The sequence below is a fragment of the Bacillota bacterium genome (assembly GCA_023511455.1).
In the GTDB taxonomy this organism is placed as follows: Bacteria; Armatimonadota; HRBIN16; order HRBIN16; family HRBIN16; genus HRBIN16.
Window position 1 is genome coordinate 1 of record JAIMBJ010000029.1, and the last position, 46,094, is coordinate 46,094.

General features: G+C 59.5%; 43 protein-coding genes. 17 read left to right on the forward strand and 26 right to left on the reverse strand.

Going from position 1 to position 46,094, the window contains the following annotated elements; genetic code table 11:
- The 5 genes from K6U75_13420 to K6U75_13440 form a co-directional block, all read left to right on the forward strand.
- A partial coding sequence (locus K6U75_13420; GenBank protein MCL6476038.1) for a hypothetical protein occupies positions 1-210 on the forward strand: 210 nt, incomplete at its 5' end.
- Between the two features lie 31 nt (positions 211-241).
- Positions 242-448 carry a type II toxin-antitoxin system HicB family antitoxin gene (locus tag K6U75_13425; protein ID MCL6476039.1) on the forward strand — a complete coding sequence of 69 codons (207 nt, stop codon included), beginning with the start codon at positions 242-244 and terminating at the stop codon, positions 446-448.
- Positions 445-771: a type II toxin-antitoxin system HicA family toxin gene (locus K6U75_13430; GenBank protein MCL6476040.1), complete on the forward strand. Its 327-nt coding sequence runs from the start codon at positions 445-447 to the stop codon at positions 769-771. Before K6U75_13425 ends, K6U75_13430 begins: the two co-directional genes overlap by 4 nt.
- A 152-nt stretch (positions 772-923) precedes the next feature.
- A complete protein-coding gene (locus tag K6U75_13435; protein MCL6476041.1) occupies positions 924-5,522 on the forward strand; it encodes a S8 family serine peptidase in 4,599 nt (1,532 codons plus the stop codon).
- 14 nt (positions 5,523-5,536) lie between these two features.
- Positions 5,537-5,929 (forward strand): hypothetical protein, encoded by a 393-nt coding sequence (locus K6U75_13440; protein ID MCL6476042.1) that lies wholly within the window; start codon positions 5,537-5,539, stop codon positions 5,927-5,929.
- Between the two features lie 113 nt (positions 5,930-6,042).
- Here the strand turns inward: K6U75_13440 and K6U75_13445 are convergent, their stop codons facing one another.
- Genes K6U75_13445 through K6U75_13455 form a run of 3 tightly spaced genes read right to left on the reverse strand, consistent with a single transcriptional unit; the run spans position 6,043 to position 8,384 of the window.
- Positions 6,043-7,197 (reverse strand): iron-containing alcohol dehydrogenase, encoded by a 1,155-nt coding sequence (locus K6U75_13445; protein MCL6476043.1) that lies wholly within the window; start codon positions 7,195-7,197, stop codon positions 6,043-6,045.
- Between the two features lie 12 nt (positions 7,198-7,209).
- Complete coding sequence (locus tag K6U75_13450) at positions 7,210-8,241, reverse strand: alcohol dehydrogenase catalytic domain-containing protein (protein MCL6476044.1); 1,032 nt, start codon at positions 8,239-8,241, stop codon at positions 7,210-7,212.
- Positions 8,235-8,384 carry a hypothetical protein gene (locus K6U75_13455; protein MCL6476045.1) on the reverse strand — a complete coding sequence of 50 codons (150 nt, stop codon included), beginning with the start codon at positions 8,382-8,384 and terminating at the stop codon, positions 8,235-8,237. Before K6U75_13455 ends, K6U75_13450 begins: the two co-directional genes overlap by 7 nt.
- Positions 8,385-8,677: 293 nt before the next feature.
- Here K6U75_13455 and K6U75_13460 point away from each other — a divergent pair, with 293 nt between their 5' ends.
- The 6 genes from K6U75_13460 (at position 8,678) to K6U75_13485 (ending at position 14,153) form a co-directional block, all read left to right on the forward strand.
- Complete coding sequence (locus K6U75_13460; GenBank protein MCL6476046.1) at positions 8,678-9,061, forward strand: hypothetical protein; 384 nt, start codon at positions 8,678-8,680, stop codon at positions 9,059-9,061.
- Between the two features lie 129 nt (positions 9,062-9,190).
- Positions 9,191-10,564, forward strand: coding sequence for a tRNA (N(6)-L-threonylcarbamoyladenosine(37)-C(2))-methylthiotransferase MtaB (mtaB, locus tag K6U75_13465; protein ID MCL6476047.1), 1,374 nt, complete (start codon positions 9,191-9,193; stop codon positions 10,562-10,564).
- Positions 10,497-10,841, forward strand: coding sequence for a histidine triad nucleotide-binding protein (locus K6U75_13470; GenBank protein ID MCL6476048.1), 345 nt, complete (start codon positions 10,497-10,499; stop codon positions 10,839-10,841). The genes mtaB and K6U75_13470 overlap by 68 nt, the downstream gene beginning before the upstream one ends.
- A 181-nt stretch (positions 10,842-11,022) precedes the next feature.
- Positions 11,023-11,505, forward strand: coding sequence for a dTDP-4-dehydrorhamnose 3,5-epimerase family protein (locus K6U75_13475; protein MCL6476049.1), 483 nt, complete (start codon positions 11,023-11,025; stop codon positions 11,503-11,505).
- A gap of 94 nt (positions 11,506-11,599) precedes the next feature.
- Entirely contained in the window at positions 11,600-13,195 is a 1,596-nt protein-coding gene (locus K6U75_13480) for an O-antigen ligase family protein (protein ID MCL6476050.1), read from the forward strand.
- Positions 13,196-13,352: 157 nt separating this feature from the next.
- Positions 13,353-14,153 carry a DUF1559 domain-containing protein gene (locus K6U75_13485; GenBank protein MCL6476051.1) on the forward strand — a complete coding sequence of 267 codons (801 nt, stop codon included), beginning with the start codon at positions 13,353-13,355 and terminating at the stop codon, positions 14,151-14,153.
- Between the two features lie 64 nt (positions 14,154-14,217).
- Here K6U75_13485 and K6U75_13490 read toward each other — a convergent pair whose 3' ends face one another.
- Positions 14,218-15,753, reverse strand: coding sequence for a diguanylate cyclase (locus K6U75_13490; protein ID MCL6476052.1), 1,536 nt, complete (start codon positions 15,751-15,753; stop codon positions 14,218-14,220).
- Between the two features lie 190 nt (positions 15,754-15,943).
- Here K6U75_13490 and K6U75_13495 point away from each other — a divergent pair, with 190 nt between their 5' ends.
- Genes K6U75_13495 through K6U75_13505 form a run of 3 tightly spaced genes read left to right on the forward strand, consistent with a single transcriptional unit; the run spans position 15,944 to position 17,647 of the window.
- Positions 15,944-16,384: a type II toxin-antitoxin system death-on-curing family toxin gene (locus K6U75_13495; GenBank protein MCL6476053.1), complete on the forward strand. Its 441-nt coding sequence runs from the start codon at positions 15,944-15,946 to the stop codon at positions 16,382-16,384.
- A 28-nt stretch (positions 16,385-16,412) separates the two neighbouring features.
- Complete coding sequence (locus K6U75_13500; protein ID MCL6476054.1) at positions 16,413-17,036, forward strand: hypothetical protein; 624 nt, start codon at positions 16,413-16,415, stop codon at positions 17,034-17,036.
- 11 nt (positions 17,037-17,047) lie between these two features.
- Positions 17,048-17,647 carry a hypothetical protein gene (locus K6U75_13505; GenBank protein MCL6476055.1) on the forward strand — a complete coding sequence of 200 codons (600 nt, stop codon included), beginning with the start codon at positions 17,048-17,050 and terminating at the stop codon, positions 17,645-17,647.
- Positions 17,648-17,655: 8 nt separating this feature from the next.
- Here K6U75_13505 and K6U75_13510 read toward each other — a convergent pair whose 3' ends face one another.
- The 6 genes from K6U75_13510 to K6U75_13535 all read right to left on the reverse strand — a co-directional run bounded on the left by K6U75_13510 (position 17,656) and on the right by K6U75_13535 (position 27,008).
- Positions 17,656-19,482: a hypothetical protein gene (locus tag K6U75_13510; protein ID MCL6476056.1), complete on the reverse strand. Its 1,827-nt coding sequence runs from the start codon at positions 19,480-19,482 to the stop codon at positions 17,656-17,658.
- Positions 19,479-20,849, reverse strand: a complete 1,371-nt coding sequence (rpoN, locus tag K6U75_13515; protein ID MCL6476057.1) for an RNA polymerase factor sigma-54 — start codon at positions 20,847-20,849, stop codon at positions 19,479-19,481. The genes K6U75_13510 and rpoN overlap by 4 nt, the downstream gene beginning before the upstream one ends.
- Before the next feature lie 290 nt (positions 20,850-21,139).
- Entirely contained in the window at positions 21,140-22,324 is a 1,185-nt protein-coding gene (locus K6U75_13520) for a cation:proton antiporter (protein MCL6476058.1), read from the reverse strand.
- 9 nt (positions 22,325-22,333) lie between these two features.
- Positions 22,334-23,458, reverse strand: coding sequence for a glycosyltransferase family 4 protein (locus K6U75_13525; protein MCL6476059.1), 1,125 nt, complete (start codon positions 23,456-23,458; stop codon positions 22,334-22,336).
- 55 nt (positions 23,459-23,513) lie between these two features.
- Complete coding sequence (locus K6U75_13530; GenBank protein MCL6476060.1) at positions 23,514-24,827, reverse strand: UDP-glucose/GDP-mannose dehydrogenase family protein; 1,314 nt, start codon at positions 24,825-24,827, stop codon at positions 23,514-23,516.
- Complete coding sequence (locus tag K6U75_13535) at positions 24,828-27,008, reverse strand: heparinase II/III family protein (protein ID MCL6476061.1); 2,181 nt, start codon at positions 27,006-27,008, stop codon at positions 24,828-24,830.
- 138 nt (positions 27,009-27,146) lie between these two features.
- Here K6U75_13535 and K6U75_13540 point away from each other — a divergent pair, with 138 nt between their 5' ends.
- Both K6U75_13540 and K6U75_13545 read left to right on the forward strand, forming a co-directional pair.
- The gene (locus K6U75_13540; protein MCL6476062.1) at positions 27,147-27,863 is read left to right on the forward strand and encodes a DUF1559 domain-containing protein; all 717 of its coding nucleotides are present in this window, start codon (positions 27,147-27,149) and stop codon (positions 27,861-27,863) included.
- 182 nt (positions 27,864-28,045) lie between these two features.
- Positions 28,046-30,313, forward strand: coding sequence for a thioredoxin domain-containing protein (locus K6U75_13545; protein ID MCL6476063.1), 2,268 nt, complete (start codon positions 28,046-28,048; stop codon positions 30,311-30,313).
- A 144-nt stretch (positions 30,314-30,457) separates the two neighbouring features.
- Here K6U75_13545 and K6U75_13550 read toward each other — a convergent pair whose 3' ends face one another.
- The 4 genes from K6U75_13550 to K6U75_13565 form a co-directional block, all read right to left on the reverse strand.
- A complete protein-coding gene (locus tag K6U75_13550; GenBank protein ID MCL6476064.1) occupies positions 30,458-31,840 on the reverse strand; it encodes a hypothetical protein in 1,383 nt (460 codons plus the stop codon).
- Between the two features lie 12 nt (positions 31,841-31,852).
- Entirely contained in the window at positions 31,853-33,835 is a 1,983-nt protein-coding gene (locus tag K6U75_13555; GenBank protein MCL6476065.1) for a hypothetical protein, read from the reverse strand.
- Positions 33,836-34,168: 333 nt separating this feature from the next.
- Entirely contained in the window at positions 34,169-35,080 is a 912-nt protein-coding gene (gene hemH, locus K6U75_13560) for a ferrochelatase (protein MCL6476066.1), read from the reverse strand.
- A 25-nt stretch (positions 35,081-35,105) separates the two neighbouring features.
- Positions 35,106-35,453 carry a hypothetical protein gene (locus tag K6U75_13565; protein MCL6476067.1) on the reverse strand — a complete coding sequence of 116 codons (348 nt, stop codon included), beginning with the start codon at positions 35,451-35,453 and terminating at the stop codon, positions 35,106-35,108.
- Positions 35,454-35,931: 478 nt separating this feature from the next.
- Between K6U75_13565 and K6U75_13570 the strand changes: the two genes are divergently transcribed.
- The gene (locus tag K6U75_13570) at positions 35,932-36,132 is read left to right on the forward strand and encodes a hypothetical protein (protein ID MCL6476068.1); all 201 of its coding nucleotides are present in this window, start codon (positions 35,932-35,934) and stop codon (positions 36,130-36,132) included.
- A 57-nt stretch (positions 36,133-36,189) separates the two neighbouring features.
- Here the strand turns inward: K6U75_13570 and K6U75_13575 are convergent, their stop codons facing one another.
- The 12 genes from K6U75_13575 to K6U75_13630 all read right to left on the reverse strand — a co-directional run.
- A complete protein-coding gene (locus tag K6U75_13575) occupies positions 36,190-36,861 on the reverse strand; it encodes a hypothetical protein (protein ID MCL6476069.1) in 672 nt (223 codons plus the stop codon).
- A complete protein-coding gene (gene dapF, locus K6U75_13580) occupies positions 36,858-37,700 on the reverse strand; it encodes a diaminopimelate epimerase (protein MCL6476070.1) in 843 nt (280 codons plus the stop codon). The genes K6U75_13575 and dapF overlap by 4 nt, the downstream gene beginning before the upstream one ends.
- Position 37,701: 1 nt before the next feature.
- Complete coding sequence (locus tag K6U75_13585; protein ID MCL6476071.1) at positions 37,702-38,346, reverse strand: riboflavin synthase; 645 nt, start codon at positions 38,344-38,346, stop codon at positions 37,702-37,704.
- On the reverse strand, positions 38,328-39,458 hold the full coding sequence (gene ribD, locus K6U75_13590) for a bifunctional diaminohydroxyphosphoribosylaminopyrimidine deaminase/5-amino-6-(5-phosphoribosylamino)uracil reductase RibD (GenBank protein MCL6476072.1): 1,131 nt from the start codon (positions 39,456-39,458) through the stop codon (positions 38,328-38,330). Before ribD ends, K6U75_13585 begins: the two co-directional genes overlap by 19 nt.
- Positions 39,442-39,840 (reverse strand): hypothetical protein, encoded by a 399-nt coding sequence (locus K6U75_13595; protein ID MCL6476073.1) that lies wholly within the window; start codon positions 39,838-39,840, stop codon positions 39,442-39,444. The genes ribD and K6U75_13595 overlap by 17 nt, the downstream gene beginning before the upstream one ends.
- Positions 39,841-39,846: 6 nt before the next feature.
- Entirely contained in the window at positions 39,847-40,536 is a 690-nt protein-coding gene (rpe, locus tag K6U75_13600; protein MCL6476074.1) for a ribulose-phosphate 3-epimerase, read from the reverse strand.
- Positions 40,533-42,215 carry a protein kinase gene (locus K6U75_13605; GenBank protein ID MCL6476075.1) on the reverse strand — a complete coding sequence of 561 codons (1,683 nt, stop codon included), beginning with the start codon at positions 42,213-42,215 and terminating at the stop codon, positions 40,533-40,535. The genes rpe and K6U75_13605 overlap by 4 nt, the downstream gene beginning before the upstream one ends.
- Complete coding sequence (locus K6U75_13610; protein ID MCL6476076.1) at positions 42,208-42,429, reverse strand: hypothetical protein; 222 nt, start codon at positions 42,427-42,429, stop codon at positions 42,208-42,210. Before K6U75_13610 ends, K6U75_13605 begins: the two co-directional genes overlap by 8 nt.
- Positions 42,426-43,553: a 3-dehydroquinate synthase gene (gene aroB / locus K6U75_13615; GenBank protein ID MCL6476077.1), complete on the reverse strand. Its 1,128-nt coding sequence runs from the start codon at positions 43,551-43,553 to the stop codon at positions 42,426-42,428. The genes K6U75_13610 and aroB overlap by 4 nt, the downstream gene beginning before the upstream one ends.
- On the reverse strand, positions 43,529-44,071 hold the full coding sequence (locus K6U75_13620) for a dephospho-CoA kinase (protein ID MCL6476078.1): 543 nt from the start codon (positions 44,069-44,071) through the stop codon (positions 43,529-43,531). Before K6U75_13620 ends, aroB begins: the two co-directional genes overlap by 25 nt.
- 65 nt (positions 44,072-44,136) lie before the next feature.
- A complete protein-coding gene (locus tag K6U75_13625; GenBank protein MCL6476079.1) occupies positions 44,137-45,819 on the reverse strand; it encodes a hypothetical protein in 1,683 nt (560 codons plus the stop codon).
- A gap of 76 nt (positions 45,820-45,895) precedes the next feature.
- Positions 45,896-46,094, reverse strand: a 199-nt coding sequence (locus K6U75_13630) for a hypothetical protein (GenBank protein MCL6476080.1), incomplete at its 5' end; no start/stop codon positions are given.

A 46,094-nucleotide genomic window follows, 5' to 3' on the forward strand; every position in this document is an offset into this window, starting at 1 on the left:
CGGGCTTTGGCATGCCACGTGTGGGGTCAGCGCATGTCTGGCAACAACCCGACACCATACGGCTACAAGGGGCAGTGCGGTTACTACACGGACGTGGAAACGGGTATCCTGTTACTGACGCACCGTTACTTAGATCCTGCGACGGGAAGGTTTTTGACCAGAGACCCGATTGGGTTCGAAGGGGCACCAAAGGGCAACAATAAATGGTAAAACGGATGTAGTAGAGGAACCGGAGGCGAACATGAACCTCTGCATCGAAACGGAACAGGAAGCAGACGGACGCTGGATTGCCGAAGTGCCCGCCATCCCCGGCGCGCTGGTGTACGCCCGGACGCGCGAAGAGGCGATTGCACGGGTGAAAGCACTGGCGTTGCGCATCATCGCCGACCGGGTAGAAAACATGGAACCCGTTCCCGAAACGGATGAACTGTTTTCGGTAGCGGTGTGAGCCAGTGGGCTTCGGTGAAGGCAAGGCAGGTGCTTTCTGCGCTGCTGCGGATTGGCTGGGTTATCAAGCGGCAAAAGGGTGGCTCGCACCGCGTGTTGTCTCGCGAAGGCTGGCCGGATTACGTGTTCGCGTTTCACGACGAGGAGGAGATGGGACCCCGTATGCTGGCGCGGATTGCGAAACACACGGGTCTCAGACCGGAAGACCTGCGAGAACCGGCGGCGCAAACCCATCTTGCCTCGCGGACACAGGTCTGCTCTTACTTGCACACCGTTACCCTGACCCCACGACGGGGCGGTTATCCTCATCTGGATACCTTCTGAAGGCTCCCACTGAGCCTCGCGCCATCCCGCCTGTGGCAACGCGATTTCTCCGAAAAGGGACCTCTTACCCGTATTGACAACTTGTCGCAGACCTGCTATATTTGCGGTGTCCACCATGCCTGTGGGCGAGAAGCAGACAAAGGAGGGAGCATATGGCAAAAGGTCAGTGGCTTGCTCGTGCACTTGGGTTCTTGTGGGGTGTTCTGCTTGTCTTGCCGATGGGTCGTGTCGCCCCGGCGCAAGAGGAAACCAATATTCCCGCACTGACCTCTCTGGTAGCACGAGCCTCGTTACGAGCAGCCGTCGAGAAACAACAGGCAGAGGAATGGGCGAGGCAACACGGCCTGCCCGTGCGCCGCAAACTCCCCAACGGCGCGATTATGGAGATTATGGCGGTACGCGACGGCGTACCCATCTACTACGTAACCAAGGGGCTGGAGTCTGCCGAATCGCTGAGCGTGGACGAACTGTGGCCCGGTGGCTCGACAGGGTTGAACCTGACGGGCGCGGGAATCACGCTTGGCGTGTGGGACGCCGGTTCTGTGGACCCGACCCATCCCGAGTTTCGGGGACGGTTGCGTATCCGCGACGGAGCGGAAGCCGACGACCATGGCACACATGTCGGCGGCATCATGGCGGCAGCTGGAGTCAATCCTGCGGCAAAGGGGATGGCTTACGCCGCGACGTTAGACAGCTATGACTGGAACAATGACTTTGCTGAGATGGCGGATGCTGCCCGGGCTGGATTGCTGGTGTCTAACCATTCGTATGGTCCTCCTGCAGGCTGGATACTGGATTTCATGTGGCTCGGCGATACCTCCATTAGCCAGCGAGAGGACTGGAAGTTCGGATATTACGGCGATTGGGATCGTACATGGGACGAGATTGCCTATAACGCCCCATACTACACCATTTGTGTGGCCTTAGGCAACGACCGGGGAGAAGGCCCCGTGTCTCAACCGGTGCAACATTACCACACCGACGGTCGCCTATACAACGATAGTCATGACATCGACGGTGGTGCAACGGGCTACGATACCACGCCCGTCGGAGCGACCGGCAAGAACTCTATCATAGTGGGCGCAGTGCATCCTATACCTGGCGGGTATGCAGGATCGGGTAGCGTGCGCATGAGCGATTTCAGCGGCTGGGGGCCCACCGATGATGGACGGATTAAGCCAGACCTCGTGGGTATCGGCGTCAAAGTCTTCTCTCCGGTGATTGGAGGATACGATATCTACGAAGGCACCTCCATGGCGGCGCCCAGCGTCGCCGGCGCACTCGGGTTGCTCATCCAGCACTACCGCCAGACACACGGCGGGACAAACATGCGCTCAGGCACCCTCAAGGCGCTGGCAATCCACACCGCCGATGAGTGCGGCCCCGCGGACGGACCAGACTACATGTTCGGCTGGGGCATTTTGAACGCCAGAACCGCCGCCGAGGTGATCTCACTCAGCGCGCGCAACCCCTATGCGATACAGGAGCGTACCCTGCGTAACGGCGAGACACATACCGTCCGCGTGGTGTCTGACGGAAGCCAGCCGCTGAAGGTGACCATCGTGTGGACGGACCCACCCGGTACGCCGCCTCCGGTGTCGCTGGACCCGCCCGACAGGATGCTGGTGAACGACCTCGACCTGCGCGTCACCAATGGAACCACTACCTACCTGCCCTGGGTGCTCAACCCGTTGAACCCCGCGGCTCCCGCTACCACCGGTGATAACGTGGTAGACAACGTGGAGCAGGTGGTCGTGCCCAACCCGCAGGCGGGCGTGTACACCATCACGGTGACGCATAAGGGCATCCTGCGCCCCGCGGGCAGGCAGGCGTACTCGATGATTGTGACCGGGGCGGTGACGCACACGCTGGACGTGACCTCGTCCGACCCCGATAGCGGCGTCGCCATCACCGTAACCCCCAACGACATCAACGGACAGGGCGACGGAACGACTCCTTTCAGCCGGGTGTATGACGGCGGTGTACAGGTGACACTGACCGCTCCCGCCACCGCACCCAACGATAACGTCTTCATCAAATGGGTGCGCAACGGAGCCGATTTCTCCACCAACCGCACCATCACCCTCACGATGGACGCCGACTACCAGCTGAAGGCGGTCTACGAGTTCATCTCGCCGGTGCCGGTGCTGCTGCAGCCTGCGCCGGGTGCGGTCGTCTCCCCGACGCCCACCTTCCGCATGAAAGCCACCTCCTCGCCCGGCTCCCGGATGAAGTATAAGGTGGTCATCTGGCGAGGGGACGAGCAGGTCGCTGTCTTCGACCAGACCACCGATACCACCGGCTGGAGCAAGCCGGACTACGCCAGCGGCGAGGAGGCGGCGCTGACGGTACCCGCCGCGCAAGCGTTGCCCAACGGTTCCCTGCAATGGCAGGCGTTCGCCTACGACGGCGTCCGCTGGAGCGAGGGCAGTGCAAAGCGCGCTATGGTGGTCAACCGAATGCCGGGTGCTCCCACGCTGATTAGCCCGGACGCGAATGCCATCGTACTGGGCACGCCGACCCTGAAGGTGCAGGCAAGCGACATCGACACTACCGATGTGCTGAAATTCCGGATTGTCTTCACGCGCGATAACACCACCGTCGCCACTTTTGACCAGACGGTGGACGCCACCGGCTGGAACAAGAGCGGCTATGCCAGCGGGGAAGAAGCCACGCTGACCATCCCTGCCAACCGTGCGCTCAACCCCGGTATCTACCAGTGGCAGGCGTTCGCTTACGACGGCAAGCAGTGGAGTGAAGGCAGCGAGAGCCGCACCATTATCGTCAACTCGCCGCCGGCTGCGCCCGAGCTGCTGGAGCCTGCGGGCAATGCCTTTGTGGCGTATACACCCACCTTCCGCCTGCGTGCCACCGACGCCAACAGCGATAGCCTGCAATACAAGATTGTGTTAAAGCAGGCGGGACAGGTCGTGGCGACCTTTGACCAGAGCGAGGACGCTACCGGCTGGAGCAAATCCAGCTACGCCAGCGGCGAGACGGCGGTCTTCACGGTACCGGCAGGAGCTGCGCTGACGAAGGGGGCGTACCAGTGGCAGGCGTTCGCCTACGACGGCAAGCAGTGGAGCAGCGGCAGCTGGGAGCGCAGCTTCACGGTGGACCAGGCTCCTGAAGCCCCGGAGATACTGGCCCCCGCGGCGGGCGCAGTCACCTCCGCAACGCCCGAGTTCCGCCTGCGAAGCACCGACGCCGACCTGTCGGACGGTCTGCGCTACAAACTGGTGCTCACTCGCGGCGGGCAGCAGGTAGCGGTGTATGACCAGACGGTGGACTCCACTGGCTGGAGCAAATCCAGCTACGACAGCGGCGAGACGGCGGTGTTCCGCGTGCCTGCCAGCAACGCGCTCAGCGCGGGAACCTACCAGCTGGTGGCTTACGCCAGTGACGGACAGCAATGGAGCAACTCGGCGAGCCGTTCGTTCAAGGTATCCGTCAGGGTACCCTCGCGTCTGGTGGGGGTTGGCACGTTCGCGGTGAACCTCGTGCTGCCCGATTCCAGCAAGGGCGGCATCGGCATCGCAGACGTGCCAGTGAAAGCATGGGATGCGGCTACCCAGTCCTACGTGGATGCGGGTAACAACCTGCTCGTCGGCGTGGGCTACTGGTTCAGCGCAGCGCAGCCGGTAACCGTCAGCCTCGCCGGCAACGAACTGCCCATCTCCTTCCCCATCGCCCTGCGACGCGGGTGGAACTTCATCGCCAGCACCTCCGCCAATCCCATCGTGTGGGATGTGGACGGCATCAAGGTGCGCCGACAAGGCGAGGAGGTCACCCTGCGTCAGGCGCGGCAGGCTGGCTGGATAGAAGACCACGCCTGGGGGTGGGTGCAGGACGGCGCGAATCCTGCTACCGGTCGCTACGTGCTGGTGTACGACCCGCTGCGCATCCCCGGCGCGGTCAACACCATCGAGCCGTGGCGAGGCTACTGGGTGTTCGCCCATGAGGAGTGCCAGCTGCTGCTCAATCCGTCGGACGGCATCATCCCCAACAGCACACGTGCTACCTCACAGCATACAGGCGCGTGGGCGGTACGCCTGCAGGTGCAGACCGCATCGGGCAGCGCAGAAGCGATCCTGGGAGCGAGTCGAGCCGATAGCATCACCATCGGTCTGCCGCCAGAGCCGCCGGTAACTTCTTCCGAACCAAAGCTGGTGCTCATGCGCGACGGCGAGCCGCTGGCGGTGGACGTGCGGGCGAACAGCCGCGCAAACTCACCGTGGGAGATAGAGGTTCACGTGCCCGCCAGCAGTGAGACCACTGCCACCCTGCAATGGCAGGGTGTGCATACCGCTCCTCGCACGGTCAACCCTGTTCTGGTAGACCTCCAAACCGGCGAACGCAAGTTCCTGCGCACCACCAGCCTGCACACCTTCGCGGTGAGCCGACAGGGAGGCGTGTACCGGTTCCGCGTCGAGATGACCCCGCAAGGTAGTCTGCTTCGCCTGTCACAGCTGCGGGTGAGCGGCGGACGGATCGCCGGAGGGAGTTACACCATCTCGTTCAACCTCAGTGCCAGCGCGCAGGTGGAGGTGAACGTCTTCTCCGCAGGCAAGCTGGTGCGCCGGCTGACGAATGGCGTGACGCGCTCGGCAGGAATTCAGCAAATCACCTGGGACGGACGCGATGCGAACGGCATTGCCCTGCCCGCCGGTAGCTACATCGTGGAAGTGAGAGCCACCGGCGTGGACGGGCAGGTGGTTCGCAGTGCGATACCCGTCACGTTGACACGGTGAAAGGGGGTGGCACGATGAAGAGCAAATCGTGGGCAATCGCTTTGCTGGCGACGCTGGCAGGATTGTGGCTCGTGGGGTGCGGCACCGCCGAGAAAGGACTACCCTTCGACCCCACGCCGCCCGTCATTGGCGCACCGACGCTTACCCGCGAAGCGGGCACCAACCGCGTTCAGGTGCAGGTGCAGGCATACGACGTGGGCACGGGGGTAGCTTCCGTGATGGTGCTGGCAGTGGGAGTAGACCCCACGCCAACGGCAGTCGCCATGCAGCAGGTGCCCGGCAAGGAGCAGTATCAGGCAACGCTCCCTGCCACCACCGTCCGCGTGCAGGTCAAGGCGGTGGATAGGGGCGGAAACGAAACGGTCTCTGCCGAGATTCGCGTGCCGCCTCCGGGACCACCGTTCTAGCAGGTTCAGTGCAGTGCCCCTCTCCGATGGGAGAGGGGCCACAAGACACCTTGTGGCGCACCGATGCGGTGGCGTTGAAAAGCTTCGAAACCCGGCTGCTGGTGGTGGAGTAACTACAGGCAACGTTCCAGAATCCGCGCCGCCACCTCGGGCGTGATGTCGCCGTGCTCGCCCAGCGCGGTCATTCCGTGCGCGCGCAACTGCTGCACAATCGCCGGAATAGCCTCCGCCCCGATGCCGTACGCCGACAGACGGGTGGGAATACCCACGCTCTCGAAAAACTCGCGAGTGCGTTCTATAGCCTCATCGATGCGGCTATCCTCATCTCCTTCACGAATGCCCCACACCCGCTCTGCATACTGCAGGAGCTTCTCCCGCTTCTCCCGACGCCTGACCTCCATGACTCCCGGCAGCACGATCGCCAGCGTGCGGGCATGGTCGATATCGTACAGAGCGGTTATCTCGTGCCCAATTGCATGGGTCGCCCAGTCCTGTGCCACTCCCACACCGATGATGCCGTTTAACGCCATCGCCGCACACCACATGATGTTGGCGCGTGTATCGTAATCGGTAGGGTTCTCCAGCACTTTCGGAGCCTGTTCGATAAGGGTCAGCAGAATCGCCTCTGCCATCCGGTCCTGCAACGGGGGATTCACCGGATAGGTCAGATACTGCTCCATCACATGCACGAAGGCGTCCACGATACCGTTGGCGGTCTGGCGTGGCGGCAGGGAAAAGGTGGTCTGCGGGTCCAGCGCGGCAAAACGCGGGTATACCAGCGGCGAGTAAAAAGCCAGTTTCGCCTTCTTCTCCCAGCGCGTGATGACCGCGTTGCCGTTCATTTCGGAGCCAGTGCCCGGCAGAGTCAACACCGCACCGATGGGTAGGGCTTTCCGCACCTCCGCCCGTTTCTCCAGAATATCCCAGGGGTCTCCCTCAAAAGGAACCGCCGCGGCGATGAACTTCGTGCCGTCCAGCACCGAGCCGCCCCCGACAGCCAGCAGGAAATCTATCTTTTCACGACGCACCAGCTCCACTGCGGGCATCAGCGTTTCGTAGCGCGGGTTTGGCTCGATACCACCGAACTCGGTCACCCTCTTGCCTTTCAAAACGTCCATCACCCGTTCGTAGACGCCATTGCGCTTGATGCTGCCGCCCCCGTATGTCATCAGGATGCGCGCATCGGTGGGTATCTCCGCCCCCATACGCTCGATGGCATTCTTGCCAAACAGGATTTTCGTTGGGTTATGGAACGTGAAGTCAAACATCTTCAGCCTCCTTCAGGGATAAATAATAACCTTGTTGCGCTCCCGGCTTGCCATCACTTCCACTGCTTTGTGGATGTCTGTCAGCGGAAAGCGGTGCGATATCACCTTCTCAGGGTCCACCAGCCCGCGTTCAATCAGGCGGATGGCTTTCTGCATCGCCAGCGGGTTCGTGCCGAAGCTGGCGTCCATACGCGCCTCTAAAAAGTGCATCAGACCGCCGTCGAGTTCAAAAGTCTCGTGGGTGGTAATGCCGAAAACGTTCCAGCGTGTACCCCGCCTCAGCAGGCTGACCATCAGTTTCACCGCCTCGATGGGTCCCGCTGCTTCGATAATCACGTCGGGGCCATCGGGCAGGATGTCATAGACGGCGGTTTTGGCGTCCTCGCGCAGGGGATTGATGGTGTGCGTCGCGCCGAGCCGTCGGGCAGTCTCCAGCGCGTAGTCGCTGATATCAATGGCTATTAAACGCCCTGCACCCGCCGCCTTCGCCACCATCAGGCAGTACATACCGATACCGCCCGTGCCAATCACCACCACATCGTCACCCAGCTGCATCTGCGAGGTGTGAATGACACCCTTCCACGCACCGCTCACCGGCTCGGTCTGGCAGGCGGCGTCAAAGCTGATGTGCTTTGGATTGGGATAGACCGATGTCGCGGCGGTCACGGTGTACTCCGCAAAGCTGCCGGGGCGCACATCTTCCGGTCCGTCGCCGCCAGTGACGAAGGAATGCGGACAGTAGTGATGCAGTCCCGTGCGGCAGTACGGACAGGTGCCGCAGAAACCGCTCGGCTGCACAATCACCTCGTCGCCCTCTTTGACGTGCTTCACGCCGGCACCGACCGCAGCCACTACACCCGCCGGTTCGTGCCCCGGGATGAGCGGGAACCGCACGTTGCGCCGAATGCCCTTAATGGCTTTGTAATCGGTAGCACAGAATCCGCACGCTTTAATGCGCACCAGCACCTCACCCGGGCCCGGCTCGGGCGTGGGCACTTCGCGCAGCTCCAGCTGGTTGAAATCGGATAAAACCGCAGCTAACATACTCTCCTCCCGTACATAAACAGCTTGGGCAGGTACTCCACCGGCTCGTCGATAGGCGGCTCCGGCCCCGCCGCGACGGCGTACATACGCTCATGGCTCTGTCGAGCCGCTTGCGCCAGCAGTTCGTACGGCTTGTTGCACACATCCAGAAAACCGATGTCGGAACTGCCATTAACTGATTAGCAATAGCGCATGGGAGTCTCCTGCATTCCCCGATGGCGAGAAGCTCACCGAATGGCGGACTGTGTGGGTGTCCCTGACCCGGGACCACCATAGCCCAAGATTTGAATCCTCCGAACCAGTTAATGAAGGATCCTTAAGCCAACCCCCTCTCCGAACGAACGCGGTATTGCAACATTTGCGGCAAAACACCGCGTATAATGAAAATGAAGAGGAATAGATAATCCTGTAACTCTCAGGACAGGGAGTTTTCTCCATGCAACCTCTGGTTCAGAGCCTGCTGTTTGGCGGTGTGGCGGCGGCAACGGTCATCGCGGTGTTGCCCCACGTTAGCCCACAAAACAGCCCCCCGCCGAACGAGAAGTACACTCCCGTCGCAGCTCCTGTCAAAACGGTGAGAGCCGCGTCCAGCGGGCAGACGCAGACGCAAACCATTCTACCGCGCACTTCCACACAACCGGCCATCAATCAGTATCATGTTCAGGTTATTGAGCCGGCGGCCGGCTGGCAGAGGTATATGCCCTGCCTTCGCCCGCCTGCATCGTTTCGAGCGGACATGCCTTGCCGCCAGCCGGAAGGCATTCTGGGCACAAACAGGACGGTGACACCGCCAGTGCGAACCACCGTGCGTCCACGTTAGGGACACGTTCATTCACCGAGGGCGTACGGGGTTCTCCGAGGATGGCGTTACAACTGTCTGCTTGCGTTTGCGCAATGCCCTGCTCTTCGGGTAAACTAAGCCAGAATACTTCGCAAGGTGCGGGCGCAAATGATTCGCGTTGCTTTCGCCACGCTGGGCTGCAAAGTCAACCAGTACGAGACACAGCGCATCATCGATACCTTCGAGGAGCAGGGCTTCGCCATCGCAGGTTTCGATGAGCCTGCGGAGCTCTACGTCATTAACTCCTGTTCGGTGACGCAGTTGGCGGAAAAGAAGTCCCTGCAGATGGTGCGTCGCGCTGCCCGCCAGAATCCGGGCGCGCGGGTGGTGTTGACCGGCTGTATGGCACAGTTCACGCTCCTGCGCGGGGAGACGGTTGCCGAAGCTGCTCTCATTGTGCCCAACACCGATAAAATGCGCACGGTGCACTATGTGCTGGAAGCCTTCCCCGACATCCGTGAGCATGTAGCACGAGACCCTGCTCCACCCGTGCTGCGTAATCCCTACGAGCGCACCCGTGCGGTGGTCAAGATTCAGGACGGCTGTAACGTGTGCTGTTCCTTCTGTTCCATCCCTTACACTCGCCCGCGCATGTTCAGCCGTCCGTATAGGGAAGTACTGGACGAGATACGCCGGCTGGTCGATGAGGGCTTCAAGGAGGTGGTGCTGACCGGCGTGCTGATAGGCTCCTATGGAGAGGAGACCGGCAGCGGTGGACCCGACCTCGCCGAACTGCTGCAGCGGATGGCGCGAATCGACGGGCTGGAGCGAATCCGGATCAGCTCCATCGAGCTCACACAGGTCACGGACAGGCTGATCGAAGTGTGCGCCAGCGAGCCAAAGGTGTGCCCGCATCTGCACATCCCCCTGCAAAGCGGGGATGACGGCATCCTGCAGGCGATGAACCGACCGTACCGTCAGCAGGACGTGCTGGCTCTCGCGGAAAAACTATATTCACGGATACCCGACCTTGCCATCACCACCGACATCATGGTGGGCTTCCCGGGCGAGGACGAAGCTGCTTTCGAGCAGACCTGCCAGGTGGTGGAAGCCGTACAGTACGCACGGGCACACATCTTTCGCTTCAGCCCGCGTCCGGGCACGCCTGCTGCGCAGATGGCAGACCAGGTGCCTGACCATGAAAAGGAGCGACGTAGCCAGCAACTGGCGAATCTGTGCCGCAGGTATCGCGAACGGTTTGTCGTGGCGCGGCTGGGCAGAACCCTGCGTGTGCTGGTAGAGGGCAAGCAGAGTAAAGGCGGCTTGATGAGGGGTCTAACCGATAACTACATTCCCGTGGAGTTCGCCGGCGGCGCACACCTCGCCGGGCAACTGGTGTGGGTGCGTCTGCTGGAGACGACCGACGAGGGAGCACTGGGTGAGCTGGTCACCACGTCTTCAGGAGGGCATGAGGATGGAGGATTGCATCTTTTGCCGCATCGCGCAGAAGCAGATACCGTCCACCTGCGTGTACGAGGATGACGAGGTTTACGCCTTTAAGGACCTGAACCCACAGGCGCCGGTGCATGTGCTCATCATTCCCAGGCAGCACGTCAGGGATGTGGCTGCGCTGGAGGAACAACACGATGCACTGGCTGGCAAACTGCTTCGAGTGGCAGCGCATATCGCGCGTGAGCTCCATATAGACGAAACGGGCTACCGACTGGTAGCGAACGTAGGACCACACGCAGGACAGAGTGTACTCCATCTGCATATCCACCTGCTGGGTGGTCGGCAGATGACATGGCCTCCGGGATAGGGAGAAAACCATGAGCCGTTCGGCAGGAGGAACCAACCCTTATATCTGCCAGATGGCTGGCTGTTTCGAGTCTGCCACCGAGCCAATACCTCTGCCCGAAGGAGAAGGGAATCTGTTTCTGTGCGCCAAGCATCGAGCGCAGTATCTGGCAGGGGAGTTGTCGTTAGGGCATATCGCCAGCATGACCGCCCGCTACATCCACGATCTGCGCGTGAAACGCCTCAACCGCCTGTATGATGAGCGGGGCAATCTGTGTGAGATTCTGCGCCGTGATGACCCTGTCTACCGCGAGTGCTTTCCCGATGGTTTCGCACAGGCTTATATCACGCATGTGGACTATCACGTCGTGAAAGGCTGGCACATGCACCTCAAGCAGAAAGACCACTTTTTCGGCGTCTACGGCAGGGCGAAAGTGGTACTCTATGACGAGCGGGAGGATTCGCCCACACAGGGCTTGATTAACGAAATCATTCTCACCCCCGAACGTCCTCTTCTGGTGCAGATTCCGGAACGTGTGTGGCATGGTTTCATGGCGCTATCGCTGGAGGGAGCAGGTATCCTGAACTTCCCTACCCGCCTGTACGATTACGCCGACCCCGACGAGTATCGCCGCGACCCGCACACGGGTGGCATCCCCTACTCGTGGGCAGTGAAGGACAGGTAGTTGTGCGTGTTTTCTCGCAGGGGTCTGGCAATGTTCGACGCCGAGTCGTATAATAGAGGCGTGCCCAATTCTGGTTGATGAAAGGGTGAGCGGGATGACCGGTATTCCGCGTGTGGTAGCACAATCATACTATCGGGTGGTTTCCGGATACTATCGGCTGGCAGAGAGTATCCAGGACTACTTTAATCTGTCGCGTCGTCTCAATCTGCTCATCTTTGCCATCGCCCTGCTGGGTAGCATTGGCATCGCCGTATCGGTACAGTATGAGGCATGGGTGGGCACCATCTTGCTGATGTTGGTGATGGTGCTGGTTCCCATGATGACGGTCTACCCGGAGCTGATTGTAGTGGGCATCCTGCTTTGCGTTGCTTCGGTAGTGTCGCCCTTCCTGTGGGACAGAATCTTTTTGGGAGAACGCGGTATTACCCTGCCAAACCTCCTCATCTCGCTCGGTCTGGTCGTGGTACTGTTCAGACACCTCACGGGCAAGACGAGTCCGGTCAAACTGTGGCTTTCCCCTTCCTCCATAGCCATCATCGCGTTTCTCATACTGACGGTTCCTGTGGGGCTTTTATACCATTACCTGTTCCGAGGCTGGAGTATCCGCTCACAGCTGTCCGAAATGGAATACATGCTGGCGTGGCTCACGTTTTTTATTGCTATCGGGATTATGCGCACGGAGAGAGCCGTGCGTAACCTGCAGGTTGGTCTTCTCCTGGTAGCAGGTATTGGCGCTCTGGCCACGGTGCTGCAGGCTCTGCTGGGGCCAAGAGCACTGTTCTTCTTGAGACTGGCAGAATGGGACATTCCCTTACGCGACACAGAAGGGTTGTTGCGCGTCTTGCCTCCGGGACAGTATCTTGTCCTGGTCAGCCTGGTGATTAGTGCGCAGATGTCCACAGTCCGTGACGGGCCCCGACGGTGGGGATGGATTGTGCTCACAGCGCTTTATGGACTGGCGATACTCTTTACGCTCACCCGGCACTCGTGGTTCGGAGCATTGTTTGGTCTGGGGATCATCTGGTTGTTCGGAAGCAGTCGCACGAAAGTGAACCTGCTGCTCATTGCCTTCGTAACAGTGGCTGTAGTCGGCTCGCTAACCCTGTTTGCGCGCCCTGCTTGGGTAACCCAACCCACTGATATAGTAGCCAAGCTGCAAAGACGATTTATCAGCACGTTTACCGAACCGCCTAATCGCTACACATACGGCGTGCCCAGCTCCGTTGGGCAACGGATTTTCGAGATGCACTATATCATGGACAGACTTCCCGAGTCGCCGTGGTTCGGGCTTGGGTGGGGTACCAAACATCCTCTGCGCGTCACCAAAAGCCCGTATGTGGGCAGCACCTATGAAATGCGCACCTACATTCACAATTCGATACTGTGGATTCTCGGTAAGGGAGGCATTGTGGGGTTAGTGGGGCTATTGATCCTGCTCGTCACAGGGATGGTCCGGGGCTACATATTGTATAAGAGAACCTCTCCAAACGAAACCTATGTGCGCTCGTGGCTACTTGCTCTCTGGATAAGCTGGCTGATGCTTCTGCTCGCTGCGCAGTTTGAACCGGTATTCTGGACGAAGAACCGCCTGGTCGCTCCCGCCATGATACTTGCGCTGATGGAGGGGATATACTATTTCAGCACAAAGAACACACGGAATGCACAGACGGCTGAAGCCCAAACACGCTGAGGCGGTATCCTCGTTATTTGTGCTTGTTTTTATCCCTCCATCGGCATATCGCTTGACATCATTTGTCAACCATTCTAAAATAGAGCGGTAAGAAAACTAACGCGAACGGTATCGACTGCAGAAGCGTTTCATGCCAAATCTAAGAGGAGGGTCTTCGATGCGAAACGGTTTCAGCCATCGGCGAGCGTTCACGCTGATCGAACTGCTCGTCGTCATCGCGATTATCGCCATTCTGGCGGCGATCCTGTTCCCGGTGTTCTCGCAGGCGCGGGAAAAGGCACGCGCGACCTCGTGCTTGAGTAACACCAAACAGATTGCTCTGGCAGTGCACATGTATGCGCAGGACTACGACGAGACCTATGCGATGAACCTGTACTTTGTGGCACCCAACGTGTGGGTGAGCTTCTACGATGCGCATGTACCCTATGTGAAGAACGCCGACATCCTGCGCTGCCCGTCCGCCCCTATGGAAATCGACTGGCCCGGCATGATACAGGTGCTGACGGGTGGTGCGCTGACCACACCAGGCAACTTCCGCTACGCCTCCTACAACGGCAACTACGCGCTGTTCGAGGACGGCAACTGGGGTGCTCCACTGGGACAAAACACGGCTGTGGCACCTATTCGCATGGCGGAACTACAGTATCCCGCAGAAACCGGTGCTTTTTATGACGGCTGGCTGGATGTGCAGTTCTACAGCCCAATTGCGCCGCGCCACAGCGGGATGGTCAACTGCGCCTACGCGGATGGTCATGCCAAAGTGGTACGCGGTCGACGCAATCCGAACCCCACCGCTCCCAACGACCCCATTAAGGGGCGCAAGCGCGATGAGTGGTTGGTGGCGGGCGGACCCTACGGCGGCTCGTTCGAGATTTGGGGTATCGTGGTGAACCCCAACTGTAACCACGACCTGAGACGCGCCGGGCAGTGCAGTGATCCACCCCGCTCCCTGCGCTAGAGACTCGCTGAAGAAACGGACACGGGCACGGCTGCGTGCAGCCGTGCCTCTTTATTATTACCGGCTACGCTGCGATGGGCAGGCTGTCCTGTTCTAGACTTTCACGGTTCGCACGCCTGTACACGGCTGCGACAAAGGCATCTACTACTACCGGGTCAAACTGCTTTCCCCTCTGTCTCTGCAGCTCAGCCAGTGCCGACTGCCGGTCCATTCCCTTGCGGTAGGGTCGGTCGGTGGTCATTGCACTGAAGGCGTCCGCCACAGTCAGAATCCGCGCGAGCAAAGGAATCTCCTCGCCTGCCAGTCCATCGGGATAGCCGTTTCCGTCCCATCGCTCATGGTGCGAGCGGGCAAGCGGCGCTATCTTTTCCATGCCAGGCAAGGCAGACAACATGACCGCACCAAGCACTGTATGCTGCTTCATCGCCTCATACTCCTCGGCGGTCAATAACCCTGGCTTCATTAAAACCTCATCGGGAATGCCGATTTTGCCGACGTCGTGCAGTAGCCCACCCAAACGCAGCACGTGTTTCTGCTCTTCGGAAAGCCCCAGCTCTTCGGCAATCCACAGAGCATACTCGCTCACCTCTTCCGAGTGACGGCGCGTATAGTGGTCCTTGTTATCGATGGCGATGACCATCGCTTCCAGAGTGGAAAACGCCCCGTTTGCCTGAATCTGGTAGCGTGTGCGCCAGCCGGACTGCGAGTCCGCAACGCCAGAACCGTTTTGCCTTGCCGTGAGAAGCGCGCCCTCAGCCACAGACAGCAGCTCCTCTGCACTGGCAGCATCGCCCGGAAATTCCGCAACGCCGATGCTGGCAGTCACGGGGATCAGCTGCCCGTTCTCCAAATGTATCAGGGTCTCCTGACGTATCCTTTCCCGCAAGCGACGGGCAATTGCCATCGCCTGGCTCCGAGTGGTATCTGGAAGAACAATCAGGAACTCGTCCGCGTCGTACCTTCCCACCACCGCCCCCGGCGATAAGGATGCCTTCATACTTTGCCCAATCTGCCGCAGCAGCTCATCACCAGCGCGGTGTCCATGTGTGGCGTTAAACAGGGCGAAGCGGTCCAGGTCGAGGCGAATGAGTGAGAGAAGATGCTTCGAACGCGAGGCTTCGAGAATCTCCTGTTCGAGCGCTTCATATACTGCGTAGTGGTTCAGCAGCCCGGTGATGGCATCGCGGTGTCGATAGAGTTCCGAAACCTCCTTCAAGCGTGCTTGTAGGTAGTGATTTCGCCACCACATTGCCCAGGCCCACGCCCCCAGAAGCAGGCCGGGCGCGTTCATCACCGCCAGCGCCACGGCATTGGCATATTCACGCAGAAGCACCAGTGCTGCCCACAGACCTGCAGCCACGCCCAAGGGAAGGCACAGCACGCTCCACCTGCCTGCACCACACCAGGATACGTCTGGGGCAGTCTGATGGCGGGAACGGTGATACGGTATCATGACGGCAAACAGTGCCAAACACGGGGTGAAAAGCAATACTGCTAATGTTTCGCCTCGCCTGCCTATCAGGAAGTCAGGTGAAGTGAAAGCCAGGAATAACGGTAACAGCATGTAGACACTGCCAGCCAGTGCCGCCATTAAAATCATGAGAATCCTCCCTGACGATGTCGCCTGCCCTTCCGTAGGTCTGGCTTCAGGAGGTCGCCTCCGACAACCATTGAGGTTGTTCCACAGACCGCAAGGGTTTACGCAGGCAATTGTGTTGGGTTTCCCCTGTTACCGCTTGTTATGGTATAATGCTCGTGCTGTAGCAGACCGTTTTCACAGAGGGGAGCCCATGCGCTATCTGACTGTTCAGGATGTCATCTGGATAAACACCGCCGTCACCGGCCGTCCACAGCACTACGATTTTGACCGTTTAGAAAATGCAGTGTACAGTCAGTATTCATACGGGGACAGTCGTGATGCACTGAAACAGGCAGCGAGGATGTTTCGCCATCTTTTGCAGGACAAACCGTTCAGCGAGGGAAATGAGCTGACCGCCCTGGTGGCCACTCTCGCTTTCCTGCGCCTGAACGGGTATGCCCTGCAGGTAAATCCCGACGAGGTACAGGAGATTCTGGAACAGATATCGCGGGGACAGACAAGCCCGAAGGAGTTTATCCAGCAGAGGGCACAGCCGGTGGAAGCCGAAGCAGGTTCCCTGCGCCATGTGGCGGCTCAGATTTGTGCTTCCCTGCACCTGCCGATGAAGGCAGCACTGGCAGAAGTACATTAGTTTCTCCACAAAAGGCGGCACGACGGATATGCAACTGAAACAGGTACAGATTAGCCTGAACGCGCCCATAGGGCAGCTGGGCGAGGTGCGCAAGAGCCATGTGCTGCAGGCGCTGGGGGTGCCGTTCACTATTCAGCCCGCGCCCATTCCGGGCTTTGTGGCATATGTGGACCCGCTGCACCGGCGCAGTGTGATGCTGGCAGAACACCAGATTATCTTCATCCACGAAGGCGAGAACATCTCCCCTGACTTGCGCGACGCCGAACGCCTTCTGGTTCGCACCCGTGACGCCCTCCTGCTGGATGACCGATTCGTCGCAGGAATCCAGTGGATTGCACACCACGAGGCGGAAGGTGCTGCTACAGAACTGTCGGTCGAGCGTTTTCTGCGCCTCAGTGCTTCCGAAATTCGCGCCCTGTTCGAGCAGGGTTTGCGGGGCATCGGCTTGCGATTCACGTACGAATCACCACCATTCACGTGCGACTTGCGTATCGAGCCTTACTACGCGGATACCGCCCTCTTTTTCATTCAATTCAACGCGGCGCACCCTCAACCACTCTCGTTGGAGACCATTCTGCTTCGTGCGGCAGAGTTCGGTGATTACGTACGCGACGAGGCGGAAGAGGTGCTTGCCTCGCTGTTGCAGGGGTGAGAGAAATACCTTTGCGCTGGAAACAGGTGCTGGAAACTGTACTGCCTCTGGCACTGGCAGGGGTGGTGGTGCAGTTGAAAGACTTACTGCGCCAGGTGGCAGGCACCAACGTATCGGCGCTCCTGCTGGCGCTGGTCGTCATCGCCTTCCTGATACCCCAGCTGCGACGTTACACACTGGTGATGATATGCTTCGGTGTCTGCGTGTTCTCGTTGCAGCGCACATGGGAGGGCGTTCAGACGGTAGACTGGCGGGAGGCGGTTTGGACCGATTATGCCTTTATCATCATGTGGCTGGGCATCGCTTTGTTCAGCGGTGTGGCAGGCATCGGCGAGGTATGGTTTGAAAGCCCACGCTGGTCGCAACAGAGCTACCTCACGGCGGTTGTGCTGTATTTTCTCGGGCATGGTGGTTCCGCGTGGCTACAGGGCAAGCCGACGTTCGCCCTGTTTCTGATGCTGGTGGGAGTGGTGGCATTCGGCGGTGCATTGTGGGTGGGAAGCGGAAGCAGACCCCCTCTGCCCGAGACCTCGTCCCTCCGCACCCGTCGGCGCGTTCGCTGGATTCACCAGGACTCCCCATCGCAAGAATCGCGCAATCCCCCTGCGTAGCGCTCTGCTCAACGAGCTTGCTGAGACAGATGTTGCTTCAGCAGTGCAAATAATGTGCCGGTATGTACCACCCTGGCTCCCGGGTAGTTCTGCTCGATGGCACGCTTCAGTTGCAGATGGTGAGAAGGTGTCCACAGGATGGTGCGGAACAGCAGGAACTGAGGCTTCTCACCGGTGAGGCGGCTGCCCACGATATTCAGCGCACGCGGCATCTGCAACCCGCCGACGCCCGGCAGGTCATCACGCATGCGCAGGTAAGGCATTCCGCTGTGCATTCCCCGTTCGGGTATCTTCTGCGCCGCGATGCCGCCCGGAGAAAACCGAGCGTAAGCATCCAGTCCCTGCTCGTCCAGTCCGCGCGCGTTACCGTCGATGATAAACCCGGTGATACGGATATCCCAGCGGCTGTACTCCCGCTGGCAGTGCGTCTCCCATGCCTTCCAGCCATCCGGCAAGCCACTGTGAGGGCGGGGGCGGCTCAGGTAGCCCGGGTTCAGGTAACCCGCGCCCGAGTCGCCAGCGATGAAATAGTCGATGGGAGAAGCGTTGCATCGCACAAAGTGCATGCCCACCGGAAACCGATGCGCGAGATTGGGATTGAACGCCCACGCCAGCGGCACCTTGCCCCGTGCCGGGTCGCTCCACAGGCGGGGCACCATGCGATAGAACCATGCGCTGGAGTCGTAATCGCCCACATAAAACGCGATGAAGCTGTAGGGCGCAACCATGCCGTTGGAGAGCACGTAACCCTCGCGCTGCAGGTCGTCCAGGGTGGGATGAGGCTGAGTATATCGCTTTTGCAGAGGGTAATGCATGAAAAACGAGGCGTTCGCCATGGCACCGATGGCGGGAGCATCGGCATCCAGATAGGCATTAAAGCACGAAGCAATCTCGACAAATCGCCATTCCGATTCCACTGCCCCATGCGGTTCGCCCACCGCGTCGGTATACTTGAAATCCCACGGCACAAAGCCGCCGATATGGGTCATGCCTCCGCCGGTGAGGTCACAGGACGCCATCAGTACCGCCTTCAGTGTGCGGTTATCCGCGCCCAGCGGCTGTTCTGGGTCGTCGGATGGCTTCACGTCCTCCCAGGGCGACAGGTCAAAGAAGAACCCCTTGCGAGCGATGAAGTAGTCGTGGTTGCACAGCATGGTGCGCTCGATGGGCAGTTGCACCCTGCCCGTGAGCCAGTTCGCGTCGCTATAGTAGCCAAGTATCCCCGGCGCACATTTTCCCTTGCGCAGATAGGTGCCCACCGCCCACATCAGCGCATCGCACTTCGGGCTGCCGGTGCTGGGCAAAGCCAGGGGCCCCAGACTGCCCTTGCCGGTGAAAAGCGGGCTGCCGTCCTTCCTCAATAACGAAAGACGCACGGGTAGCCCACCCCTGCCCTGAGTCAAACGGGTGTAGAGGGAACCGGCATCGGGGTCATAGCGTACCGGCAACAGGTTATCCACTCCGGAGGCGGTCGAGGCTACCAGCGCGGTAGCGGGCACGCGCTCATCCCACACAACCAACCCATTCAACGACCGTCGGAATCGCTGCACCAGTTCCAGCACGTCGGTAACCTTTTCTATCTTTGCACGGTCAAGCCATTCGCCCTGTTTGCGCAGGTGTTCGAGCCAGTAGAGGTCAGTGCCTCCCCGCCCATCGTCTCCCACCAAGAGCACGTAGAGGCGGGGCTGACGACGATTGACGATGCCCTGCAGGGCGGTTACGAGATGCAGCTCGTCCCACGCCCGGCGTCGCTGGCGTAAATCGGAGAAGTCTATACGATGCAGATGCGTCAGGTCATACAGTACGATGGTTCCCGCAAACTCTCCGGAGGTCATCGCAGTTTCTTTCTCTTTTTCGAGGACGGGATGTGCAGTCGGACACGATACTTCGAGATGGTTCTGCGAGTTGTCCTGATACCCCAGCGTTGATACAGAATGGCGGCTATCTCCTCGTCGTTATATGGGTGTTCGGGGTCTTCGGAGTGTATCACTTCCTGTATCGCCTGCTGGATGCTCAGAGCAGGTGTGAAGAAGTCGGAGAAGGGAACGAGGTCGCCGTTCGGAATTTGCACCCATTTGTTGGATATCGCCCGGCTGACGGTGGACTCATGAATGCCCAGTTGCTCGGCTATCTGTGTGCGCGTGAGGGGCTTGAGAAATGTGTAGGAGCCGGTTTCGATGAACCCCAGCTGCTGGTCAATGACCGCGCGCGTCACACGCAGTAAAGTGCGATACCGCATTTCGAGGATTTTCAGAAACTTATCGGCACGCTCTACGTATTCCTCCACCTGTTTGACGACTTCCTCCGGATATTCCGAAGGGTTCCGTTTGATTTTCTCATACTGCTCACGCCACTGTGGGCTCACAATCAGAATCCACCGGGGGCGAACGAGCTCCACTTCAAAACCTTCCGGGCTGCGCCGGATGACCACATCGGGTTTTATAATGTCACGGTAAGAGGACGACGAGACTGCATGAGGTGCCCGGAACCGATTCGCCGGGAAAGGGTGCAATGCTTCCCTGATGTATTTGAGCGCATCCTGTACCTCCTCCGGATTCACCTTGAGTTCACGCGCGATTCGGCGGACGGGGGGTTTGAGCAGTCGGTGGAAGTACCTCTCCACAATCAGCTCTGCCAGCGGGTTGCCCTGCCCCTGTTCGCGCAGGTAGCGCAGTTGCAAAAGCATACACTCCTGATGAGAACGCGCTCCAATACCCGGCGGGTCGAGCGATTGCACCGCTTGTAAAACCTCTTCAATCTCTTCAGGGGTAGCCCCTGTCTCCAGCGATGCGCGATCCATGCTGAAATTGGAGAGCAGCCCGTGCTCGTCGAGATTATCCAGAATGTATTCGGCAATGGCGTATTGACGCTCTGACAACTGAGCGTGAAGCTCACGGCTGAGATATTCACGCAGGGTGAGGCTGCCATCGGGAGCATTGCTGATGGGGTCCATCTCAGGCTCTGGCGCGTCGTCAGCTTCGGCATCGTAAACGCGCTCGAAACGGTTAATCCTCAGAGATGAGCGGCGATAGTCGGCATCCTCGGATACAGTATCGATCCTTTCGAGCGCAGGATTCTCCACCAGCTCTTCCTCGATGGCGCTTTCCAGTTCCACGCTGTTGCACTGCAATAAACGGGCTGCCTGAATAACCTTCTGATCGACTCGTACCTCGATAGTCTGCTGTTGCTTCGGTGCTATCATCACAACCGCCTGCCTTTCGCCTCGTGCTACTGTTGCTGCCTCCTGCCATCCTGGGCTGCGTACCTGCCCGACAGCACACAGAGGGTAGAGTACGACTCTATCATATCTCTTTTCGAGCGACGATGTCAAACACCTTTTTCGGTGGGTGTTCCGCAAATCCGCTTCGATGCAGGATGTCGCCGCCTTCGGTTTCGCAAAGCTCAGGATCGAGCCTGCGCCTGCAATAAAGGGGTCCACCAGGTACACCCATTTCCCCTACAGGTACTTTCCATGTTTTGCGGGGTGAATCCTCATTCTGCGTGGCGTACGTGTGCCCCGTATTGGCGTGCCAAAGCGCGAAGCCATGGGGGTGTCACCAGGGTGGTAACCATCACCAGTATTAGCACGGCGGTATACACGGTGATGTCGAACACCTTCTGCTGTAGCCCAATGGTGGCGAAGATAAGTCCTACCTCTCCGCGCGGCACCATTCCCACCCCCACGAGCCAGGGGCGCATGCGGGTACGCCATACCGCGAGCCCGGATGCGAGCTTGCCCAGAATCGCCACCACAATCAGCAGGGCTGCCAGTCCAACGACAGACAAGCCAGCAGGAGTGGTGACATCAATCGCGCGCAGGTTCATCTGCGCCCCCATCATGACAAAGAAGATGGGCACCAGCATATCGGCTATCGCGCTGGCGCGTTCGGTGATGCGGATGCGGTGCTCGGTGCGGGCAAGCACCAGCCCTGCCGAGAACGCGCCCACAATCGGAGCGAGTCCTACCAGCTGCGCCAGTGCCGCCAGCAGGAAACAGAACGCCAGGGCAGCGGTCACCAGCGCAGCACGTGCCCGCATCTGCTCTGCGACTTTCAGCAGGACATGTGACGCCTTTAACCCGACGGTGAGTGCGCCAGCCAAAAACGCCAGCGCCAGAACGAGCACTTTTCCAATCTGCCATACAGACATGGTTTCGCCCTGCGCTAGCCCGCTGAACACCGCAAGGATGAGCAATCCTATCACATCATCGGCTACCGCCGCCCCCAGCACGATTTGCGATTCGCCCCAGCGCAGGATGTTCAGGTCCTTCATCACCCGCGCCGTAATGCCCACACTGGTTGCGGTCAGGGTAGCCCCAATGAAAGCGGCGGTCATGGTCGGCTGTCCCAACAGCACGCTCACCCCGAATCCCAGCACCGCAGGCGTGACAACGCCCATAACCGCCACCCATAGCGAACGCCAGCCTACACGGAACAGGTCGGTGATGTCCGACTCCAGACCGATTTCAAAAAGCAGCAACACCGCGCCGAGCTCTGCCAGAACGTGCAGGATTTCGTCTCTGGGGTTTACCAGACGCAGCAGGCTATCGCCCAGAATCAATCCTGCCAGAAGCTCACCCAGTACGGCGGGCTGCGATGCACGCTCGCCGAGCTCGGACAGCAGCTTCGCTGCGGCCAGCATCACTACCAGCATCAGCAGGATGTGGGCAAAGTCCATGCCGCCTCCTTACCTGTTTGCGCACAGTAACCCGGTATACAGGTCCACCAGCACCCTGCGGCTGTGTTCCCAGGCGAGATGCTCTCGCACACGCTGCAGTCCGTACTCCCCCATGCGTTGACGGCGTTCGGGGTCATCCAGCAGTTCGATGATGCGCAGGGCAAACTCGCGCTCGTCGTTCGGGGTGGCATACACCGCTGCCTCGCCCGCTGAGAAGCGCGACTCTTTTAGGTCGAAGCTCACCACCGGCAAGCCCATCGCCATATATTCTACCACCTTGTTCATGGTGGACACGTCGTTCAGAGGATTTTTGGGGTCGGGCGCGAGCGCAATATCGGCGGTGGAAAGCACTTCCTGCAGCTGCTCATCGGGAATACGTCCGGTGAAGTAAACCCATTCATCCACCCCCTTTTCGTGAGCCATCGCTTCGAGGTCGGAGCGAACGTCTCCATCGCCCACCAGCACAAACTGCACGTCTTCCCTGCCGAAGGTGCGCACGACGTGCTCTATGGCTCGAATCAGGTAATCCACACCGTCCTGCGGTCCCATCACGCCCAGATATACCGCCAGATACCGCTTCCCTCGCTTGAGTGCTTCGTTGGGTGCAACGCGGTGGAAGCGGTTCAGGTCGGGACCACTGCGCACCACCACCACCCGGTCGGGAGGCACACCGCCTCGCTGGATGGCGACCTGCCGGTAAGACTCGTTGGTAGCAATCACTCTGTCGGCGGTGCGAAACTGCTGTCGCTCCAGCCACAGCAGCACGCGGTGTATCCAGCCTCGCTTCCCGAAGCGCGACTCATACAGCTCGGGGTTCAGGTCATGATGGTCGAAGACGTACTTCTTGCCGAACAGCTTGTAAAACCGACCTAACAGCCAGTAGGTATCGGGCGGGTTGCAGGCGTGTATCACATCGAAGCCCTCGCGTCGCCACACCACCAGGCTCAACCAGAAGGTCATCACCCAGCAGTAGGTGAACTCCCAGAGGAAACTGATGACCCCGCGGGTGGGAGGATACATTTTATACCTGTAAACGCTCACGCCGTCGATAACCGCATGAGGTGCATCGCCCGGCTTGCGCGGAGAAATCACCGACACCCCAAAACCCGCCTGCGCCAGAGAGGTGGCTTCCATCCATACCCTTCGGTCGAAGGGAACGGGCAGGTTCTCCACGACAATCAATATTCGCTTACCAGTACAGCCCAATATACCGCCCCCTTATCGCCTCCGGAGAGATACATCTTGCCAGGTCAATCACTATCTGGTCATCGCGGTACCGGTCCGCCAGTTGCGTCACGCGGTCATCCCTGTTCGCCAGTACCACGACTTCGCTTTCATCGATCAACTGCTCCAGGCTATCGCACATCAGCGCGTGGATATGCGGGATTTCGCGTTCAATGTAAGCCTTGTTGCTGCCATAAATCGCCGCCAGCGAGACGTTGGGGTCGTAAATGCGCAGGGAGTAGCCCTTGCCGATGAGATGCTCACACAGGGTCACCATGGGGCTTTCGCGCAGGTCATCAGTGCCTGCCTTAAACGCCAGTCCGACCACACCCACACGCTTCTTGCCCAGCTGCACAATAAGGTCTACCGTACGCTCGATCTGCAGGCGGTTGCTCACCAGTATCGACTCCAGCGTGGGCAGGGTGAGGTCGTGCTGATGCGCTCGATACACCAGCGCGCGCAGGTCCTTGGGAAGGCACGAGCCACCGAACGCGAAGCCGGGCGTCAGGTACGCCGGCGAGATGTTCAGCTTCGTATCCATCGTCAACAGGCGCATGACCACATGGCTATCCACGCCCTCCTGCTTGCACCATGCACCGATTTCGTTCGCAAAGGTGATTTTCAGCGCATGGAAGGCGTTATTCGCGTACTTGACCATCTCGGCGGTGCGCAGGTCGGTCTTCACACACTCGGCGGGGATGCCCGCGTACAGCTCCGCCACGCGGTCGGCGGCTTCCTTGCTCTGCGAGCCGATAACGGTCAGCGGAGGATGGTAGAAATCGTGGATGGCGGTGCCTTCGCGCAGGAACTCCGGGTTCATGCACACATGGAACCCCTCGCCGTGCCGCCTGCCAGAGGTTTTTTCCAGAGTGGGGATGACCAGCCCTTCGCACGTACCTGGCAGAACGGTGCTGCGCACCACCACAATGTACGGCTCCTCGCGCCCGGCAAGGGCAGCACCGATCTGTCGGCACACGCGCTCCACGAACTCCAGATTCAGGCTCCCGTTTCGCCGGCTGGGCGTGCCCACGCAGACCAGGGCGATATCGCTCTGTGCCACTGCCTCGTCCGCGCAGGTCGTCGCCACCAGCCTGCCCGCCTCACGCGTGCGGCGGATGTATTGCTCGAGGTCACGCTCCACGATAGGCGAGCGTCCCTCCATGATGCATTGCACCTTGTAGGCGTCGGTATCCACTCCAATCACACGGTGTCCCTCCGCCGCAAAGCAAGAGGCGGTTACCGCTCCCACATAGCCCAGACCGAAAACAGCGATCCGCATCTAATCCATCACCTCATAATGTGCCAGTGATTGCTCCGCCGTCCACGTTGCCACAATATTCTGTGCCAGCACCGTTTCGCCGGGCAGCTGCCACGAGTGTGGTATCCCTGCAACACCAATCAGCCACACACGCCCCAGATGCTCTATCTGCAGTTCCCACTCCTCTGCTTCATCTCTCCACAGGCGCACCTGTACCGGAGATTCTCCCCTGCAGACGACGGTGGCTAAACGACTGCCCGGCCTGTCACGACACACGAACAGGTGCGGTGCGGGTTCCCTTTTGCCAAAGGAAGGCGATACCCAGCCTCCTTCAGCGGCTTGCGCGCCACACACCTGCCGGAACTGCGCTGCCGGTATCGGCTGCACCCACAGCGGAGCAGTCGCACAGCATATCTGCATTCTATCACCCTCTGCCCGCAGGACGCAAGCCTGTGAAAACAACCAGCATTGTTCCACGCAATGCCCTTCGCTCTGTTTCACTTCGTCCACCGCCAGCCAAATGTCCTTTTTCAGCCAGTATAACCAGCGGATATGCTCGCCAAGTCCGACACGCCGGTAGCCGTCATGCGAAGCGCATAACAGGTCCGCAAGGGCGGAAGTATGCCAGCGATGTATCGTGACGTTCGCCCGCGCGCCCCACAGGAACGCACCCCGCATCTCGCTCTGGTCCTTACCGTCCACACAGACGGTGTTGTGGTAACGAGTGCTTCGGAAGGCGTCGCGCCACACCGGCTCATCGTGGTAGCAGTAGGTGCCAGCGTCCACCAGCACGGGCTGTCCGTACACGCTCAGCGTCAGGGAGAGAGCGTCTGCGTGTGCATGAGCGGCGATGGAACCCCATCCCAGCTGCCCGCAGTCTATCACCGCCACTCGTGTGCCTTCCTCATCGCGCATCACAGCGTATCCGCCCTCGGAGAACAAGCTGCTGGAGATTGCCGTTTTTTCGCTCTGCTCCCCGCGAACGGGCTGTGCGCTCAGAAAGGCGGCTTTGAGAGTAGTTGGAGCAGTACGTTCATACAGCGCGCGTGCGGCGTCCACTACCGCTGCCTCGGAGTGGGTCTCCTGCGGGCAGAAAGGCAAGACCTCCGCATCATCGCTATCGCCGATATGCGGCACGTGTCCTGCACAGTCGGTAATAGCCTGCAGGAACTGCACCGACGCCAGCATCCGACGGGCGTACCCTTCAGGAAACGGCATGCCGGTTTGCCTCGCGATGCTTTCGGCGTGCAGAGCCATCTCCATCACGAAAACCTGATAGTGAACTGCCTGCTCAACAGTGACGCCGTCGGGGGTAATCTGGCGGGGGATTTCGCGCGAGAGAATGCGATGAGCCGTGTGCATCCAGCGTTTAGCGTGGCGAGCAGTGGGAAACAGACAGGAAAACGTCCACATTCCCGCCGCCTCTCCAATCAGGTGGTTGTTTGCCGACGAACCCAGCGAGAGGTTCATCGAAATCTCGGCACCCTGCTGCCACAGACTACCCAGAATCCGCTGCAGCGCTTGCTCGTTGAACAGGTCACAACCCGCCACAAACCACAGGCTCCAGCACCAGGTGTGAATGCGCAGGGCGCATTCCAGCATACTGACCCAGTTGACCCCGAAACGGGGCGGGTTGTGCGCTATCCAGTCCAGCCAGTCTGCGAGCAGTCGGTCGGCGAAACGGTGGTCATGGGTCAGCAGCCAGGCTTGCGCCAGGCTCAGGAAGTAACCGTGTCGGTTCAGTTCCCAGCAGTAGCGCACCCCTCCTGCAACATCGCCGCGCCGGTAATCGATGCGCTCTGCGGGCAGATTCGGCCACTCACCGCCCTGCACATAGTTGCGGAACCAGTGCGGCGGAACATCGGTCTGCACCTCGAAGCCCAGCAGACGCATCCCGCCCTGCAAAATCGCTTCCGCCTGAGCCAGCACAGCAGTAACATGTTCAGGATGCTGTTTGTGCAGGAACTCCCGCCACGTGTCGTGAGGATGGCGTGAGCAGGGAAACTGCCTCAGAAAGCGTTCATACACCGTGCTGGCATCTTCGCGCCAGGCGTAGCGAAAGCACTCTAGTGGGTCTGTCGGATAAGGTCGCAGGATACCGGCGGACATCGCTTTGTCGCGAACCGCTCGCCATGCCCGAACCGCAATCTCTCCGGGCGACATCGCCAGCAGGCGATGCAATTTCCATCTCCACCCACTCATGCATTCAGCCTCCCTGAGTTTATTAGGCAGTGGGTTGATGTTAATCCTGCGAACGCCGTACCAGCATTGACCCGGCCTTCGCGCGGCAGGTATAATACCGTTGCTACATTCTGTGAAAACGTGTTACTGGGAGGAGAAATGAAACGCGCATTCACGCTGATCGAACTGCTGGTGGTTATCGCTATTATCGCGATACTGGCAGCGATACTTTTCCCCGTTTTCTCGCAGGCGCGTGAGAAAGCACGCTCTGTTTCCTGCCTGTCTAACTGCAGGCAGATGGGCATCGCCATCGCGATGTATGTGCAGGACTGGGACGAAGGCTTCCCACTCACCGAACCGCATGAATACGGCGGTGGACACGAACCGGTAGGACCCGGATGGTTGAAGAGCTGCCAGCCCTACGTGAAGACCCAGCTCTTAAACCGCTGTCCCTCCGACAGCAGTCCCCTCTGGAACGACGGTGATCCCACATCGCGTGTCGCTTCCTACGGGCTGAACGCATACCTGACCCCAGACCATCCACCATACTACGGTATCCGCCTCGGTGGCGTGAACAACCCGGCGCAGTGCGTCGTGGTTGCGGAACTGGCGGACCAGATACCAGATGACCACTTTGTGCCGGCAGCATGGGGTAACCCCACTAAAGTGCCCGAGTTCGGCCCGGGCTCAGAGGAACACGAAGTGGAATGGGACGACGAAGCTTGGGAACCTCGCAGTGTGGCTATCCGCCGCCATCAGGGTGGTGCGAACTACGTGTTCGTGGACGGTCACGCGAAGTGGCACCGGTTCGAGCAGACGTGGCAGCAAACCCCGGGGCAGCCGCCCACGATAGACTGGTACGACCCTCAGCGCTAGGTATGCGCGTCGTGCGCACGAAACAGTCCCGGGTGCCCCAGCGAGTTGGCTGTGCATCCGGGGCTGTGGGGTTCCAGCATCCCGTCCGATAACGCCTTTGCATCCGTCAACCAGCCTCAAAATAGGGTACAATAGCGATAAGACCAGCCGCGCTCGCGCGGGAAGAAGGAGAAGCGTTCAACATGCAACCCAATCGCCTCATCCATGAAAAGAGCCCATACCTCTTGCAACATGCGCACAACCCCGTGGACTGGTATCCGTGGTGTGAGGAGGCATTCGAACGGGCGGCGAACGAGGACAAGCCCATCTTCCTCTCGGTGGGCTACTCATCCTGCCACTGGTGCCACGTGATGGCGCACGAGAGTTTCGAAGACCCGCGCATCGCCGATATTCTCAATCGCAATTTCGTCTGTGTCAAGGTTGACCGTGAAGAGCGACCCGATATCGACGACATCTACATGACAGCAGTGCAGTTGCTGGCAGGACGTGGCGGATGGCCCATGTCCGTGTTCCTCACGCCGGAGGGCGAGCCCTTCTTCGCGGGAACCTACTATCCCCCTGAAATCTTTGCGCAGATTGCCCGCCAGCTCGCCGACGCCTACCAGAACCGTCGCGATGAAGTCCTGCAATCCGCGCGCGAAGTTGCCGGAGTGATACAACAGGTTGCCGCTGCACGATACGAACAGATGGAGGGCGAACCCGACCCGCATATCGCAGGCAGCTACCTGCAACAGATGCGCCAGCACTTCGATCCTGTACACGGCGGCTTCGGCAACGCGCCCAAGTTCCCACCCAACACCGCCTTCCCCGTGCTCTTCTGGCTGGGAGAGAACCTGAACAGCGAAGATGCTCTGCAGATGGCTTTGCGCACGCTGGACGCGATGGCGCTGGGCGGAATCCGAGACCACATCGGCGGGGGCTTCCACCGCTACTCCACCGACGCCCAGTGGCTGTTGCCCCATTTCGAGAAGATGCTCACCGATAATGCGCAGCTGGGATGGGCATACACGGAGGCATACAGCCTTACCGGCAACATGCACTACGCAGAGGTGGCAAGGGAGATTTACCACTGGGTGCTGCGCGAGATGCGAGTGGAAGGCGGTGCATTTGCCAGCGCGACGGACGCCGACAGTGAAGGCGAAGAGGGCAAATACTATACATGGACGCTCGGCGAGATTCGTCAGGTATTGCCCCCTGCGCTGGCAGACCTGTTCTGCAACGTGTACAGCATCCGCCCCGACGGTAACTATCGCGAGGAAGCCAGCGGACAGTTGACCGGCAGGAACATCCCACACCTGCGCGCTCCACTGAACGAAATCGCTGCTGAACTGGGCATGACGCCCCAGGATCTGCAGGAAAAAATGAGGGGAGCGCGCGAGATGCTGTTGCAGGCGCGATTGCAGCGGGTGCCTCCCCTGCGCGACGACAAGGTGCTGGCAGGATGGAACGGCCTGATGATAGAAAGCCTCGCGTATGCCGGGCTGGTGCTGGAAAACGAGCAGTACGTGCAGGCGGCAGAAGAGGCGGCACGCTTTATCCTGCAACAGATGACCGACGAGGAAGGACGGCTACTGCGGCGATACCGCGATGGAGAGGCGGCGATACCTGCCTATCTGGAAGATTACGCCTTGCTGGGCGCAGGTCTGCTGGTGCTGTTCGAAGCCACTGAGAACGAAACCTGGCTGGCAGAAGCGAAACGGCTGGCAAATCGCGCCATCGCCGACTTCTGGGACGAAGAGCATCAGGCCTTTGTGAACACCGCGGACTACCACGAGAGGCTTATTGCCCGTGTCAAGGAAGTTCATGACCGCTCCTTCCCCTGCGGAAACGGCGCGGCAGTGCGCCTGCTGGCAAAGCTGTACGGCATCACCGGCGAAGAAAACTATGCCTATTTCGCCTACCGCACCCTGCGTTCGCTATGGTCGCCTATCCAGAAATACCCGCAGGGTTCCGATAGCCTCATCTATGCGCTGTTGCTACTTGCTGGCGACGAGCTGGAAGAGATTCCCGAAGCGGAAGCGGCTCAGCCTGCAATCTCTACGACGGGCTTACCGGTGCATGTGGAGATGCACATCATGGAGGGCGGCGTGATGATTCGCTTCCTGATGGAGCGAGGCTGGCATATCCACGGGGCGGAGGGTGTACCCGAGCACCTGGTGCCTACTCGCATCGAGATATCCAGCACGCTGCCTTTGGTTTTTGGCGAGCCAATGTTCCCCCCACCCGACACCCTGCAGACGGGCGAAACGGCGCAACCGGTGCCGGTATATCGCGGGGAGCTGCGCGTGGTGGTTCCGGTTATCGGCATTGGCGAGGTAACCACCGACACAGGAGAGATCCGGGCGAAGGTCACCTGCCAGCCGTGCACCGACACCGAGTGCGCCCTGCCGCAGACGGTGGAACTGGTAGAACAGGTACGTCTGCACCTGCGCGATGAGGGTGTTCGATAGATGCACTCTCCCTCGCAACTGGAAGTTGCGGGCAACGCAAGACTAAGCCATCTTCGGAGGCTAAAAACCGGCGCCGAGGTGTTCAATTCCTGCGTTGCCCGCGATTTTAAGGCGGCGCATACACCGATTTGTTGAACCGCTGTCCTATTGCCTTCGGAGCCGACTTTTCACATCCAGCCACTCCGCGTACAGGATGGGCACCTTCCGCTGGTTGTCCCACCCTAAGCGGATGCCCGCCACTTTGCACACGTCGCGCAGAGGCACATACTCTACACCGTTGCGACGCAATCGATCCGACGGCTTCAAGCGATGCATGCCCATCTTGCCAGAAAGCCTGCCGTCTTGATAGTCGGCCCCAAACGAACGCGCGAAGCGGGACTGGATGTACAGACGATTGGCGACCAAACGCATCGGCGAGAACCACAGATAGGCGGAGGCACCGTTCAGTTTCAGCCCGAAAACCTCCAGTTCCCTACGCTGTTGCCAGTTCTTGCGCTGCCGCCTTGCGTTCAGTATGAGACTTGCCGTAACACTGGTCATCACCTCGCCGGTATGGGCATTCACCCCAACGAGACTGCCGAACCGATGCCCTTGCCATTCCCACACACACGGCAACATCCACACCAGATGTTGCTCCAGCAAGCCGTCTTCCACCACAAATAAACCGAAGTCGTAGTAAAGAGGCATACCCAGCTGGCGGTAGTATTCCTCTTTGGGATAGCGAGTAACCCACTCCACCACCTGAACACCCATCTCGCTCATGTAATTGCTGGCAAGGGCCATCGCTTGAAGGTAGTTAATGCGGGGAACTGTGGAAACCCTCAGTGGGCGATTGTAAACTAACGCCTCTTCCACAAACCCGTTGCGGGAGTTAATGATTAACCACGCTATCTGCGGCAAGACGGCAGAGGTTTGGGAGTCTACCTTGTAGATGAGAAACGCCGTGCCCCATTCCCCGTAGGGTACCTCTGCTCCATCTTCTAACGGGAAAACCGCCCGCACCAACAGGCTGCCGTCCCCCAAGCACGCGCGGGCAATCTGCAGAGCGCGCTCTTGCTGCTGCTCTTGTGTGAGCACAGGCAGATTTCCTAAACCCATTTGCGAATTCGTGACAAAAGGCTCCAGCGGTCGCGGGGACGGATACAGGTAGACATACCCTGTCCAGGCGTTCACGGTAACGAGCACCTCTGCGTCAAGCGGCTGAAAACGCACCCCAAAGTAATAAGCGTGCTCGTATGGAGTGTTGAGATCAAACCACATCGCATCGTTCATGGTGGTCATCGTTGGATAGTCTTTGTCCTCGGGAGCCAGTTGGCGAAGTGTTTCCCAGTCAAACTCCAGCACCTCATAGCCTGCGGGTAGTTCAGACGAACTCAGTCCGATGACAACATCGGTTGGATACTGTCCTGCTTGAAGCAGTTGCATCAGGATTTGCCCAGCCTGCTCGCGCGTCAGCATCGTCGGAGGCTGCGCGGCAACAGTGGCTGCTGCTAGAACAAGGGTTGTTAGGAGACATTGTAATCTCATCGCGACCCTCCACTATTTGATGGTTACGTTGAGCGGGTTCGGTGCACTTCCGGCTACGCCGTAGTAGTCGCGCCAGGTCTGTCCCCGCCTTGGAGGACCTGCGATTAACTGTTGCCAGGCTAGGTCGAGTGCCTGTCCAACAGTTGTACCCTCGCGAGCACCTAAGCCGAACAAAACCCCTTTGGTTCCGGCAAGCGATCGAAAGAAAACCTTGTCGGCATCCTTCCCCGGCGGCATCTTTAGACCCTGCAAAGACCGGTGGAACCCAACCACCGCCTGGGCACCACGAGCGGCTATCGCCGCCACAAGACCGCTTCCAGATGAGTCCGTGCATGTTTGGCAAGCGCTGAGATAGAATACACGAACTGCGTGAAGGTGTATCAGATCAAACGGTGTTACAGTGACTCGAATGCCCGGCGTCGGTAAGCCAAATAGCTCATCCTCAGACTCCGGCGCAGGATCGGGGAATCCTATCAACGTTCCGAAGCCGCCGTGGCCCGCATAGTACACGATGCCAGACCGTGGTGACAGACCCCGAACTGCTTCATTCAATTTCATCTTAAATCCTGATGCCCCGATGGGGTTGGTAAAAATCAGGCTCCCAGTTTGTCCCCCAGGCAGCACCACCCTTGGGGAGTAACCAGGCACCACTTGTAGCTTGCCAGTTGCGGGGTCGCGCTTAACGACCTCTTTCACTATGTGCGCAATTTCTCCCGGCATGTTCCGGCAATCCAACTCGCTAGGCATTGGTGGTAGACCGCTTATAAAGTTACCGCGGCTGAAATGGAATCCAAAACCCGCGAACCAACCAATGAGATACACCCTCTGGTTAGTTAGGCAAGTCTTCTCGCGGTGTGCCTTGTCTTGATCCGAGAAGCTATCTCGGGCCCACAGCAAGAAGCGATAAGATTGCTGAGAACAATACTCCAGGTTAACCGCAGTGGTGAGAGAACACCAGTCGTGCGGCGCCGGTGGGACATCGGGCGGTATGGCGTGTGTCGGACCGAATACTGGTCCGGCTATCCTCTCCAGCGTGGGAGCGTACACCTCGCTCCAAACGCTCGCTGCATTTCTACCGCTCCGTATGATGTATCGCGAAGTAAAATGTCCTAAGCTGTCTATTTCAATCTCATGTTCCCCGATACTGATGCGTTCGCTGCGGAGGCGGTCGGCATCGCTAAAGGGATAGGCGTTTGGATTCACCTCTACATCAAACACATACAACCCCGGCGGCGCGGGCTGACCTGAAGCGGTGAGTCCTTCCCAACTGAATGTGTGCGTTTGGGGACAAGCCTTCTGCTCTGTCACCTCGTACACTTTTGCACCGTCTGTGGAATAGATACTGATACGCACCGGCGCGTCCCGCCTCTGCGCACTGTCCAGACTGTAACGAAAAGTGGTGTCGCAAACCTCCGGGCGGTCCGGGTCCCACTTCAGCACCCTCACTTCGTCTGAAGAGCTCACCACCAGGTTACGGACACTGAACTCAACGGTGGTCTGAAAGGGGCCAAATGTCTGATACACCGGCATCGGATTGTAACCCACTATTGCCAGATACCGATACTGCACCGTCAGCCGATAGGGCGCATTGTGCAAAAACGGCCCCATCATGGGAAACATATCACACCAGCGGATGCTCCAGTTCTGCGGGTCGCTGACTGGAGGTCGGGTGCATCCGGCAGGCAGTCCACTCTGAAGGCTGAAACTGGTCTGACGGGTTGGCTGCACAGGGTGGGCTTGGGTGAGCTCTTGCAATTCCGCCCAGTCCACCATCACGTTGATGATGGGGAACTTGTAGGCAACGATGAAGTGGAACCACGGATTAGCCACTTCGCCAGTGGTAACGCACTGCCAGGGCTGGTTGTCGTTCAGGTTATTATCCCATTGCACGTGAATAGCGGTGACGATTTGCTGCGCATTCAGAGGGGCGGCGAACCACAGGAGCAGCGCAACCCATACCCCCCGCCGTTTGAATAGCAAAGCACGCTTTTCCATGCTACTTGCCTCCTCACGCGGGGGATGTCGGATAGATTATATCACGTGCTTGAACAGGCGTCAAGGTCTGTGGGGACTTTCACAAGAATAAGATACACGCAGGTTCGTTTCCGTACACCTCGTGCGCGATTGACAACACCCTCGCAAATATGGCATACTGCTTCCGAAAGGAGGTGGTGCCCTATGGCAGACAAACGAGGTGATTGGGAGGGCTAGGCTGTTTTAGCCCGATCTGCCATGAACGGTGTGGCGAACCGTTTTAGCAGGGGGGTTATGAACAGCCGCCCTGGCTCGCCAGCCGACCTTCAGCGGGGCGTGAGCCCCGCTTTTCGTTTATCGCATGACCGATAGCACCACATCCGCCACCGCTTCTGCCATCAAGGGGTCATCGTTCAGCGAGGCCGCGCGGCGATACTGCACCCCCAACGATTTGCACTTCTGCCTCGCCTCGATATCCAGGTCGTAAAGCACCTCCAGATGGTCTGCCACGAAACCAATCGCGCAAAACACCATCTGGCGGTAAGTCGTGGTCTGCGCTATCTCCTTGATACGCTCCAGAATGTCCGGGCCCAGCCACGGCTCGCCGGTGGCACTCGCGCTCTGGAAGGCGAAGGTCCAGTTTGGCAATTCGAGAAGCCGTGCCACTGCTTGCGCACTGTCCAGCAGCTCGCGCTCGTAAGGGTCATCCCATTGCCGGATGCGCTCGGGCAGGCTGTGCGCGCTGAAAACCACCATCGTCTCTTGCGGTTTCCAGTCCGCCAGTGCCTCCTGCACCTTCTGAGCTACTGCGCGAATAAACAGGGGATGATTGCCCCATCGTTCCACGTAGCGCAGCTCCATGCCGGGCGCAACCTGCTGGTGCGCCTGCTCGGCATAGTCGATGTAGGTTCCGACGCTCATTCGCGAGTAGTGGGGCGCCAGCACTACTCCCACGGCCCGTTGCACACCGTCTCGCGCCATCTGCTCGACCGCCTCGGCGATGAAGGGATGCCAGTGTTTCATGCCCAGATACATCTGACCTGTCCAGCCGCGTTGGCGCAATGCCCTCTCCACCGCCGCCGCCTGCCGCAGGGTAATCTCCTGCAAAGGCGAGACCCCACCAATCGCCTGATAGCGACGCACGAGGTCTTCCAGCTGCTCTGGTGTAGGGGGGCGTCCTCGACGGATATGCGTGTAATAAGGCTCTACTTCTTCTATAGTGCGTGGCGTCCCGTAAGCCATCACCAGCACCTGCCACTCGCTCATCACACACCTCCTCTGCAATCTACTCTCAGTATACCCAGAAGGAAGGCTCTCCAAGCACAGCCACACTTCCCCTACGCATTCCTCCGCCGCGCAAAGGTGAACCGGCGCTCCATCCAGCAACGCCAGAAACAGCATAGCCTCGCTGCTGCTCGATGGCGCAGCCACCCCCTGAAGTGAATCCGTATGCCCAAGCTTCATCCTTCACTACCGGACAGCCAATCTCGGGGAGCGAAGCCGCTTTACCGACCACCACAGACCACACGTCACCCCCTGTCACTATGGCCCTTGCGGGTGTCAGGACAAGCATGAACGCCAGCACCCATGAGATGATGATAGCCGGTCGGAGTCTACTTGCCGCCAGGCGTGTCTTCATACGCGGAATGTCTCCTTTCCAAAGAGGCTTATACTATATCCACTTCTCTCTCCGCGAAGGTCCTTCGTGACGGGGCAGCGGACAGCATAACGCCACTCCTGACGGTACCGCTGCAAGCACCTGAAGAAACCACCTGTTTTTCGTGCTACCTCGCGAATGGCACGAATCTTGCACTATATAACATTGCGCAGGAGTGCGTGAACAAAAAAACTGGACACCGAAAAGATGCACCGGCTTGCCCGGTGACAGATACCGTCTTTCCGTTCAGACACTCACTCCTTCATTCCTGCGTTTCGCCCCGGCAGCGTCGGGGCTTTTTTTCATCTGGCTGGATTTCGCCGCAGAAGTATTGTATAATGCAGATGAAAAACCCGTACGTTAGTGGGAACCTGAACGCATTTTTCGGGAACATGGACAGCTTATCGAGCGTCTGAAAAAGCGGAAGTCGGCGCAGCGACTGCGGGAAAGGAGGTGTGGCATGGAGGCAGAGCGCCGGGTATCGCTGTTGTTCCCGCGAAGCTGGCAACTGGTCTCGGTCTACGTTCCGGCGAGCGCAGTAGATTACGTCAAAGAGCGTAACATGCAATACTGGTTATCCTTATACGAGCGCGACGCGGAACAGGCTCTGCAAATTGGAGAGCAGTTGGGACTGGTGATACCGCAAAAAGCAGCTTCTTGACAGGAGAACAACAGCATTGGAAAGCCCCAAGCACTGGCTTGGGGCTTCTTGTTTTGCTTATTTACGTACACGCTTCTGCCACTCGGGTGGCAAATCGATAAGTCCATAAATGCAATACGGCGCCCCCACCCGCACAGCCCATGCGGCGTCGCCATACGAATAGTGCCAGAACTCATCGCGGCAATTGCTAAAACCCGCTCCCAGCATCGCCTCCACCAGAATCATACGGTTGCGATGTGCTTCAGGTGTCAGACCCTCTATCCACGTCGGAGCTGCCTGCCAGCCAGTGAACGGGGACGTAACGTCCGCCGGTTTGCCGTTTGGCAACAGCAGCTGCACATCCACTGCTCCACCGGTGCAGTGTCCGGGCGGTGCTTTCTGGTCCACCGGCGCGAAGAAGCGGTTGGTCATACGGCGCAGGGTGGCATAGCTCCATTCGGGATGCTGCTCGCGCAGCTGGTTGAAGTAGCGCTCGTAATGCTCACGCTGCATATCGAGGGTACGGTAGGCGGTCGTCACGCGCAACCGATAGCCCGCTGGAAGCGATTCCTGCGCACGGTTGAGCATCTCCGCTACCGTCGCCCGCAGGAAAGGGATACACTTCCGCGCCACACGAACTCGCGGGCAGGCTTTGCGAATGTCCACCAGCGGCTCGCCACACTCCCGCAACGGCACTTTGTTCAACGCCGCGATGGGTTCGGGAGTGCCCTTCTCGCGCCAGTTGCTCATGGTTCCACCTCGCTCAAAGGATAACAACCTTCAAATACCAGCTCAGCGGCACCGGTCAAAGTCACCGGCGAGCCGGGTCGCCACTGCACATACAACACACCTCCGGGGGAGTACACCTCCACCGATTCCCCTGCCAGCCCGTGCAGTTGCGCCGCTACTGCCGCCGCACAGGCTCCGGTTCCGCACGCTAAAGTCTCCCCGGCTCCTCGCTCCCAGATGCGCATGCGCAACCGGGAAGGGCTTTCCACCACCGTCCACAACACACTGGTGCGCTGGGGAAACAGAGGGTGGTTTTCGATTAAAGGACTATCGCGCAGGAACCGCTCGTCGTCGGGTAGACTGTCGGTAAATATCACGCTATGCGTGGAGCCGGTGGAAAGAGACGTCACGTGGATGACGCCTCGCGACGTCGCGACAGGCAGATTCATGACCGGATAGGTCTCAGCCAGCACCGGCACGCGCTCCGGCTCGAGGTGAGGTTCTCCCAGTTCCGCCTTTACCCTGCCATCGGACAACAGCTCCACCTGTTTGTCGCCATCAATGGTCTCCACCACAAAACGGCTCCCTGCGACCAGCCCATGCACAACTGCCCATTTCGCCACACACCGCAAGCCGTTTCCGCACATGTCTTCAGTGCCATCGGGATTGAACATACGCATCCGCACGGCATGGCTCTTACCTCGCCCAACCACCAGCAAACCATCCGCGCCGATGGCAAACCGGCGTCGGCACAGACGCCTCGCCAGGTCAGACAGGCAAAGCGAGGAAACGCTCTCCTCCGCCACCACGACGAAATCATTGCCCACACCGTGCATTTTGGAGAACGGAAGAACCACCATCCTACTCCACGAAACCCGTCCGCCTTAACAAATCCATATCCACCCCGGCGCCCTCACGCCGGGTCTCCAGGTATCGCTCGATATACTTCGCCAGCATGTCGAACTCCACGTTGACCTCATCTCCCACCCGCCGCAGACCCAGCGTGGTGACCTTGCGAGTGTGTGGGATCAGCCATACGCTGAAATCACTGGCGCCCGTTTCCACGACCGTCAGGCTCACGCCGTCTACGGCTACCGAGCCTTTAGGAACCAGATAGCGCATCCACTCTCTATCCACACCGATAACCATCACCACCGCATTGCCCTGAGGCACGAGTTTTTGCACCACGCCGGTGGTATCCACGTGCCCCTGCACAAAGTGCCCGCCCATAGCATCGCCCACACGCAGTGCGGTTTCCAGATTCACCCTGTCTCCCGGCTTCAGTGCACCCAGGTTACTGCGCCTTAGCGTCTCCTGAACCGCCTCGAACCATAGCCGCTCTCCTTCCTTGCGAACAACAGTCAGGCACACTCCGTTGATTGCCACGCTATCGCCGACCTGCACGCCGGGAGCGGTTTCGGGGGCATGTATCGTCAGGCGCGCGCCATCCGCGCTTGCCTCCACTTGCGCCACCTTGCCCAGTTCCCTCACGATGCCGGTGAACATGACGAATCGTCCTCCCAAACCGGATACGCCTGCACCATCATGTCTTGCCCGATTTTTCTCCAGTGTACCCTATCCAGCCGCAGGCATTCCTCGACAAGCGCATAACCCTCTCCCTCCACGGCGGTAGGGGAGGTTCGCCCGCCGATGATGCGCGGCGCGTAGAAAAACACCACTTTATCCACCAGCCTCTTCGCGAACAGGCTGGCTATCAGCGTTCCCCCGCCCTCGCACAGCACGCCGGTTACTCCACGTTGCGCCAGCGACTTCATCAGGGCATTAAGGTCTACCTGCCCTCCTTCGTCGGGCAGTACCTCCACGTCTACTCCCCGCTCCCTCAAACGGGCGATTTTCTCTGGCGGTGCAGATGCAGTGGTGACGATAAGCGTGGGACAATCTTCCACACGCAGCACCTGTGCCTCTTCAGGACAGCGCAGTCGGCTGTCCACAATCACCCGCAGACGATGCAAAGTCTCCTTCATCCGGGGCAGGCGCACGGTCAGCAAAGGGTCATCCTGTAACACCGTGCCGATTCCCACCATCACGGCGTCGTGCCGGGCACGAAGCCGATGCACGAGCCGACGGGCGGGCTCGTCGGTAATCCACTTGCTGTCGCCCGTATGGGTGGCGATTTTGCCATCTAAAGACATCGCCGCCTTGACAGTCACAAAAGGCATCCCCGTTGTATGGTACTTCACGAATATCTCGTTCAGCTGGCGCGCCCGTTCTTCCAGCACACCTACCTGCACCTCGATACCTGCCTTGCGCAGCTTCTCGAAGCCCCTGCCCGCCACCAGGGGGTTTGGATCCTGCATGGCGGCGTACACACAGCGAACCCCTGCCTCAATCAGCGCCTCGGCGCACGGCGGAGTGCGTCCCCAGTGACTGCATGGTTCCAGTGTCACATACAGGGTGGCACCACGTGCGCTCTCGCCAGCGCGTCGCAGCGCTTCTACCTCCGCATGAGGCATCCCCGCCCGCCGATGATACCCCTCGCCCACCACGCGCCCATCTTTGACGAGCACCGCTCCCACCATGGGGTTCGGAGCAGTGTACCCTCGTTGTGCCAGCGACAGCGCACGGCGCATGAATATCTCTTCAAGTGGTACTCTCATCGCGTTTGCCGTCAGAAGATGGCTCGGAAGGCAAGGAAGGAGTCTGTAACAGTTCGTCAATTATCTGTCTGCGCTCATGCACATAGCGTTGTAGTGTTTCGCGTGCATCTATCAAAGCCACCAGCACCAGTGCGGTCACCAGCACCAGCACTCCAACGGAAAACTGCAGAAGACGCAGCAGGCGCGCGCCGCCGCTTGCCTCACCTGCCGACAGCAAAATAGCCTCTTTGAACTGCAGCACCAGAGCCAGCGACAGCAAAAGCACACAGCCAATCAGCCGCACGGTGAAACGTCGGTGCGAGCTGAGACCCCTTCGCACTGCCAGCGCTTCGCGACCGAGAAACACCACGGAGACAATCAGCACAGCTGCAGTCAGCCACACACTGCCTCACACCCTTTCAATTACCTCCCAGACGGCTCTGCGCAGTTCCTCGACGCCTGCCCGCACCCCTTCCGGGTGCCCGAACACCGATGACCCTGCCACCAGCACCCGTGCACCTGCCCGCACCACCATCGGCGTCGTTACCCTGTTGATGCCGCCGTCCACCTCCAGCCACGCTTCACTACCTGCCTCGTCCAGCATGGCGCGGGCATGTGCGATCTTGCGCAGCATTTCAGGGATAAACCGCTGACCCCCGAAACCCGGATTGACCGTCATAATCAGTAACAGGTCGATATCGGGAATGACGTATTCGATGGCACTCAGAGGGGTGGAAGGATTGAGGGAGACGCCCGCACGCGCTCCGCACTCCCGAATCTGCGCCAGCACCCGCTGCAGGTGCACGCACGCCTCGGCGTGGACGGTGATGATGTCCGCTCCCGCCTGCGCAAACTCCTCGATGTAACGCTCCGGCTGAACAATCATCAGATGCACATCGAAAATGGCATCCGAGTGATGGCGCAACGCCCGCACCGTCTGTGCCCCAAAAGTGATGTTCGGCACAAAAACGCCGTCCATCACGTCAAAGTGCAACAGCTCGGCACCCGCTTCACGCGCGGCGCGCGCCGCTTCGGCAAAGTTCGCAAAGTCCGCAGAGAGTAGGGAAGGAGCTATCAGCACACGAGGCGCACTGCTCATGGGCGTACCTCCTCGTGTACCAGCTGGTTATTGAAATAGATACGGAACACAATGTTACGCCCCCGTACCCGAACAGGAACGATGACCTGTTCACCCCCAGTGTGCGGTTCATCCAGAATAGTGTACACCCCGAGAGCGTCCTGCACCTCCAAGCGCACCTGCACCACCTCATTGGGCGCACCTTTTACAGGGATAACCAGCTCGAAGCCCCGCTCCGCTCCCTCTTCAGGTACGGCTGGTAGTGCCGGACCTTTACTGACGACAAGGTCCACCGGCGCGTCCCTGTTCACCTTTTGCTGGGGCGCAGGCGTCTGCGAAAGCACCGTGCCTGCAGGGGCTGTGGGGTGAGACCTCTCCTCGACCTTTCCCACCTGCAACCCTGCCTCTACCAGCCTCTGTCGCGCATCCGCCTCGCTCAAACCCTGAACGTTCGGAACTTCTACCCGACGAGAGCCTTTGCTGACCCACACCTGCACCGGCGCCCCTGCTTTGACAGTCGTGCCCGGTTCAGGCTGCACCAGGTACACCGTCCCTGCGGGGAACTGTTCGTTGTGATCTTCCTGCCGTATGACCAGGTCCAGCCCCGCGTCCTGTGCCAGGCGCCGCGCTTCCACCAGAGGCTTACCCTGCAGGTCGGGAACAGGTACCTCTTTGACCGGACGGGTTATCCAGAATAACACCGCGACGATGGCAATCACCATCAGCCCGGCGAGCACCGTCAGCGCACGAAAAGCGTTCTTGATAAAGCGCATCTCGGTGTCTTCCGTCTCCGCCGGGCGCGTTGAACGGGTGGCGGAAACGGGCTCCATACTTTCCGGCGCGCGCTCCAGCGGCGACCACGACAACGGCTTACCGAAACGCAAAGCGTCATGCACCGCCCGCAGGTCGTGGCGCATCGAGCCCATATCGGGGTAGCGCTGCTCCGGTAGCTTCTGCATCGCCTTCAGCACGATACCCTCCACTGCTCTGGGAACACCCGGATTCACCGCACGCGGGCTGGGGGGAGGGTCCTTCGCATGTCGCAACGCGACTGCCACCGGAGTATCGGCAGGAAATGGCACGCCACCCGTGAGCATTTCAAACAGTATGACACCGAGTGCATATACGTCCGCTGAGGGCGTCACGTGCCAGCCCTCAGAAACCTCTGGCGGCAGGTAAGGCGCCGCGCGAGTCAGCCACGCCGTTTGCGCCAACGGTGAAGCCTGCAACGCGGGTAACAAACCAAAATCGGTAATCTTAATCAACCCTTCCTGCGACACAATAATATTGTGCGGACGCAGGTCTCCGTGTGCTATTCCTGCACGGTGGGCCCCCTCCAGTCCCTCCGCTACCGCAAGAGCGATGTCGACGGCTACCGACAGCGTGAAAGGAGCCACCCGGCGAATACGCTCCTTCAGGTTAATGCCTCGCACGAACTCGGTGACGAGCACCAGCTGCCCTTCATGCTCAGCGACCTGCAGGATGCGAGCGATGCGCGGATGATTGAGAGATGAAGTGGTCAAAAAGCACTGCTTCAATGCATTCATCAACGCGCTATCGTCGGCAAAGGCAGGCAACAGCAGCTTAACGGTAACCAGTGCATTCGTTTCGTGGTCTCTGGCGCGATAGGCGGCGAAGAGGCTTCCTTCCCCCAGTTTCTCCAGCAGCTCATATCGCCCTGCCAGTACGCGACTAATCACGCCCTTTTGCCCCCTTAACCACACTTCCAGAAGAGGTGAAACGACGCACCAGCCACACCACCCCGGCTATCAGATACAGCGCGTATATCTTCTCCAAAACCGAAACGCTGACCTCTGGTAAGCCATAGGGAAGCCCCAGAAAAACCACCACCACTGCTATCACCCACAGGCCTCCCGCAAGGTCCAGCGGCGTTTGCCAGCGGCTGGTGTTCATGGCGCAGCCTCCGGGTTGAACCTCTGGCGGTGCACGCTCAGCGCGTGAAGCACCTCTTTCTCTTTCACCACAATCGGCAAACGTGCCTGCCCGATACGCTCTATCAATACGAAACGCAATTGCCCATCGCGCGCTTTCTTATCGCGTGCCATGACGCTCAGCAGAGATTCAAACTCCACACCGCGGGGGAGTGCAACCGGCAAGCCCAGAGACCGCAATGCGTTCGCTATCTCCTCCGCCGTTCCGATAGGCGTGATACCCAGCGATTCACCGAGCAGCGCAGCAGAGACCATACCGATAGACACCGCCTCGCCATGCAAAAGGCGACCATAGCCCATGACGGATTCCAGCGCATGTCCCACCGTATGCCCGAAGTTCAGGATAGCCCGGACACCCTGTTCGGTCTCATCCTCCGAGACAATGTTCGCTTTAATCTCGCAACAGCGATGGATAATGTCGGCAAGGCGTGAGCTGTGCCCCTGCCGCAGGTTGCCGGACTCGTCCCTTACCAGCTGCCATAACGCTGCGTCTGCGATTATACCATACTTCAAAACCTCTGCTAAGCCCGCCCGAAAATGGCGGCGGGGTAGCGTCTTCAAGGTGTCGGTATCTATCAATACCAGCGAAGGCTGGTGGAATGCTCCCACCAGGTTTTTACCTTCCGGAAGGTTCACCCCTGTCTTGCCCCCTACGCTGGAGTCCACCTGTGCCAGCAGTGTGGTGGGGATATGAACGTAGCGCACACCGCGCAGATAGCAGGCTGACACAAAACCTGCCAGGTCGCCGATAACTCCTCCCCCCAGCGCAACCACGATGCAACGCCTGTCCAGAGCCCTTTGCGCCATCTGTCGAAGCAGGCGACCGGCGACACCCCATCGCTTCGTGCGCTCGCCGGGGCGAACCGTCAGCAGACAGGCGGGAACTCCTTGCTGCTCCAGAGAGGCTTTCAGAGATTCACCATACCACTGTGCGAGATGGGGATGGGTAATGAGAGCTATCTGCGAAGGTTGCAAAGCATACAATTGCGCCGGCGCACTTTGCAGCACTCCAGAACCGACGCTGATGGGGTAGCTGCGTTCGCCCAGGCGGACGTGAAGCGTCAGGTAAGGTTTGTCGGTTGCCATCTTCGAACCAGCTCCTCGATGCGTTCCACCGCCTGTTCCGGTGAAAGCGTAGAGGTATCCACACGGATGTCGGCACATGCGTAGGCGGTCTCGCGTTCGGACATTAATCGGCGTATCTCCGCCAGTGGGTCGGCAGCAGCAGCCAGCTTCGGGCGCGTGTGGATTGGCTGAACGCGCTGCAGAATCACTTCCGGCTGTGCCGTTAACAACACGATAACGGCGTGTCGGCGCAGAGAGCATACATTTTCCGCGCGCGTGGGCACTCCTCCGCCGGTAGCAATCACCAGCCGATGCTGGTTCTCCAAACTGCGCAGCACCTCCGTCTCCTGCTGGCGGAAATATTCCTCTCCGAAGCGATCGAAAATCTGCGCCACACTGTATCCCACTTTTTGCTCCACCAGTGCGTCGGTGTCGACAAACTGCCATCCCCACCGCCGTGCCAGCATCTGCCCCAGCAAGGTCTTGCCGGTGCCCATGAAACCGATAAGTGCGACGTTTGGAAACGACCTGTACCGCATCAGCGTACGAGAAGCGCGGGGGTGAGTACCCCCGCGCCGATCCGTAACGAGCAATGGTCGGAACCTTAGGGCGTTACGCCTATCGTCGGTGCGCCAGTATCCTCGAGAATACGAGGCGTCAGGAAGATGAGCAGCTCGGTATCGTCCTGCGACAGGTTGGTGGAGCGGAACAGATGCCCAATCCACGGCAGGTCGCCAAGGATGGGGAACTTCGCCACCGAGGTATCCTCGCTGCGCCGGATGAATCCGCCCAGAACCACCGTCTGGCCACTCGGCACGCGCCGCGTGGTGAAGATAGACTGACTGTTAACTATCGGGAACGTGCTGCCATCTGGCGACCGCACCGAGCCGGTAATATCCGACAGCTGCAACGGGATGAACAGGGTGATGGTACCGTCGCCGTTAATCCGCGGGGTTACCGTCATGCCGGACACTATGGACACGTAGTTCACCTGGCTCCCCTGAATCACCTGTCCCTGGCCAGGAGTTGTGAACGTTGTGGTGACGAAAGGCACTTCCGTTTGCACGAAGATAGAGCCCGGCGTGTTGTTCAGCGTTGTCACCACCGGTGCCTGGATCACACGACCACGCGCATTGGACATAGCGGTACGCAGTTCGGTGACCAGGTTGCCCGCGCTGTAGCGGATGAAGATGTTGCCGCCCGTGGCGAAGGTGCCCGGCACGTTTCCTGCTTGCGTGTTGAGCTGCTGCACCAGCCAGTCGATCCCGAACTGCCTTACCTCGCTGACTTTCACAGTCACGAACTCCGCCTTGATTTCCACCTGCTTGGGCGCCACGTCCAGCAAGCGGATGAAACGGCGGATGTTCTCGATATCTTCGTCCGTGCCGACAACGATCAGGGAGTTATCCACGTCCACGGCGATGATGCGAGCCTGGTCGCTCAGTTGCACCAGCTGCCCACCAGCGGCAGCACCGAGCCCACCAGCGCCAACGCCGGGTTGACCAAACCCGCCGATACCGCCAGCACCGGGCTGGCCGAAGCCGCCGACCTGCCCGCCCATGCCAAAGCCTATACCGCCGCCGAAGGCGCCACGCTGGTCAAAGCCGGTATTGGGTGCTGACGTGTGCCCCGCTGTACTTCCCTCACTCGTATTTGTCGGGGCAGTTGGCACTGGCGAAGGCGTAGGCAGAATGGGCTGAGGCTGTATCAACGGACGCATGCCCGTGCGCGTTGCATCCATCAGGTGCTTCAGCAGAGCTCCACTGTTTTGAGCCGCCCAGTCCATGCCCACAATCGTCGGGTCTGTGCGCAGCTGTCTCAGAAACTCGCTGGGGTTAATGTACTGCAGTTTCATCTTTTCCGTGCGCACTCGCACCGGCGCAGGCGCAGGTGTGGGTACAGGCTCCTGCGGTTGTGCTGCAACAGCGGGTTCGGTGTCGTTGCCCTGCGGTCCAACGATAAACACTCCATCTTCCGTACGACGCACCCGTGCACCCGCTGAACGTGCCAGGTACTCCAGTGCTTTATCCAGTGGCATGTCAATCAAATTCACGTTGACACGCGGATAGGGCTTTTCACTGGGTTCCAGCACGATGCTGGCCCCACTGCGCTGCATCAACATGTTTACTGCGTCACGAAACTCCGCGTCAACCAGTGTAAGGCTCAACAGCGGCATATTTCCCTGCGCACGGGGGGCACTCGCCGCCGGAAGCGAACCCCACACACCCCACACAGCACATGCCACCATCAAAGGCAATGCGACGTTCCGCCATTTACGGAGTGTCATGAACCTCTGTCCTCCTTTTACTCGTTACAGATCGTTTGGTTGTAAAGACAGTCCGGCGGGGAGCCGGAACAGACGCTCAGAAACCGCCGCGTCCGCCCCAGCCGCCACCGCCCCAACCGCCGCCGCGGTTGAAGCCACCACCGCCCCAGCCGCCACCGCGGTTGAAGCCGCCGCCCCAGCCGCCACCGCCGAAGCCACCGCGGTTGAAGCCCCCACCGCCCCCGCCCCCAACGCCCAAACCCCCCCCGCCGAAGCCACCATAGCCCACGCCCTGT

Bases quoted from the DNA above. Each gene is read 5' to 3' on its own strand.
- dapF (MCL6476070.1), bottom strand. From the start codon at position 37,700: ATGGTGGTTCTTCCGTTCTCCAAAATGCACGGTGTGGGCAATGATTTC.
- aroB (MCL6476077.1), bottom strand. From the start codon at position 43,553: ATGGCAACCGACAAACCTTACCTGACGCTTCACGTCCGCCTGGGCGAA.
- K6U75_13450 (MCL6476044.1), bottom strand. From the start codon at position 8,241: ATGTTAGCTGCGGTTTTATCCGATTTCAACCAGCTGGAGCTGCGCGAA.
- rpoN (MCL6476057.1), bottom strand. From the start codon at position 20,849: ATGATAGCACCGAAGCAACAGCAGACTATCGAGGTACGAGTCGATCAG.
- K6U75_13475 (MCL6476049.1), top strand. From the start codon at position 11,023: ATGACCGCCCGCTACATCCACGATCTGCGCGTGAAACGCCTCAACCGC.
- K6U75_13620 (MCL6476078.1), bottom strand. From the start codon at position 44,071: ATGCGGTACAGGTCGTTTCCAAACGTCGCACTTATCGGTTTCATGGGC.
- K6U75_13530 (MCL6476060.1), bottom strand. From the start codon at position 24,827: ATGCGGATCGCTGTTTTCGGTCTGGGCTATGTGGGAGCGGTAACCGCC.
- K6U75_13495 (MCL6476053.1), top strand. From the start codon at position 15,944: ATGCGCTATCTGACTGTTCAGGATGTCATCTGGATAAACACCGCCGTC.
- K6U75_13440 (MCL6476042.1), top strand. From the start codon at position 5,537: ATGAAGAGCAAATCGTGGGCAATCGCTTTGCTGGCGACGCTGGCAGGA.
- K6U75_13570 (MCL6476068.1), top strand. From the start codon at position 35,932: ATGGAGGCAGAGCGCCGGGTATCGCTGTTGTTCCCGCGAAGCTGGCAA.
- K6U75_13575 (MCL6476069.1), bottom strand. From the start codon at position 36,861: ATGAGCAACTGGCGCGAGAAGGGCACTCCCGAACCCATCGCGGCGTTG.
- K6U75_13565 (MCL6476067.1), bottom strand. From the start codon at position 35,453: ATGAAGACACGCCTGGCGGCAAGTAGACTCCGACCGGCTATCATCATC.
- K6U75_13545 (MCL6476063.1), top strand. From the start codon at position 28,046: ATGCAACCCAATCGCCTCATCCATGAAAAGAGCCCATACCTCTTGCAA.
- K6U75_13540 (MCL6476062.1), top strand. From the start codon at position 27,147: ATGAAACGCGCATTCACGCTGATCGAACTGCTGGTGGTTATCGCTATT.
- K6U75_13520 (MCL6476058.1), bottom strand. From the start codon at position 22,324: ATGGACTTTGCCCACATCCTGCTGATGCTGGTAGTGATGCTGGCCGCA.
- mtaB (MCL6476047.1), top strand. From the start codon at position 9,191: ATGATTCGCGTTGCTTTCGCCACGCTGGGCTGCAAAGTCAACCAGTAC.
- K6U75_13550 (MCL6476064.1), bottom strand. From the start codon at position 31,840: ATGAGATTACAATGTCTCCTAACAACCCTTGTTCTAGCAGCAGCCACT.
- rpe (MCL6476074.1), bottom strand. From the start codon at position 40,536: ATGAGCAGTGCGCCTCGTGTGCTGATAGCTCCTTCCCTACTCTCTGCG.
- K6U75_13485 (MCL6476051.1), top strand. From the start codon at position 13,353: ATGCGAAACGGTTTCAGCCATCGGCGAGCGTTCACGCTGATCGAACTG.
- ribD (MCL6476072.1), bottom strand. From the start codon at position 39,458: ATGAGAGTACCACTTGAAGAGATATTCATGCGCCGTGCGCTGTCGCTG.
- K6U75_13500 (MCL6476054.1), top strand. From the start codon at position 16,413: ATGCAACTGAAACAGGTACAGATTAGCCTGAACGCGCCCATAGGGCAG.
- K6U75_13425 (MCL6476039.1), top strand. From the start codon at position 242: ATGAACCTCTGCATCGAAACGGAACAGGAAGCAGACGGACGCTGGATT.
- hemH (MCL6476066.1), bottom strand. From the start codon at position 35,080: ATGAGCGAGTGGCAGGTGCTGGTGATGGCTTACGGGACGCCACGCACT.
- K6U75_13585 (MCL6476071.1), bottom strand. From the start codon at position 38,346: ATGTTCACCGGCATCGTGAGGGAACTGGGCAAGGTGGCGCAAGTGGAG.
- K6U75_13470 (MCL6476048.1), top strand. From the start codon at position 10,497: ATGGAGGATTGCATCTTTTGCCGCATCGCGCAGAAGCAGATACCGTCC.
- K6U75_13555 (MCL6476065.1), bottom strand. From the start codon at position 33,835: ATGGAAAAGCGTGCTTTGCTATTCAAACGGCGGGGGGTATGGGTTGCG.
- K6U75_13535 (MCL6476061.1), bottom strand. From the start codon at position 27,008: ATGAGTGGGTGGAGATGGAAATTGCATCGCCTGCTGGCGATGTCGCCC.
- K6U75_13460 (MCL6476046.1), top strand. From the start codon at position 8,678: ATGCAACCTCTGGTTCAGAGCCTGCTGTTTGGCGGTGTGGCGGCGGCA.
- K6U75_13435 (MCL6476041.1), top strand. From the start codon at position 924: ATGGCAAAAGGTCAGTGGCTTGCTCGTGCACTTGGGTTCTTGTGGGGT.
- K6U75_13490 (MCL6476052.1), bottom strand. From the start codon at position 15,753: ATGATTTTAATGGCGGCACTGGCTGGCAGTGTCTACATGCTGTTACCG.
- K6U75_13480 (MCL6476050.1), top strand. From the start codon at position 11,600: ATGACCGGTATTCCGCGTGTGGTAGCACAATCATACTATCGGGTGGTT.
- K6U75_13445 (MCL6476043.1), bottom strand. From the start codon at position 7,197: ATGTTTGACTTCACGTTCCATAACCCAACGAAAATCCTGTTTGGCAAG.
- K6U75_13610 (MCL6476076.1), bottom strand. From the start codon at position 42,429: ATGAACACCAGCCGCTGGCAAACGCCGCTGGACCTTGCGGGAGGCCTG.
- K6U75_13510 (MCL6476056.1), bottom strand. From the start codon at position 19,482: ATGACCTCCGGAGAGTTTGCGGGAACCATCGTACTGTATGACCTGACG.
- K6U75_13525 (MCL6476059.1), bottom strand. From the start codon at position 23,458: ATGGAAGCCACCTCTCTGGCGCAGGCGGGTTTTGGGGTGTCGGTGATT.
- K6U75_13625 (MCL6476079.1), bottom strand. From the start codon at position 45,819: ATGACACTCCGTAAATGGCGGAACGTCGCATTGCCTTTGATGGTGGCA.